This window comes from Brenneria sp. L4-2C, from assembly GCF_040240335.1.
Classification (GTDB): domain Bacteria; phylum Pseudomonadota; class Gammaproteobacteria; order Enterobacterales; family Enterobacteriaceae; genus Brenneria.
The window spans coordinates 1-57,218 of sequence record NZ_JBEIAC010000009.1 but is presented as its reverse complement, the minus strand read 5'-3'; the positions used below and the strand labels follow the sequence as shown (position 1 = coordinate 57,218).

General features: G+C 54.8%; 53 protein-coding genes and 1 pseudogene (1 of these 54 running past the window's edge). 25 read left to right on the top strand and 29 right to left on the bottom strand.

All coding sequences use genetic code 11. The annotated features are described in order from the left end of the window. On the top strand, positions 1–7,136 hold the 3' portion of the coding sequence (locus tag ABRZ26_RS14355) for a glycoside hydrolase family 94 protein (RefSeq protein ID WP_319604825.1). 1,447 nt of this gene lie to the left of the window's left edge; only the last 7,136 of its 8,583 coding nucleotides appear in the window; the start codon falls outside the window, past its left edge; the stop codon is at positions 7,134–7,136. A gap of 221 nt (positions 7,137–7,357) precedes the next feature. On the opposite strand, the gene ABRZ26_RS14350 is transcribed toward ABRZ26_RS14355, so the two are convergent. Both ABRZ26_RS14350 and ABRZ26_RS14345 read right to left on the bottom strand, forming a co-directional pair. Then, positions 7,358–7,750 (bottom strand): hypothetical protein, encoded by a 393-nt coding sequence (locus ABRZ26_RS14350; RefSeq protein ID WP_319604824.1) that lies wholly within the window; start codon positions 7,748–7,750, stop codon positions 7,358–7,360. 183 nt (positions 7,751–7,933) lie between these two features. Beyond that, the gene (locus ABRZ26_RS14345) at positions 7,934–8,896 is read right to left on the bottom strand and encodes a D-2-hydroxyacid dehydrogenase family protein (RefSeq protein ID WP_319604960.1); all 963 of its coding nucleotides are present in this window, start codon (positions 8,894–8,896) and stop codon (positions 7,934–7,936) included. A gap of 253 nt (positions 8,897–9,149) precedes the next feature. Between ABRZ26_RS14345 and ABRZ26_RS14340 the strand changes: the two genes are divergently transcribed. Both ABRZ26_RS14340 and ABRZ26_RS14335 read left to right on the top strand, forming a co-directional pair. Continuing rightward, on the top strand, positions 9,150–9,881 hold the full coding sequence (locus ABRZ26_RS14340; protein ID WP_319604959.1) for a siderophore-interacting protein: 732 nt from the start codon (positions 9,150–9,152) through the stop codon (positions 9,879–9,881). A 99-nt stretch (positions 9,882–9,980) separates the two neighbouring features. Next, positions 9,981–10,523, top strand: coding sequence for a PadR family transcriptional regulator (locus ABRZ26_RS14335; RefSeq protein ID WP_413556257.1), 543 nt, complete (start codon positions 9,981–9,983; stop codon positions 10,521–10,523). Between the two features lie 163 nt (positions 10,524–10,686). Here the strand turns inward: ABRZ26_RS14335 and ABRZ26_RS14330 are convergent, their stop codons facing one another. Further along, on the bottom strand, positions 10,687–12,174 hold the full coding sequence (locus ABRZ26_RS14330) for an aminotransferase-like domain-containing protein (RefSeq protein WP_319604823.1): 1,488 nt from the start codon (positions 12,172–12,174) through the stop codon (positions 10,687–10,689). A 1,410-nt stretch (positions 12,175–13,584) separates the two neighbouring features. Between ABRZ26_RS14330 and ABRZ26_RS14325 the strand changes: the two genes are divergently transcribed. From ABRZ26_RS14325 to ABRZ26_RS14290, 8 genes are read left to right on the top strand one after another with little or no spacing between them, the layout of a single operon-like run. Beyond that, positions 13,585–14,067 (top strand): MSMEG_0572/Sll0783 family nitrogen starvation response protein, encoded by a 483-nt coding sequence (locus tag ABRZ26_RS14325; RefSeq protein WP_048638200.1) that lies wholly within the window; start codon positions 13,585–13,587, stop codon positions 14,065–14,067. A gap of 13 nt (positions 14,068–14,080) precedes the next feature. Continuing rightward, positions 14,081–15,088: a Nit6803 family nitrilase gene (locus ABRZ26_RS14320; RefSeq protein WP_319604822.1), complete on the top strand. Its 1,008-nt coding sequence runs from the start codon at positions 14,081–14,083 to the stop codon at positions 15,086–15,088. Then, entirely contained in the window at positions 15,048–16,157 is a 1,110-nt protein-coding gene (locus tag ABRZ26_RS14315; protein ID WP_413556264.1) for an MSMEG_0568 family radical SAM protein, read from the top strand. Before ABRZ26_RS14320 ends, ABRZ26_RS14315 begins: the two co-directional genes overlap by 41 nt. A 12-nt stretch (positions 16,158–16,169) precedes the next feature. Beyond that, positions 16,170–16,730, top strand: a complete 561-nt coding sequence (locus ABRZ26_RS14310; protein ID WP_319604820.1) for an MSMEG_0567/Sll0786 family nitrogen starvation N-acetyltransferase — start codon at positions 16,170–16,172, stop codon at positions 16,728–16,730. Next, positions 16,730–17,692 carry a sll0787 family AIR synthase-like protein gene (locus tag ABRZ26_RS14305; RefSeq protein WP_319604819.1) on the top strand — a complete coding sequence of 321 codons (963 nt, stop codon included), beginning with the start codon at positions 16,730–16,732 and terminating at the stop codon, positions 17,690–17,692. The genes ABRZ26_RS14310 and ABRZ26_RS14305 overlap by 1 nt, the downstream gene beginning before the upstream one ends. A gap of 16 nt (positions 17,693–17,708) precedes the next feature. Beyond that, the gene (locus tag ABRZ26_RS14300; RefSeq protein WP_319604818.1) at positions 17,709–17,999 is read left to right on the top strand and encodes an MSMEG_0570 family nitrogen starvation response protein; all 291 of its coding nucleotides are present in this window, start codon (positions 17,709–17,711) and stop codon (positions 17,997–17,999) included. Between the two features lie 17 nt (positions 18,000–18,016). Then, entirely contained in the window at positions 18,017–19,306 is a 1,290-nt protein-coding gene (locus ABRZ26_RS14295; protein ID WP_319604817.1) for an MSMEG_0569 family flavin-dependent oxidoreductase, read from the top strand. After that, the gene (locus ABRZ26_RS14290) at positions 19,287–20,999 is read left to right on the top strand and encodes an AMP-binding protein (RefSeq protein ID WP_319604816.1); all 1,713 of its coding nucleotides are present in this window, start codon (positions 19,287–19,289) and stop codon (positions 20,997–20,999) included. Before ABRZ26_RS14295 ends, ABRZ26_RS14290 begins: the two co-directional genes overlap by 20 nt. Before the next feature lie 61 nt (positions 21,000–21,060). Here the strand turns inward: ABRZ26_RS14290 and ABRZ26_RS14285 are convergent, their stop codons facing one another. From ABRZ26_RS14285 to ABRZ26_RS14245, 9 genes are read right to left on the bottom strand one after another with little or no spacing between them, the layout of a single operon-like run. Further along, entirely contained in the window at positions 21,061–21,627 is a 567-nt protein-coding gene (locus tag ABRZ26_RS14285; protein ID WP_319604815.1) for an RBBP9/YdeN family alpha/beta hydrolase, read from the bottom strand. Between the two features lie 7 nt (positions 21,628–21,634). Further along, on the bottom strand, positions 21,635–22,501 hold the full coding sequence (gene citG / locus ABRZ26_RS14280; RefSeq protein ID WP_319604814.1) for a triphosphoribosyl-dephospho-CoA synthase CitG: 867 nt from the start codon (positions 22,499–22,501) through the stop codon (positions 21,635–21,637). After that, complete coding sequence (gene citX, locus ABRZ26_RS14275) at positions 22,479–23,018, bottom strand: citrate lyase holo-[acyl-carrier protein] synthase (RefSeq protein WP_319604813.1); 540 nt, start codon at positions 23,016–23,018, stop codon at positions 22,479–22,481. Before citX ends, citG begins: the two co-directional genes overlap by 23 nt. Next, entirely contained in the window at positions 23,018–24,544 is a 1,527-nt protein-coding gene (citF, locus tag ABRZ26_RS14270) for a citrate lyase subunit alpha (protein WP_319604812.1), read from the bottom strand. Before citF ends, citX begins: the two co-directional genes overlap by 1 nt. Positions 24,545–24,570: 26 nt before the next feature. Further along, entirely contained in the window at positions 24,571–25,452 is an 882-nt protein-coding gene (gene citE / locus ABRZ26_RS14265; RefSeq protein ID WP_319604811.1) for a citrate (pro-3S)-lyase subunit beta, read from the bottom strand. Further along, complete coding sequence (citD, locus tag ABRZ26_RS14260; protein ID WP_319604810.1) at positions 25,449–25,739, bottom strand: citrate lyase acyl carrier protein; 291 nt, start codon at positions 25,737–25,739, stop codon at positions 25,449–25,451. Before citD ends, citE begins: the two co-directional genes overlap by 4 nt. Before the next feature lie 41 nt (positions 25,740–25,780). Beyond that, entirely contained in the window at positions 25,781–26,827 is a 1,047-nt protein-coding gene (gene citC, locus ABRZ26_RS14255; protein ID WP_319604809.1) for a [citrate (pro-3S)-lyase] ligase, read from the bottom strand. Positions 26,828–26,884: 57 nt separating this feature from the next. Continuing rightward, positions 26,885–27,754 (bottom strand): fumarylacetoacetate hydrolase family protein, encoded by an 870-nt coding sequence (locus tag ABRZ26_RS14250; protein WP_319604808.1) that lies wholly within the window; start codon positions 27,752–27,754, stop codon positions 26,885–26,887. 37 nt (positions 27,755–27,791) lie between these two features. Then, positions 27,792–29,177, bottom strand: a complete 1,386-nt coding sequence (locus tag ABRZ26_RS14245) for a 2-hydroxycarboxylate transporter family protein (protein ID WP_319604807.1) — start codon at positions 29,175–29,177, stop codon at positions 27,792–27,794. Between the two features lie 359 nt (positions 29,178–29,536). On the opposite strand from ABRZ26_RS14245, the gene ABRZ26_RS14240 reads away from it, so the two are divergent. The 6 genes from ABRZ26_RS14240 to argC all read left to right on the top strand — a co-directional run bounded on the left by ABRZ26_RS14240 (position 29,537) and on the right by argC (position 35,423). Next, complete coding sequence (locus ABRZ26_RS14240) at positions 29,537–31,171, top strand: ATP-binding protein (RefSeq protein WP_319604806.1); 1,635 nt, start codon at positions 29,537–29,539, stop codon at positions 31,169–31,171. After that, the gene (locus tag ABRZ26_RS14235; protein ID WP_319604957.1) at positions 31,161–31,847 is read left to right on the top strand and encodes a response regulator; all 687 of its coding nucleotides are present in this window, start codon (positions 31,161–31,163) and stop codon (positions 31,845–31,847) included. The genes ABRZ26_RS14240 and ABRZ26_RS14235 overlap by 11 nt, the downstream gene beginning before the upstream one ends. Positions 31,848–31,976: 129 nt before the next feature. Continuing rightward, positions 31,977–32,726: a copper homeostasis protein CutC gene (gene cutC / locus ABRZ26_RS14230; RefSeq protein WP_319604805.1), complete on the top strand. Its 750-nt coding sequence runs from the start codon at positions 31,977–31,979 to the stop codon at positions 32,724–32,726. A gap of 101 nt (positions 32,727–32,827) precedes the next feature. Further along, the gene (locus tag ABRZ26_RS14225) at positions 32,828–33,907 is read left to right on the top strand and encodes a hypothetical protein (RefSeq protein ID WP_319604804.1); all 1,080 of its coding nucleotides are present in this window, start codon (positions 32,828–32,830) and stop codon (positions 33,905–33,907) included. 88 nt (positions 33,908–33,995) lie between these two features. Continuing rightward, the gene (locus ABRZ26_RS14220) at positions 33,996–34,340 is read left to right on the top strand and encodes an ArsR/SmtB family transcription factor (RefSeq protein WP_319604803.1); all 345 of its coding nucleotides are present in this window, start codon (positions 33,996–33,998) and stop codon (positions 34,338–34,340) included. Between the two features lie 144 nt (positions 34,341–34,484). Then, positions 34,485–35,423 carry an N-acetyl-gamma-glutamyl-phosphate reductase gene (argC, locus tag ABRZ26_RS14215; RefSeq protein WP_319604802.1) on the top strand — a complete coding sequence of 313 codons (939 nt, stop codon included), beginning with the start codon at positions 34,485–34,487 and terminating at the stop codon, positions 35,421–35,423. A 158-nt stretch (positions 35,424–35,581) separates the two neighbouring features. On the opposite strand, the gene ABRZ26_RS14210 is transcribed toward argC, so the two are convergent. The 3 genes from ABRZ26_RS14210 to ABRZ26_RS14200 all read right to left on the bottom strand — a co-directional run bounded on the left by ABRZ26_RS14210 (position 35,582) and on the right by ABRZ26_RS14200 (position 38,389). Next, the gene (locus ABRZ26_RS14210) at positions 35,582–36,739 is read right to left on the bottom strand and encodes a M20 aminoacylase family protein (protein WP_319604801.1); all 1,158 of its coding nucleotides are present in this window, start codon (positions 36,737–36,739) and stop codon (positions 35,582–35,584) included. A gap of 4 nt (positions 36,740–36,743) precedes the next feature. After that, the gene (locus ABRZ26_RS14205; RefSeq protein ID WP_319604800.1) at positions 36,744–37,058 is read right to left on the bottom strand and encodes a hypothetical protein; all 315 of its coding nucleotides are present in this window, start codon (positions 37,056–37,058) and stop codon (positions 36,744–36,746) included. 329 nt (positions 37,059–37,387) lie between these two features. Continuing rightward, positions 37,388–38,389 (bottom strand): uroporphyrinogen decarboxylase/cobalamine-independent methonine synthase family protein, encoded by a 1,002-nt coding sequence (locus tag ABRZ26_RS14200; RefSeq protein ID WP_319604799.1) that lies wholly within the window; start codon positions 38,387–38,389, stop codon positions 37,388–37,390. Positions 38,390–38,678: 289 nt separating this feature from the next. On the opposite strand from ABRZ26_RS14200, the gene ABRZ26_RS14195 reads away from it, so the two are divergent. From ABRZ26_RS14195 to ABRZ26_RS14175, 5 genes are all read left to right on the top strand, one after another. Next, positions 38,679–39,419, top strand: coding sequence for an amino acid ABC transporter ATP-binding protein (locus tag ABRZ26_RS14195; RefSeq protein ID WP_319604798.1), 741 nt, complete (start codon positions 38,679–38,681; stop codon positions 39,417–39,419). A gap of 35 nt (positions 39,420–39,454) precedes the next feature. Next, complete coding sequence (locus ABRZ26_RS14190; RefSeq protein ID WP_319604797.1) at positions 39,455–40,150, top strand: ABC transporter permease subunit; 696 nt, start codon at positions 39,455–39,457, stop codon at positions 40,148–40,150. Between the two features lie 12 nt (positions 40,151–40,162). Continuing rightward, complete coding sequence (locus ABRZ26_RS14185) at positions 40,163–40,855, top strand: amino acid ABC transporter permease (protein ID WP_319604796.1); 693 nt, start codon at positions 40,163–40,165, stop codon at positions 40,853–40,855. Between the two features lie 63 nt (positions 40,856–40,918). Continuing rightward, on the top strand, positions 40,919–41,800 hold the full coding sequence (locus ABRZ26_RS14180) for a transporter substrate-binding domain-containing protein (RefSeq protein WP_319604795.1): 882 nt from the start codon (positions 40,919–40,921) through the stop codon (positions 41,798–41,800). A gap of 228 nt (positions 41,801–42,028) precedes the next feature. Next, a complete protein-coding gene (locus ABRZ26_RS14175) occupies positions 42,029–42,556 on the top strand; it encodes an L-2-amino-thiazoline-4-carboxylic acid hydrolase (protein WP_319604794.1) in 528 nt (175 codons plus the stop codon). A gap of 236 nt (positions 42,557–42,792) precedes the next feature. Here the strand turns inward: ABRZ26_RS14175 and ABRZ26_RS14170 are convergent, their stop codons facing one another. Further along, a complete protein-coding gene (locus ABRZ26_RS14170; protein WP_319604793.1) occupies positions 42,793–43,005 on the bottom strand; it encodes a hypothetical protein in 213 nt (70 codons plus the stop codon). A gap of 221 nt (positions 43,006–43,226) precedes the next feature. Here ABRZ26_RS14170 and ABRZ26_RS14165 point away from each other — a divergent pair, with 221 nt between their 5' ends. Continuing rightward, the gene (locus tag ABRZ26_RS14165; RefSeq protein WP_319604792.1) at positions 43,227–43,793 is read left to right on the top strand and encodes an RBBP9/YdeN family alpha/beta hydrolase; all 567 of its coding nucleotides are present in this window, start codon (positions 43,227–43,229) and stop codon (positions 43,791–43,793) included. A gap of 235 nt (positions 43,794–44,028) precedes the next feature. Here ABRZ26_RS14165 and ABRZ26_RS14160 read toward each other — a convergent pair whose 3' ends face one another. The 7 genes from ABRZ26_RS14160 to ABRZ26_RS14130 form a co-directional block, all read right to left on the bottom strand. Then, positions 44,029–45,813: a gamma-glutamyltransferase family protein gene (locus ABRZ26_RS14160; RefSeq protein WP_319604791.1), complete on the bottom strand. Its 1,785-nt coding sequence runs from the start codon at positions 45,811–45,813 to the stop codon at positions 44,029–44,031. 11 nt (positions 45,814–45,824) lie between these two features. Next, positions 45,825–46,058, bottom strand: a complete 234-nt coding sequence (locus ABRZ26_RS14155) for a hypothetical protein (RefSeq protein ID WP_319604790.1) — start codon at positions 46,056–46,058, stop codon at positions 45,825–45,827. A 449-nt stretch (positions 46,059–46,507) separates the two neighbouring features. After that, positions 46,508–47,116: a PqiC family protein gene (locus ABRZ26_RS14150; protein WP_319604789.1), complete on the bottom strand. Its 609-nt coding sequence runs from the start codon at positions 47,114–47,116 to the stop codon at positions 46,508–46,510. Beyond that, entirely contained in the window at positions 47,113–48,780 is a 1,668-nt protein-coding gene (locus ABRZ26_RS14145) for a PqiB family protein (protein ID WP_319604788.1), read from the bottom strand. The genes ABRZ26_RS14150 and ABRZ26_RS14145 overlap by 4 nt, the downstream gene beginning before the upstream one ends. After that, positions 48,777–49,400, bottom strand: a complete 624-nt coding sequence (locus tag ABRZ26_RS14140) for a paraquat-inducible protein A (protein ID WP_319604956.1) — start codon at positions 49,398–49,400, stop codon at positions 48,777–48,779. The genes ABRZ26_RS14145 and ABRZ26_RS14140 overlap by 4 nt, the downstream gene beginning before the upstream one ends. Next, complete coding sequence (locus ABRZ26_RS14135) at positions 49,393–50,025, bottom strand: paraquat-inducible protein A (protein ID WP_319604787.1); 633 nt, start codon at positions 50,023–50,025, stop codon at positions 49,393–49,395. Before ABRZ26_RS14135 ends, ABRZ26_RS14140 begins: the two co-directional genes overlap by 8 nt. A 258-nt stretch (positions 50,026–50,283) precedes the next feature. Then, positions 50,284–50,946, bottom strand: a complete 663-nt coding sequence (locus ABRZ26_RS14130; RefSeq protein WP_319604786.1) for a DUF3313 domain-containing protein — start codon at positions 50,944–50,946, stop codon at positions 50,284–50,286. Positions 50,947–51,423: 477 nt separating this feature from the next. On the opposite strand from ABRZ26_RS14130, the gene ABRZ26_RS14125 reads away from it, so the two are divergent. Then, positions 51,424–51,735 (top strand): hypothetical protein, encoded by a 312-nt coding sequence (locus ABRZ26_RS14125; RefSeq protein WP_319604785.1) that lies wholly within the window; start codon positions 51,424–51,426, stop codon positions 51,733–51,735. A 121-nt stretch (positions 51,736–51,856) separates the two neighbouring features. On the opposite strand, the gene tri1 is transcribed toward ABRZ26_RS14125, so the two are convergent. Both tri1 and ABRZ26_RS14115 read right to left on the bottom strand, forming a co-directional pair. After that, positions 51,857–52,957, bottom strand: a complete 1,101-nt coding sequence (gene tri1 / locus ABRZ26_RS14120; protein ID WP_319604784.1) for an ADP-ribosylarginine hydrolase Tri1 — start codon at positions 52,955–52,957, stop codon at positions 51,857–51,859. 152 nt (positions 52,958–53,109) lie between these two features. Next, the gene (locus ABRZ26_RS14115) at positions 53,110–53,496 is read right to left on the bottom strand and encodes an immunity protein Tsi6 family protein (RefSeq protein WP_319604955.1); all 387 of its coding nucleotides are present in this window, start codon (positions 53,494–53,496) and stop codon (positions 53,110–53,112) included. A gap of 1,337 nt (positions 53,497–54,833) precedes the next feature. Here ABRZ26_RS14115 and ABRZ26_RS14110 point away from each other — a divergent pair. Further along, a pseudogene (locus ABRZ26_RS14110) lies at positions 54,834–54,984 on the top strand (SymE family type I addiction module toxin). 76 nt (positions 54,985–55,060) lie between these two features. Here the strand turns inward: ABRZ26_RS14110 and ABRZ26_RS14105 are convergent. The 4 genes from ABRZ26_RS14105 to ABRZ26_RS14090 all read right to left on the bottom strand — a co-directional run. After that, on the bottom strand, positions 55,061–55,462 hold the full coding sequence (locus tag ABRZ26_RS14105) for a hypothetical protein (protein ID WP_319604783.1): 402 nt from the start codon (positions 55,460–55,462) through the stop codon (positions 55,061–55,063). A gap of 373 nt (positions 55,463–55,835) precedes the next feature. After that, a complete protein-coding gene (locus ABRZ26_RS14100) occupies positions 55,836–56,450 on the bottom strand; it encodes a hypothetical protein (RefSeq protein WP_319604782.1) in 615 nt (204 codons plus the stop codon). Positions 56,451–56,465: 15 nt separating this feature from the next. Next, positions 56,466–56,762 (bottom strand): hypothetical protein, encoded by a 297-nt coding sequence (locus ABRZ26_RS14095; protein WP_319604781.1) that lies wholly within the window; start codon positions 56,760–56,762, stop codon positions 56,466–56,468. 112 nt (positions 56,763–56,874) lie between these two features. Next, the coding region (locus ABRZ26_RS14090) for a transposase (protein ID WP_319604780.1) at positions 56,875–57,218 on the bottom strand (344 nt) is incomplete at its 5' end.

Below are 57,218 nucleotides of genomic sequence, written 5' to 3'. Positions count from 1 at the left end.
AAGGCATCCCGACGCATTGCCGAACGCTGGTGGTGATACCCACGCTGCTTTCCAGCGAGCAGGATATTCTGCAACAGGTCGAACAGTTGGAGGTGCATTACTTATCCAGCGGCCAGGGGGATATCACCTTTGCCTTATTGACCGATGGCGTCGATGCCGACAGCGAACAGCTGGACGGCGACCAACAGATGCTGACGCAGGCGTCCGGCGCGATACAGCGGCTCAATGCCCGCTACGGCGCCGGCGATCGTTTTTTACTGTTGCACCGTAAACGGTTGTTCAATCGCAGTGAAAATCTGTGGATGGGCTGGGAACGCAAACGGGGCAAGCTGCATGAGCTTAACCGTCTGTTGCGCGGCGCCGACGATACCAGTTTTATCCCGGTCGGCGGGCTGGCCGTTCATGTTCCTCCGGATGTCCGCTATGTGATTACGCTGGACGCCGATACCCGTTTACCCAGAGATACGGCCTTAAAATTGATCGGCAAAATGGCGCACCCGCTCAATCGACCGCGCTGGGATGACGACGGCCGACATATCGTCGCCGGTTATGCCATTCTGCAACCGCGCATTACCCCCTCACTGCCCGCCGGGCATGAAGGCTCGCTGTATCAGCGTATCTTCTCCTCGCCGGGCGGCATCAATCCCTATGAGGCATCGGTCTCCGATGTGTATCAGGATCTGTTCGGCGCCGGTTCCTACACCGGTAAAGGGATCTACGATGTCGATGCCTTCGAACGCGCGCTACAGGGCCGCATTCCGGAAAACAGCCTGCTGAGTCACGATCTGTTTGAAGGCACCTATGCCCGTTCGGGGCTGGCGTCGGATGTCGAACTGGTCGAGGCGTTTCCCTCCCGCTATGACGTCATCGTAAAGCGGCAACACCGCTGGACGCGCGGCGACTGGCAGTTGTTGCCGTGGATCCTGGGACTGAAGCGCACGGCGTCAGGCAACGTGGCGCATCTGTCGGCGCTGGGCCGCTGGAAAATGACCGACAATTTACGCCGTTCGCTGTTGGCGCCCAGCCTGCTATTGATGTTGTTTTTCTGCGGCGTATTGCCGCTGACGCTGGCCTGGAAAGGGTTTGCGCTGGTACTGCTGGTGCTGGCGTTCCCCGCCTGTCTGCCTGCGCTATGGGATTTCATTTCTCGCGGCCTGCGCGGCGTAACGCGTCAGCAGCCGTTTAAGCAAAGTCGTCCTCTGCGGCGCCTGTTCAGCGATCTCAAGATGGCGGCAATGCAGATTTTTCTTTCTCTGGCGTTTCTGGCCGATCATAGCTGGCGGGCGCTTGATGCGTTGATTCGCACGTTGGTCCGCTTGACGATTACCCGACGGCATTTGCTGGAGTGGACCACCGCGGCGCAGTCGGGGCGCGATCCGCGGCTGACGCTGACGGGTTTTTACCGGCGAATGGCTGGCGGCTTGTTGCTGAGTCTGGCGGTAGCGGGATGTGCGCTGACGCTGTCGCCGGCGAACTGGCCGCTTTGGCTGCCGTTGGCGTTGTTATGGCTGGCGGCGCCGGCGCTGGCGCTGTGGGTCAGCCGGCAACCATCCATGACGCGTCAGGAAAAAATCGGCGAGGTTGATAAACGCGCCTTGCGATTAACCGCACGGCGAACCTGGCGTTTTTTTGAAACCTTTGTCACCCCCCTCGAACATTACCTGCCGCCGGATAATTTTCAGGAACAGCCGAAACCGGTTATCGCGCATCGCACCTCGCCGACCAATATCGGTCTGTATCTGCTTTCCACCGTGGCGGCGCGCGATTTCGGCTGGATCGCGATGGCGAATGTGGTCGAACGGCTGGAAGCGACGTTAAACACCCTGGATCGCTTGCCGCGTTTCCGCGGCCATTTTTTTAACTGGTATGACACGCGGGATCTTCAGACGCTGTTGCCGGCCTATGTCTCTTCTGTGGATAGCGGCAACCTGGCGGGTAATCTGATTGTTTTGGCGAATAGCTGCGAGCTATGGCAGGAGGAGAGCTGGGTCAGGGATATTCGCACGCCGCTGGCCGATCATCTCCAGTTGATCCGCGAGTCTATGGCACTGCATCGTGAAACGCAGGGCGATCTTTCGCTACGCCAGCGGTTAGGCAAAATAGACGCCTTGCTGGGAAGTAAACTGCCGCCGGAACGCCTGTTATCGGAATCGGTGCTGCAACTTGACCACCTGTTGCGACAGACGCAGGCGCTGTTGCCGCCTGCGGACGATCAGGCCGCAGTCGAACCGCTTTTCTGGCTGAACGCCGCCCGCGATATGCTGACGGCGCATCAGCGCGAGCACGACGATTCCGCCGCCGCGCGCTATGCGCTGGTGGTGCGTTTGCAGGATCTGGCGTTTCGTTCGCGCGCGCTGGCGATGGAAATGGACTTCGCGTTTCTGATCGATCCTGAGCGCAAGCTGTTGTCGATCGGTTATTTAACCCTGGAAAATCAACTGGATGCCAGTTGTTATGATTTGCTGGCCTCTGAAGCGCGCTTAGCCAGCCTGTTCGCCATCGCCAAAGGCGATGCCGGCACGCGTCACTGGTTCCGGCTGGGGCGTGCGTCGGTGATGACCGGGCGCGGTTCGGTGTTGATGTCCTGGTCGGGTTCGATGTTCGAATACCTGATGCCGTCATTGGTGATGCACGCGCCGGTGGGTAGTCTGCTGGAACAGACGACGCGTCTGATTGTCGCTCAGCAGCAGGCATATGGTCGCTCGTTATCGGTTCCCTGGGGCATTTCCGAGTCGGCGTATAACGCCCGTGATATAGACTTTACCTATCAGTATTCCAATTTTGGCGTACCCGGTCTTGGGCTAAAGCGCGGTCTTGCCGATAATCTGGTGATCGCGCCCTATGCCACCGGTCTGGCGGCGATGGTGGATCCGCTGGCCGCCTGTCGAAACTATGAGCGTCTGGCGGCGATGGGCGCTTGCGGCCGCTATGGTTTTTATGAAGCGCTGGATTTCACCCCTTCGCGTCTGCCGGAGAATCAAAAGCAGGTCATTGTTTATAGCTTTATGGCGCACCATCAGGGAATGACGCTGGTCGCCCTGGCCAACACCCTGCACGACGGCAAGATGCGCAGCCGTTTTCACCGCGAGCCGGTGATTCAATCTTGCGAGTTGTTGTTGCAGGAAAATCTGCCCGCGCATGTCGCCATTGCCGAACCGCAGCCTGAGGATGTGAAAGTCGGCGCAGGAGAAAACCGCAATGAGGCCGCCACTCTGCGCTGCTTTTCCGCCACGCCGTCCGGCGCGCCCATCACTCATTTACTTTCCAACGGCCGTTACGCCGTGATGCTGACCACCACCGGTTCCGGCTATAGCCGCTGGCGCGAGCTGGCGATTACCCGCTGGCAGGAAGATGCGACGCGCGACAACTGGGGGAGCTTCGTGCTGTTGCGGGACGTTCGCAGCGGCAGGATCTGGTCTGCCGGCGAGCAGCGTCAGTTAAGCGAATCGCCGGGAAATTTACCGGTGCCGTCCGGTATCATCGGCAGCAAAATCGGCGTGCCGATGCACCGCTATGATGTGGTGTTCGGCGAAGACCGCGCTTCCTTTATCCGCCATGAAAAATCACTGACCACCAAGATGGATGTGCTGGTCTCCGGCGAAAGCGACGGCGAGGTTCGACGGGTAACCCTGACCAACAGCGGACGGCGACAGCGCGATATCGAGCTGACCTCCTATGCGGAAATCGTGCTGGCGACGCCCGCCGCCGATAGCGCCCACACCGCGTTCTCCCGGCTGTTTGTGCAAACGGAATATCTGGATGAATTCTCCGCGCTGATCGCCACCCGGCGCCCCAGAACGCCGGGCGAGCAGCCGGTGTGGGCCGCGCATTTCGTGGTGCTGGAAGGCACTGTCGGCGGAAAAATGCAGTATGAGTCGGACCGGGCGCGCTTTATCGGTCGCGGCAAGTCGGTGATGAACGCGGATGCGATTTCAGGCCGTCAGCCGTTGTCCGGCACCACCGGAACCGTGCTTGATCCGATTTTCTCGCTGCGTCAGCAGGTGCGCGTTCCTGCCGGCAAGACCCTTCGTCTGGCTTTTTGGACCGTGGTGGCGGCGTCGCGTGACGAGCTGATCGACGTGATAGATAAACACTACGATCGCAGCGCCTATGAACGTGATAAAACCTTTGCCTGGACGCAGGCGCAGGTGCAGTTGCGCCATCTGGGCGTGAAGGCGGAAGAAGCCGCCGACTTTCAGCGTCTGGCGGCGGCGGTGATCTATGCCGATCCGCGTTTCCGCGCTTTGCCGGAACTGATCGTAGAAGGGGCGGGCGTGCAATCCGGCCTGTGGCCGATGTCCATCTCGGGCGATCTGCCCATTGTGCTGCTGCGCATCGATGATATCGGCGATATGGCGCAGGTTCATCAGCTACTGAGGGCGCATGAATACTGGCGTATGAAGCTGCTGAATGTGGATCTGGTGATCGTTAACGAACGCGCATCTTCCTATATTCAGGATTTACAGATCGCCATTGAAACGGCGATCCGCAGCAGTCAGTCAAGGCCGCGTCTGGGCGGCGTCTCAACGCGCGGCGAAGTCTATGCGTTGCGCGCCGATCTCATGTCGGCGCCAGCGCGGGCGCTGCTGTTATCGGTCGCCCGGGTTTCGCTCACCGCCCGGCGCGGACTGCTGGCGCGTCAGTTGGAATTAATCCCTTATTCGCCGCCGCTATCGCGTCCGTCTCGCGCGTTGCAAGCGGGCGCTCCCGCCCGGACGCCGTTGCCCGAGGGACTGGAGTTTTTTAACGGTATCGGCGGATTCGCCCGTCAGGGGCGCGAATATGTCACGGTGCTTGATGCCGAACGCGCCACGCCCGCGCCGTGGATCAATGTTATCGCCAATCCGACGTTCGGGTTTCAGGTATCGGCGCAGGGCAGCGGCTATACCTGGGCGGAAAACAGTCGTGAAAATCAGCTCACGCCCTGGGGAAACGACGCGGTGATCGATCCCGGCGGCGAGGCGCTGTACGTGCATGACGACGCCAGCGGCATGCTGTGGACGCCGACCGCATGGCCGATCAACGACGGCGGGCGCTACATAGCCCGCCACGGCTTCGGCTATAGCCGCTTTAGCCATCACGCCAACGGCATTGAACTGGATTTATTGCAGTTCGTCCCGCTGACGGACGCAATCAAGATATCGCGTCTGCGTCTGCATAATAGGTCGACGCAGGCGCGCCAATTGACCATTACCGCTTATGCCGAATGGGTGCTGGGCGCGTCGCGCAGCGCCAATGCGCCTTATCTGCTGAGCAGCGTGGAGCCGCAAACCGGGGCGATGCTGGTCCATAATCCCTGGTCGGGCGGTTTCCCCGGTCGGGTCGGTTTCGCCGATTTATCCGGCTGGCAGTCGTCGTTTACCACCGATCGAACCGAGTTTCTGGGACGAAACGGCGATATGCAGGCGCCGGCCGCGCTGGTGGAGAACACCCGGCTGTCCGGCGAGACGGCGGCCGGACGCGATCCCTGTAGCGCATTGCAAACGCACATCAGCATCGCGCCCGGAGAACAGGCGGAGATCGTCTGGTTTATCGGTCAGGAAGCCTCTACGGCGCTGGCCGTCAATCTGATTGAAAAATACCGGGAAATCGATCTTGACCAGGTGCTGAGCGGCGTTGAAGCGCATTGGGCGGCGGTGACGGGCGCGGTACAGGTCACCACGCCGGACAGGTCGATGGACATCATGCTCAATGGCTGGTTGCTTTATCAGACATTGTCATGCCGTATTCAGGCTCGCTGCGGGTTTTATCAGGCCAGCGGCGCCTACGGTTTCCGCGACCAGCTCCAGGACGGCATGGCGTTAACCTTTTCCCGTCCGCAGGAGACGCGCCGTCATCTGCTGCGCGCCGCCGGACGACAGTTTGCCGAGGGCGACGTGCAGCACTGGTGGCTGCCCCATACCGGCGCCGGGGTCAGAACGCATATCTCCGACGACCGCGTCTGGCTGGCATTCGCCGCCGCAACCTATGTGCAGACCAGTCAGGATCGCGCGGTGCTTGATGAACCCATTGCTTTTCTTGAGGGGCCGCCCGTCGCGCCGGGTGAACATGACGCGTTCTTCCAACCGATGCCGTCAGAGGAATCGGCTTCGTTGTTCGAACACTGCGCGCGCGGCCTGGATCAGTGTCTGTCGCTGACCGGCGCCAACGGTTTACCGCTTATCGGCGGGGGCGACTGGAACGATGGCATGAACCGCGTCGGCGAAGGCGGCAAAGGGGAGAGCGTCTGGCTTGGCTGGCTGCTGATTCGCACCATCGCTATCTTCGCGCCGCTGGCGGATGAGCGCGACCCCGCGCGCGCCGCGCGCTGGCGCCGTCACGCCGAGTCGGTGCGCCAGGCCATTGAACGGTCGGCCTGGGACGGCGCCTGGTATCGGCGCGCGACCTTCGACGACGGCAGTTGGCTTGGCAGCCATCTCAATGACGAGTGCGCCATTGATGCGATTGCGCAATCCTGGGCGGTGCTTTCCGGCGCCGGCGATCCCGCGCGCGCGGCGACGGCGATGGCCTCTCTGGAAGAACATTTGATTCGCCCGCATGATGGTCTGGCGCTGCTGTTCACGCCGCCGTTCGATCGCACCGCGCAGGATCCCGGTTACATCAAAGGTTATCCGCCCGGTCTGCGGGAAAACGGCGGACAGTACACCCACGGCGCGATTTGGTCGGTGCTGGCGTTTGCCCAATTGGGCCAGGGCAACAAGGCCGGCGCGCTGTTTTCCCTGCTTAACCCGATCAATCACGGCGCGACGCCGGAGCAGATTGCCCGCTACCGCGTCGAGCCTTACGTCATCGCCGCCGATGTCTATTCCGTCGCGCCCCATAGCGGCCGGGGCGGCTGGACCTGGTACACCGGCTCGGCCGGCTGGCTGTACCGCTCGGGCATTGAGGGCATTCTGGGGATAAGGCGCGAAGGTCAGCTATTGCTGCTTTCTCCCTGTATTCCGGACTATTGGCCGGGTTTCGAGGCCAGTATTGTTCTGGGGGAATGCCGCTATCTGGTCAGCGTGGTGAATGAAAATCACCGCTGCCGGGGAATATCGCAGGCAACGCTGGATGATAAAGTCGTCTTGATTAACGACGAAAAAGTACAAATTGAATTAGCAGAGGGCGATCACCATATCAGGCTGACGTTATAAATATGGGGGCTATCTCTGAAGCGCGACACAGGGTCTTGATCGTTCAGCCAGGAACCAGACAAGGACTCTGTTTTCTGGCTGACTGGCGAGACGAGTCGTTAAAAGTGCTGAACGTCTATTTTAGCGCAATCGTGCAGAAGAGATGCCGATTGCGCTTGAACGGCTAAGCACCGGAAATAATCCTGTCGTCTTGAGGAACCGGCGTCGGCCAGCATGAAAAATCAGCCGAGCAGATGATTGCGATACAGCAGATAACCAATGAATATCAGCGCCGGGAGCAGAAACAGACGCAGAAATCTGACCAGGTTTTTCCCCAAGCCGTCCTGCGGATGGCGTTCCATATGCTGATTAAAACTGCGGATGGTCACCGGGTAAGACGTTATTAAAAGCAGTGCGGAAAATAGGGTGGCTTCATACATTTGCACTTCAACCGGGCCAAAATACAATGCGGCGTAGGGTCTGGTGAAGGCATTAAATAACGTGACGATAATACCGCATAGACCAAAAATCGTCGGCCAGATAAATTTCGACTTATAAAACACCCGTTTTATCGGCTTTAACTCAATTTGGTTATTGGCGAGCAGAGCGAAAATGGAAAAGGTTTTATTTTTCATTTTCGCATATTCGTCAGCGATTAACTTTCTTTGTGTAACAATCTCTTCGTGAGAATATTTTAATTCGCGGCATTTTTCGGTAAATAAATCTTCACAATTCATGATGTTGTCCATCCCTGGTAAAAAACAGTTTGCCTATGGTCTTTCAATGGTAGGGCGGTTTACGTTGCCGATCAACCCTAATCACGCCCCCAACACACGCAGCGGCGTTCCCGCCAGAAACGCCTGAATATCTTCCACCGCCTGCGTGAAATAGATGCGGTAATTATCGTCGGCGACATAGCCGAGGTGCGGCGTCGCCAGCACATTGGGCAGCGTGCGCAACGGGTGATCGGCGGGCAACGGCTCGCTGTCGAAAACGTCCAGCCCGGCGCCGGCAATGTTTCCCGCGCGCAGCGCGTGCAGCAGGGCGGATTGATCGACAATCGCCGCCCGCGAGGTGTTAATCAGCAGCGCCGAGGGTTTCATCCGCGCCAGCTCCGCCGCGCCGAGCAGGCCGCGCGTGCGTTCGCTAAGCACCAGATGAATCGACACGATGTCGCTGTCGCTCAGCAGCGCTTCCTTCGAGGCGGCAAGCGTAACCCCAACACTTGCGGCGTCCTCTGCGGTCAGATTCCGGCTCCAGGCGCTGACCTCCATGCCAAAGGCCAGCGCAATGCGCGCCATGCGCCGGCCGGTTTTGCCTAATCCCAGCAATCCCAGTCGCTTGCCGCTCAGACCGATGCCGACGGTGCTTTGCCAGGGGCCGTTCCGGCGTAGCGCCAGATTTTCGCTTATCAGATGCCGGGCCAGCCCGAGGATCAGCGCCCAGGCGAGTTCCACCGGCGCCGCCGATCCGCTGTCCGTACCGCACACGGTCACGCCGTGGGCCTTGGCCGCCGCCAGATCGACGGCGGCGTTACGCATGCCGGAGGTGACCAGCAGTTTTAATCGCGGCAGGCGGGCGAATAGCGCGGCGGTAAACGGCGTACGTTCGCGCATAATCACGATAATGTCCGCCTCGGCCAGTTCGGCGGCCAGTTGATCTTCATCGTCAATGCGGCGCGTCAGCGCGCGGCATTCCACCTGGGGCGCCAGCGCCGACCAATCGGCGAACGACAATGCGACGTTCTGGTAATCATCAATAATGCGGCATTGCAAGGGTATCGGGGCGGACATGGAATACCTTATCGACAACAGAGGAAACCTGAACAAGGGTTATAGCATCAATGTCGGCAATCCAACAGTGCGGGAAAACGCCGGGATCGCTTTTTTATTGCTTGCACTTAAGATATATCATGAATATATTTTATAGGACAAACCAGCATGGCGCCTGCAAGCCGAACCAAGGAGAACGATTTTGCGTAACAGCAATGACAAAAACAGCCGTATTCCACAACGCGTGCATAACGGACTCAGCATGCGATCCATTGAAGTGGTCAGCAAGCAAAAGGTCGCGGACAGCTTTTACCGCATTGAATTTGGCGGGGAAGCGCTGGCGGACTTTATCTCGCTGGGTTTCGACGACCATATCAAAGTCTTTTTCCCCGATCCGGATACCGGGGTGCTGCATCTGCCCGAGGTGAGCGAGCAGGGCGTGACCTGGAAAGCGGGCGCGCGGCCAGCCGCGCGTGATTACACGCCGCTCTATTTCGACCCGCGGCAAAAGAGCCTGACGATTGATTTTTTCATCCATCAGGGCGGCGTCGCCAGCAACTGGGCCGCGCAGGCTCAGCCGGGCGATAATCTGGTGGCGGGCGGGCCGCGCGGTTCGCTGGTTGTGCCGACGGATTATGCTTTTCAGCTCTATGTCTGCGATGAAAGCGGTCTGCCGGCGTTTAAGCGTCGTTTGCCGGATATTCAGGCTGACGCTATTCAGTTGTTTGCCTTTACCGATGAAGCCATCGGGCGCGATTATCTCGGCGATCTCAGCGGCGTGACGGTCAACTGGCTGGGCAGCGGCAATATGCAGCCGCAAAACCTGACGAACCTGATCGCGGCGCTGGATGATATTTCGCTGCCCGATGAGGACTATTTCATCTGGCTGACCGGCGAAGGCGAATCGGTAAAAGCGTTGAGCGACTATTTCATCGGGCAGCGCAAACGCGACGCCGACTTCGTTCGGGCGGTCGCCTACTGGCACCAGAAATAAGGCTATCATCCTGATTTATCGGGACGTCGTCCGCCGTGTTGCGCTTCGCCGAACGGCGGACGACGGTCAACCCCTTCTAACTTTTGGCTCAGACTGGCAATGAAACATCCGCAATCTTCCCCTGCACGGCAATCCGATGAGCAACGGCGTTCGGCGCACGGCGGCATGCGCAGAAAACGTCGCGATAAAATGCTGGACGCCCATGATATCCGATTACTGATCCTGCACTTTTTGTCGCAAAACGCGGCGCATGGCTATGAATTGATCAAATCCGTTGAGGAACTCTCCAAAGGAGAATATGCGCCGAGTCCGGGGATTATTTATCCCAGCCTCACCCTGCTGGAAGAGGCGGGATATATTCATGCGCTGGACGAGCGGGCCACGCGTAAAGCCTATACGCTGGCGGAGCCGGGCCGGACGTTGCTGCAACAGCAGCAGGCTGATTTGACCGCGATTATTGAACGGTTAACGTCGCTGACGATTCTGGTGAACAACCGCAGCATTCCTGAGGTGGAGCGCGCGATTAATAATATGAAAACCGCGCTGAACGCCCGTCTCGCCCAAAAGGATCTTTCCCGGCAAACGCTGCATGCGATTATCGATGCGATGGACGAAGCGGCTAAAAAAATAGAGCGTAGCTGATTCGTTCTTTGTATGGCATGGTGCAGCCGGATCGCTTTTTCGCCGCGACGTATTAATTTCTCTTGCGCTCAGCGCTGGTCGATCGCGGCTTGATGCGTGACGATACGCTGCCTGCAATGGTACCCGCCAGAAGAGAACGGACATCGGCGTACGGCAACGATTCTCACAACGCGCCGCTGGTAAAGTGCTCCGGGTATTCCATCAAATCGGCCACGGTCGCCAGATTTTCCTCGCACAGTTGGCGGCTGTATGCGCCGCCAAGACACAGCCTCAGCGCGGCGGGCGGATTATTATCGGTGCTGAACGCCGCGCTGGATACCGCGCTGACCCCTTGCTCGCGCAGTCTGATCGCCACATCGGAAGGGTTCCAGTGTCCGTGTTTGGGCAAGTGGAGCCACAGGTGAAAGCCGTCTTTATCGGCCTGATAGTGGAACTTGTGCAAATATCTGGCCGCTAACTGCTGGCGCAGACGCGCCTCGTGACGGATCGCCGCCAGCACGCTATCGGCGGTGCCGTCGCCTATCCACTGGGTCGCCAGCGCATTGGTGATCGGACTGGACATCACGGTTAACGCCCTGAGCGCGCCGGCCAGCAGCTGGGTGGCGCGTTTTCCCGGCCCTTTGACATAGGCGATGCGCAGGCCGGCGCCAAAACATTTTGATAATCCGGTGACATGCCAGGTTAGTTCCGGCACCAGCTCCGCGAAAGAAGCGATGCTGTGTTCAGGCAGGGCCGAGTAGGCATCGTCTTCAATAATCGGCACGCTGTAGCGCAGCGCGATATCGGCCAGCGATTCGCGACGTCGCAGCGGCACCGTAATGGTGGTGGGGTTGTTGATCGTCGGGTTGAGGTACAGCGCGCCGACGTTATTGGTCTGGCATTGATTTTCGAAGGCGCGGGGCAGCGGGCCGTCGCCATCGCACTCCAGCGCCTGTAGCGGGATAGCCAATTGGCTGGCGATAGCTTTCAGGCCGGGATAAACCAGGTTGCCGACGCAAATCACGCCGCCTTTGCGCCCCAGCAGCGTGGAGAGTCCGACCAGTACGCTGTGGATCCCCGGACAGACCAGCACCTCATCCATCGCCGCTTGCGGCAGACGTTTACCCAGCCAGATCAGCGCCGCTTCCTTATCGCCGATCGTCCCGCCGAAGTCCTGATAGCGCAGCAGGCTGTATATATCCTTATGCGCGAAAAGATTGAGGGCGCCCTGACGAATGGCCTCCGCGATGCCGGGCGCTTCCGGTTCGATCGGCGAATTCATGGTCATGTCGTAACTGCTGCCGCTGCTCAGCGGGATGGCGGGTACTTTGCCCCGGATAAAACTGCCCATCCCCGGTCGGGAGTCGATCAAACCGCGTTTTTTGGCCTCCGCATAGCCTCGCGTCACCGTGGTGTAGTTCAGCGATAAGGTCACCGCCAAATCGCGCAGGGGAGGAAGGCGGTCGCGCGCCTGCAATTCGCCGCTGTTGACGCCATCGGCAATCAGATCGGCGATCAGCAGATAGGCGGGCCGTTGCGTTTGCTGACGCAGACAAGCGGCCCAACGTTGGTAAATACCGTCAATCATCGTGTTATTCGCCTCCTGATTATGTTTCGACGTATGCGCCATGACGCGCTTTTGTCGCGTCCACGCTTTCGTCATCCCCGCCATTACCTGGTCATCCTCGCTATTACCACGTCATCCCCGCCACTACTTGGTCATCCTCGCTATTACCTCGTTATCTCCGCCATTACCACGTCATCCCCGCGGCAGTAGGCGGGGATCGCCCACTGAAACCATAAACCGCCATCGGCAGATTCCCGCCTACGCGAGAATGACGGCGGAGAAAATTGCGGGAATGTCGGCGGGGAGCAGGCGATGATCTGTACTCTCGGCATCTGCTCTACGCTCTCATTATCTCCGCCATTATCTCGTCATCCCCGCCATTACCTCGTTATCTCCGCCATTACCACGTCATCCCCGCGGCAGTAGGCGGGGATCGCCCACTGAAACCGTAAACCGCCATCGGCAGATTCCCGCTTACGCGAGAATGACGGCGGGGAAAACTGCGGGAATGTCGGCGGGGAGCAGGCGATGATCTGTACTCTCGGCATCTGCTCTACGCTCTCATTATCTCCGCCATTACCTCGTCATCCCCGCGGCAGTAGGCGGGGATCGCCCACTGAAACCATAAACCGCCATCGGCAGATTCCCGCCTACGCGAGAATGACGGCGGAGAAAATTGCGGGAATGTCGGCGGGGAGCAGGCGATGATCTGTACTCTCGCCATCGGTATCTACGCTCTCGTTATCTCCGGCACTACCTCGTTATCCTCGCCATTACCTCGTCATCCCCGCGGCAGTAGGCGGGGATCGCCCGCTGAAACCGCAAACCGCCATCGGCAGATTCCCGCCTACGCGAGAATGACGGCGGGGAAAATACCTCGTTATCTCCGCCATTACCTCGTCATCCCCGCGGCAGTAGGCGGGGATCGCCCGCTGAAACCATAAATCGCCATCGGCAGATTCCCGCCTACGCGAGAATGACGGCGGAGAAAACTGCGAGAATGACGGCGGGGAGCAGGCGATGATCTGTACTCTCGCCATCGGTATCTACGCTCTCGTTATCTCCGGCACTACCTCGTTATCCTCGCTATTACCACGTCATCCCCGCGGCAGTAGGCGGGGATCGCCCGCTGAAACCGTAAACCGCCATCGGCAGACAAACCGACTGACGCCACTTTAGGCTGAAAAACCAGCGGCGATCAATCATTGAATTAATGATTGCATCATTGATTGCATATTGATTTTTTATGTGTGCATTTATAGTGCATTAAAGCATCAGAATGGTGCGTGTATCGGGTTATTTGTTCGCGTTTTGTATCTGTTTTGTGAATTGTAATGGTTGAAAGTAAATTTTTTTGCCGAGATTTTGAGCGAATGATTTAGCAATGATTGCATCGCCGATTTTTGTGCTGGCACAGGCTTTGCTCTGGTTATGGCGTCGCGCTATCTGCGGGATACATCGCAACGGGAAGCCGCCGGTTTCCCCACCCATAACAGAGACAATGCGGAGCACACCATGCCAACAGTGACTTTACCTGCCCATAAAACCGGTGATTTTCTGGTCGACTACGAAGAGAAGGTGTTTGAAGACGTGAAGGCTGAGCCGGGACAGAAAGCCCTGGTGACATTTCACACCGTCGCGTTTGAAGGCTCGATCGGCTTCGTCAATATGTTGCAGGCCACGCGTTTACAACGCAAAGGCTTTGAAACCTCGATATTGCTCTATGGCCCGGGCGTGACGCTTGGCGTGCAGCGCGGTTTTCCGACGCTGGGCGCGGAAGCGTTTCCCGGTCACCAGAATTACAACAATCAGCTGACCAAGTTTATGGCGGAAGGCGGCAAGGTGTACGCCTGCCGCTTCGCGCTACAGGCGCTATACGGTCACGGCGAACCCTCGCTGATAGAAGGGATACGGCCGATCAATCCGCTGGACGTGCTGGATCTTAAACTGCTGCATACGCGCGACAACGCGCTGATTATCGATACCTGGACGATGTAAGCGGAGGCGCGAGATGACTCAGTCACGTACGGTACGTGCGGCTGCGGTTCAGATCGCGCCAGATCTCCACGAGGCCGGCAAAACGCTGGCCCGGGTTCTGGACGCCATCGATCAGGCAGCGGCCAAAGGGGCGGAGATTGTGGTTTTTCCGGAAACCTTCGTACCCTATTATCCCTATTTCTCTTTCATCACCCCGGCGATGAAAGCGGGCGCCGCCCACCTGCGGCTGTATTACGAGTCGGTGCAGGTACCCGGCCCGATCACGCAGGCCGTGGCGGAGCGCGCCCGGCAGCGCGAGATAGTGGTGGTGCTGGGCGTCAACGAGCGGGACGGCGGCACGCTGTACAACACGCAGCTGATTTTCGACGCCAGCGGCAAGCTGGCGCTGAAGCGGCGCAAAATCACCCCGACTTACCATGAACGCATGATCTGGGGGCAGGGCGACGGTTCCGGGCTGAAAGTGGTCGACACCGTCGTCGGGCGCGTCGGAGCGCTGGCCTGCTGGGAGCACTACAACCCGCTGGCGCGTTACAGCCTGATGACGCAGCACGAAGCAATTCACTGTAGCCAGTTTCCCGGTTCGCTGGTCGGGCCGATTTTCGCCGAGCAGATGGACGTCACCATTCGCCATCATGCGCTGGAAGCCGGCTGCTTCGTGATTAACGCCACCGGCTGGCTCAGCGATGCGCAGATTGAGGAACTCACGCCCGACCCCGACTTGCAGCAAGGCCTGCGCGGCGGTTGCAACACCGCCATCATCTCCCCCGAAGGGCGGCATCTGGTTGCGCCGCTGACCGAAGGCGAGGGCATATTGATCGCCGATCTGGATATGCATCTCATCGCCAAGCGCAAACGCATGATGGATTCGGTAGGGCATTACGCCCGGCCGGAACTGCTGAGTCTGCGTTTCGACGATCGCCCGGCGCGTTACGCGACGCCCGGCTACCTCGATTCCGCTCGTGAACATGAAGGAGATAATGATGACGACCTCCAGCCTGTCCAGACAACAACTGATCACTGAACTGTTGACGCAGGGCGTCAACGTGGTGAACCCGTCGACGCAGCATGTCAACCGTCACGGCGGGGCCGGCCCGTCCGATCATCAGGCGGTGACCATCGACGGGGTCACGGTTATGGTGCCGATCTACACCCGTTCGGCGCGGGATTCGGCGTGGCAGGTTAAGCATGCCGGCCAGGGGAAAACCACGTTACTGAAAAACAGCATTCCGGTGCGGGATATTACCTTTGCCCGCAAGCCGAAATTTTACGATTTGCAGACGCAGGACGGCGTGCCCTATTCCCATATCGCCACCCTGCACGGCACCGACGTGCTGGCGACCACGGTGCTGCAAACCTGCATCCGTTATGAAAACCGGCGTAAAGCCTGCCAGTTCTGCGCTATCGGCCAGTCGCTGGCGGCCGGGCGCACCATCGCCCGCAAGACGCCGCAGCAACTGGCCGAAGTGGCGAAAGCCGCGGTGGAGCTGGATGGCGTAAAACATATGGTGATGACCACCGGCACGCCGTCCGGCAGCGATCGCGGGGCGCGCATTCTGGTGGAAAGCGCGCGGGCGATCAAGGCCGCCGTCGATCTGCCGCTGCAAGGGCAGTGCGAACCGCCGGGCGATCCGCGCTGGTTTACCCGTATGAAAGAGGCGGGCATCGATGCGCTCGGCATGCATCTGGAGGCGGTAACGCCCGAAGTGCGCGCCCGAATCATGCCCGGTAAAGCGCAGGTCACGATCGAACAGTATCTGGTTGCCTTCGAACAGGCGGTGGCGGTGTTCGGACGCGGTCAGGTCAGCACCTATATTCTGGCGGGCATGGGGGATACGCCCGCTGCGATTCTGGCGATCGCTGAAAAGCTGATTGCGCTGGGCGTCTATCCGTTCGTGGTGCCGTTCGTGCCGATCGGCGGCACCCCGCTGGAACATCACCCGGCGCCCGACAGCGCGTTTATGGCATCGATTCTGGAGCCGCTCGGCCGCATGTTGCGCGCCGGGCAACTGCGTTCGGCGGATATCAAGGCCGGTTGCGGCCGCTGCGGCGCGTGTTCGTCGTTGTCCAGTTATGAACAGGCCAGCGCCTGAAGGAGGTACAGGATGTCCGGTTACCCCGAATATACCATCAAATGGGTCACCCTGCCCTGGGAGCGCCGTCAGGCTTACGCGCTGCGCCAGCGCGTGTTCTGTCAGGAGCAGGGATTGTTCGAACGGCACGATCTCGACGAGATCGACGCGCAGGCCAAATTGCTGGTGGCGCTGGGTACGCTGGCGGGTTGGCATGAAGAGGTGGTGGGAACGGTGCGTATTCATCAACCGAGGCCCGGCATCTGGTTCGGTTCCCGGCTGGCGGTAGACGACCGCTTTCGCCGTCAGGGGCAGCTCGGCCCGATGTTGATCCGGCTGGCGGTCAGCAGCGCGCATGCGCTGGGCTGTCAGGCGTTTTACGCCCATGTGCAGCAGCAGAACGAACCCTTATTCAGACGAATGCGCTGGCGAACGCTGGAGACGGTGATGCTGCGCGGTATTCCGCATGCCTTTATGCAGGCGGATCTGGCTTATTACCCGCCGTGTCACGATCCGTTCAGCGGCATGGTGCTCGGCGGCCGCTTGCCGCGCGTACCGGCGGAGCTGGCGCCGTTGATGATGAGGGTGGCCTGATGAACCTTGCGTTGCATGAACTGCTTGAGGCGGTGCGGCAGTCCGGCGGGATCGCCCATAAACGCGATATTCAGCGGGTCGCCGACGCGCTGCGCGAGTCCTGGCCGCGGCACGATCGCCCGAACGGCGATGACTGCGCGGTGATCGACGCCGACGGGCGCTTTAGCCTGCTGGCGATGGAAGGGTTTATCAATGAATTTGTCGAACAGGCGCCGTGGTTTGCCGGCTGGTGCGGCGTGATGGTCAATCTCAGCGATATCGCCGCGATGGGCGGACGCCCGCAGGCTATCGTCAATGCGCTGTGGAGCGCGCAGGACGAGCAGGCGGAATTGATCTTACAAGGGATGGCGGCGGCGTCCAGGGCGTATCAGGTGCCGATTGTCGGCGGACACAGCAATCTGCGCAGCAATCAATCGCAGTTGGCGGTGGCGGTGCTCGGTCAGGCCCGACGGGTGCTGAGCAGTTTCGCGGTAAAAAGCGGATTAACGCTGGTGGTCGCCATCAATTTGCAGGGGCGCTGGCATCCCCCCGGTTTAAATTGGGATGCGGCGACCGGCGCCGACCCCGCGGCGTTGCGTCAGGCGCTGGCCATCCTGCCGGAACTGGCGGAAACGCAGCAGGTGACGGCGGCAAAAGATATCAGCCAGGCCGGTCTGCTGGGGACGCTGGTGATGATGATGGAAAGCGCGCGCTTGGGCGCCAGTCTCGATCTCGATGCGATCCCCAAACCCGATGAGTGCGACTGGCGATCCTGGTTGTGCGCCTTCCCCAGCTTCGGTTTTCTGCTGGCCGTTGAGTCGCGGCAAGTTGACGCTGTCATAGCCCGCTTCGGCGCCGCAGGGATTGATGCGGCGGCGGCGGGCCGGTTTGATGATTCGCAACGCCTCACCGTGTTCCGCGGCGGCGAGTCCGAATGTTTCTGGGATTTAAACGCCACGTTATTAACCGGCATGGGCCGGTAACGTTCTGGAGGTAAACATGCCTGCAATGAATTTTGTCGTGCGCTGGCCGGACGGCAGCAAAGAGAAGTGCTATTCCCCTTCCACGGCGATCGAAAAGCACCTCATCGTCAATTATCCCTATACGATCGAGACGTTTGTACGCACCGCGCAGACCGCCCTGTCCGAGGCCAGCGACCGGGTGGCGGCCAGATACGGCTACGCCTGTTCCAGCGCGCTGGATCAGTCTCACGCCATTGAACAAAAAGCCCGGCAGTTTGCCGCCGCCGATCCGGTGGTGGTGGAAGAAATTACCGTTATCGGCCAATAAATCAGGTGGAGCGCAGCATGCAACGTAACGAATTTCCGGTGGTGATTATCGGCGGCGGTCAGGCGGGCCTGGCCATCAGCTATTATCTGACGCAGCGCCGCATCGAGCACGTCATTCTTGAGCGGCACCGGCTGGCCTGGGCGTGGCGCGAGCAGCGCTGGGATAACTTTTGTCTGGTGACGCCCAACTGGCAGTGCAGGCTGCCCGGCTTTCCGTATGACGGCGACGACCCCGACGGTTTTATGCTGAAAGATCAGATTATTGACTATATCCAGCGCTATGCGGACAGTTTCCATGCGCCGCTGCGCGAGGGGGTCAATGTCAGCCGCGTCAGTCAGCGCGGGGAAGGGTATTTGCTTGCCACCAGCGACGGCGATTACCACGCCGGACAGGTGGTGGTGGCGGTCGGCAACTATCATCGCCCGCGTTTTCCGGCGATTTCGGCGCGCTTGCCGCGGCATATCGTCCAGGTGCATTCGGCGGATTACAAGTCTGCGCGGCAGTTGCCGCCAGGCGAGGTGCTGGTGATTGGTTCCGGACAGTCCGGCGCGCAAATTGCCGAGGATTTACACCTCGACGAACGCAAGGTGCATCTCTGCGTCGGCAGCGCGCCGCGCGTGGCGCGTTTTTATCGCGGACGCGATGTGGTCGCCTGGCTGGAGGAGATGGGACACTACAAACTGACGGTTGACGATCATCCGCTGGGGGAGGAAGCCCGGCGTAAGACCAACCATTATGTCACCGGGCGCGACGGCGGGCGGGATATCGATCTGCGCGCCTTTGCGCTACAGGGGATGCAACTTTACGGCCGGCTGGTGGATTACCGTGACGGCAGGCTGATCACCGCCGACGATCTGGCCCGCAATCTTGATGGCGCCGACGCCGCATCGCAGAAAATCAAAGACAGTATTGATGAGTGGATCGCGCAGCAGGACATCGTCGCGCCTGTCGAGCCGCGCTACCAACCGCTGTGGCGGCCGGAGAATCCACCGACGGCAATCGATCTGAACAGATCGAAGATCGCCGCCATCATCTGGGCGGTCGGGTTCGAGACCGATTTCAGTTGGATCGCGGCGCCCGCCTTTGATGCCCGCGGTTATCCGCTTCATCAGCGCGGTTGTTCAATCGTGCCGGGGCTTTACTTCCTCGGACTGCCGTGGCTGCGAACCTGGGGATCGGGGCGTTTCGAAGGCGTGGGCGAGGATGCGGCCTATATTGCCGCGGCTCTGGCCGAGCGTATCGCCGGGCGTGGCGACGGCGCAACGCCGCAGGCAAAGGCGGTGAACCATGACTATGTCTTACGATAAAAATCACGAGCTGGCGTCGGATCGGTTAGGCGAAGCCTTCTGGCGCGCTCAGGCCGAGCTGCTTGACTGGCATACGCCGTTTCAACGGGTGGTTGAGCGCGTGGACAACGGCCCGCGCAGCCGCTGGTTTATCGGCGGAAAAACTAATCTGTGCCATAACGCGCTGGATCGTCACCTGGCGGAAAAGGCGGACAAAACGGCGCTTATCCATTGTGATTATGCCGGCAAGGTCGCGAAATATACCTATCGGCAGTTGCATCAGGAGGTGCTGGCGATGGCGTGGATCCTGCATCGACAAGGCATCGGCGTCGGCGATCGGGTATTCATCTGTCTGCCGATGATCCCGCTGGCGGCGATTGCGATGCTGGCCTGTTGTCGTCTTGGCGCGCTGCATGTGGTGGTTTATTCCGGTCTGACCAGCGAACCCCTGGCCCAGCGCATTCAGGCCAGCCGGCCTAAGGCAATCGTCAAATACGGCGCGCCGCGCGATCGGCATACCGATGAGCAACTGATGCAAGCGCTGCGCCGCAGCGGTCATCACTGTTCAGTGATTGACGTCAGTTCGGCCGGTTTTCAGCAGGATTATGCGCGCCGGCGGGGAAAACCGCTGCCTTGCTGCTGGCTGCCGTCGGAAACGCCGTCTCATCTGCTTTATACGTCGGGTACCACCGGTTTGCCCAAGGGCATTGTGCGCGACACCGGCGGTTATGCCGTGGCGCTGCTGGCGTCATTGCAACATATCTTTCATCTGGACGATGACGAGATATTTTTCACCAGCGCCGACGTGGGCTGGGTGACCGGCCACAGCTACGGGATTTATGCGCCGTTGCTGGCGGGCATTACGACGGTACTGGTTGAGGCCAGCCGGTTGAACAAGCCCGGCGCGCGCTGGTGGCGCCTGGTCGAACAACTGGGAATTACCCGGATGCTGACCATTCCCGGCGCGATGCGCCTTGCCCGCCGGCAGCGGAAAACGGCTGCCGATATTCGCAGTTTGCGCGCCATCTATCTGGCCGGCGAACCGCTGGATGCGCCGACGCGCCAGTGGGTCAGCGATTTCACCGGTATTCAGGCGGAAGATCACTACTGGCAGACGGAGTCCGGCTGGCCGATCCTCGCCGGCGCCGCGGGCGAACTCCGCCCGGTCTTGCCGCGCGATGTGACGGTGCTTGACGATATCAGCGGCGCGCCCTGCGCCGATAATGTTCCCGGCATGCTGGTCATTCGCGACACCCTCGGGCCGGGCGGCATGCAAACGGTGTGGCGGGATGACGTTGAACACGACCAGCGCTACTGGCGGCAAGAGGGCGATCGCTGGCTCTATTTCACGCACGATCGCGCGGTTCGCAATCCCCAGGGGGCGATTTGCGTGTTGGGAAGAATGGACGATGTGATCAATGTGGGCGGCAAACGCCTGTCAACCGTCGAGATTGAACGGACGATAATGGTCATTGACGGCGTATCGGAAGCGGCGGCGGTAGGGATGGCTCACAGTCTGCTGGGCCAAATGGTCGGTTTGTATGTCGTCACGCCGTACAGGACGCGCGCCCAACGGCGAGCATTGCAGCAGGAAATTCGACGGCGGGTGATTAACGATTGCGGTCGGCATGCCTTACCCCGGCATATTTATTTTGTCGTCGAGTTGCCGCGCACCTTTTCCGGTAAGGTGATAAGAAAACAATTGGCGGTTTAAGCGGGTACGCCATTTCACGACGTCGGCGCCCTCGGCAATCAACGCCGAGGTTTTTTAGCCGTCAAGGCGCTTCATCGACCAGCGTTTGCGCAAACTCGGTTAATCGCTCCAGCCCCCACGGCCATTCGCCGAACCCCGATTCCACATTGATATGTCCGGCTTCGCCGATATCGACCAGCTCGCACGCCCAGTTCCGCGCCCAATATTGCGCGCGATCGAACGTCAATAAAGGGTCGGTATGGCTGGCGACCAGCAGGCCCGGTACGGCTAACGGCTGCGGCAGCACGATGTCGTCTAGTTCGAAGCGCAGCGGCTCGGCGGGGGCGACCAGGATCACGCCCGCGACGCGTTGCGGGTGACGATTGGCCCAGACCAGACTGGCCAGCGCGCCGAAACTGTGGCCGACCAGCAGCAGCGGCAGCTGCGCGTTTTGCTGTTCCCGCTGGATGGCCGCGATCCAGCCTTCAAGGTCAGGCTGCGCCCAGTCGCGCTGTTTGATGCGCAGCCAGTGAGGGAGTCGTCGGTGCCAGTGGCTTTGCCAGTGGTCTTCTTCGCTGTCGCGCAGCCCCGGCACCAGCACAACGTCGAGCTGGTTTGCAAGGTCGGCCCAGCATTGCTCGATATTCATATCTCCGTCATCTTTCAGGTTGCGGGCGCATCGGGCTGAGCGGGAATGCGGTCAGTACCGTGGCGACGGCCAGCAAATCCGCGCTGCCGCCGGGGCTGAGATGACGGGAAGTCAGTGCCTGATCCATTTCCTGTAAATCCTCTTTTCGCCAATCTTTTTCCAGCAGTCGGCGGGCGTAGCGCTGAACATAATGCAGGCCGCCGAGTCCGCCGCGAGACACCAGGTTAGTATCGGGATTATAAGCCATTAAACGCAACAGGGCTTCCAGTTTGCGGCGTTCCGGGTCGGCCTGTTTAAACCAGTGGGGCAAGACATGGCGGCGCAGCGTCAGAAAACCGCTTTGGGCTTCGCCGCGCGCGCCGGTCAGTCCGTGCGCCTGAAACAGCCGTTCGCCCGCGGTGGAAGCGCGTCGGCAGCGCTGTAATTCCCGTTCCACCAGTCCGTGGCACATCGCCGCGACTTCGGCGCACAGCGCGCCGGCGGTTAATGGCCGTTGCCGTCCGGCGAGACGACCGGCGGCGACGCACAATAAGCCGAAGGAAAAAATGCCGCCTTTATGGGTGTTCACCCCGGCGGTGGCGGTGAACATGGCCTGTTCGCAGGCCAGACCGGCGGGGCGAATGCGCATCAGCATGGCGCTGGCGGGGTAAGCGGCGTCACGCCGGCCAAGCTGCACGAACTGGCGCAGCCACGGCGTTATCGCCTCGATGCTGCGTAAAAACAGCGGCAGATCCATATCGTCGTGCGCGCCGTTGTTGACGCTATCGACCAGACCCGGTTTCGGCGTCAACCAGACTTCTTCCCGTAAGGCGGCTTCCGCCAGCGCGGCGAAGTCGGTCTGCGCCAGCGCGTCAGTGAGTGCCAGTCCAGCCATCGATCAGCGCCTCCACATTGGCGATAACGTCGGGCAGCGGGTGCCGACGCGAACGGGCGCAGGCATGCGCGGGGCCATCGCAAATCAGACAGCGGCGCCGGCCATGGTCCAGAGAATGGCGGCCAATCACGCCGGCCTGCGGGCAAATGACATCGACGTCCCACAGACGCCCCAGCGGATGGGACTGTTCCAGCTCGATGGCCGCCGCTTTGATTTCCGGCGCCGAATGCTGAACGCACCAGAACGCTTCAGCGCCGGTAGGCAGCCAGAACGTTTGCCGCCGCAATACCGGCCAGTCATGCCGTCGCAGCATCGCTTCGGCGCATCGCAGGGCTTCATCCATCACCAGATGATAGCGCGGACTGTCCTTTATCGGCCCCGGCGTGACCAGCGTGAGCGAGATCAGCGGTTGCGAAAATTGTGTCAGCCAGGCGGATTGCCGCTGCGCGCGCCGTTCCTTCGCCGCCAGCAATGCCTCCAGACTGACGCCTGCTCCGGCAGGCGTCATCATGGTCATTATGCGTCCTCTTTTACCTGATGAACCACATCGATCACGCTGCCGTCGCGATAGCGGATCACGCCGACGATGCGCGAGGTAAACTCGATAGGTTTCGGTTCGCCGGTCAGGGAGATCGCGCGCTGGTAGAGGTCTTCAATGTCCATGACTTTCAGACCGGCCTCCAGCAGGCGCTGACGAATTTCCGGACGGGCCGGGTTGACCGCAATGCCGTGGTCGGTGACCAGTACGTCGATGCTTTCGCCCGGCGTGACGCGGGTGGTGACCCGGCGCACGACCGTCGGAATGCGGCTGCGCAGCAGCGGCGCCACCACGATGGTCAGATTGGCGGCGCTGGCGACGTCGCAGTGGCCGCCGGACGCGCCGCGCATGACGCCGTCTGAACCGGTTATCACGTTGACGTTGAAATCGGTGTCGATTTCCAGCGCGCTGAGAATAACGATATCCAGCCGGTCGCAGCAGGCGGCTTTCGCGCCGGGATTGGCGTAGACGTTGGTGGAGATCTCCACGTGATTAGGATTGCGGCCGAGCGAGGCGGCGGCCTGACCGTCGAAGCACTGGGTATCCAGCAGCTTTTCGATCAACCCTTTCTCATGTAAATCAACCAGACTGCCGGTGATGCCGCCCAGCGCGAAGCTGGCGGTGATCTGATTGCGCTCCATCTTTTCTTCCATAAAACGGGTGCAGGCGGTCGCCGCCGCGCCGGAACCGGTTTGCATGGAAAAACCGTTGCGGAAGTAGCCGGAATGTTCGATCACTTCCGCGGCGGTGCGGGCGATCATCAGTTCGCGCGGATTACTGGTGACGCGCGCCGCGCCGACGCTGATTTTGGCCGGGTTGCCGACCTGATCGACCTTCACGACGTAATCCACCTGATCCTGAATCAGGCTGGCGGGCATATTCGGGAAGGGCGCCAGCTCTTCGGTCAGCACGATCACGGTACGGGCATAGTGGGCATCGACCATCGCATAGCCGAGCGAGCCGCAGCAGGATTTGCCGTGGGTGCCGTTGGCGTTGCCGTATTCGTCGCTGCTCGGCACGCCCAGGAAAGCGACGTCGATAGACAACTCGCCATCCTGCAAGAGTTTGACGCGTCCGCCGTGCGAGTGGATCTGTACCGGTTCTTCCATCAGGCCGTGAGAGATTTCGTCGGCCAGCTTGCCGCGCATCCCGGAGGTATAGATGCGGCTGATGACGCCGTCGCGGATCGGGCCGATCAGCGCGTCGTTGCAAGACATCAGGGAACTGGAGGCCAGCGTCAGGTTTTTGAATCCCAGACGCGCCAGCGTATCGACCACCCGATTGATCACCTGGTCGCCTTCGCGAAACGCATGGTGGAACGAAATGGTCATGCCGTCTTTCAGGCCGCTGCGTTCGATGGCGTGCTCCAGGGAGTCGCACAGTTTGCGGTGCAGCTTGGCTTGCGGATCGGACAGGTAAGGCGTAGCGCTGTGAGCATGGTCGAACGGCGTCAGATGTTGCAAATGGCGGTATTGCTTATGCAATGTTTCAGTTAAATGACTCATTGAAATAATCCTGTTTAGTCAGCATGTTACTTGCGAACGCCGGAAGCGCTGGCGCGCTCCAGTACCACTTGCGCATGGTTGATGATCGGGCCGTCGATCATCTTGCCGTTAAGGGAAATGACGCCCAGACCATTGCGCTCGCCTTCTTCGGCGGCGGCGATCACCCGGTGGGCGTAGTCGACTTCTTCCTGCGTCGGCGCGTAGGCGTTATGCAGCAGTTCTATCTGACGAGGGTTAATCAATGATTTGCCGTTGAACCCCATTTTGCGGATCAGCTCGACTTCCCGCAGGAAACCGGCCTCATCATTAATGTCGGAATAGACCACGTCGAAGGCATCGATACCGGCGGCGCGCGCGGCGTGCAGCACCGCGCAGCGGGCGTAAAACAGCTCGGTGCCGTCTCCGCGTTCGGTCTGCATATCCATCACGTAGTCGAAGGCCGCCAGCGCAATACCGATCAATCGCGGCGAACAGCGGGCGATGGCGACGGCGTTAATCACCCCAATCGCCGATTCAATCGCCGCCATCACCTTAGTGGAGCCGACTTCGCGGCCGCACGCCTTTTCGATGCGCTCGATGTGGGCTTCCAGCTCGAAGATATCTTCCGGGGTATCGGTTTTCGGCAGGCGAACCACGTCCACCCCGGCGCGAACCACCGCTTCCAGATCTTTCAGGCCGAACGGCGTACTTAACTGATTGATGCGAACCACGGTTTCGATACCGCTATTGCGGTACATCGGATGTTGCAAGGCATGGAAGACCAGAATGCGCGCCGTGTCTTTTTCACGCAGGGAGACCGCGTCTTCCAGATCGAACATGATCGAGTCCGGCCGGTAAATGAAGGCGGTGGACAGCATGGCTGCGCTGGAGCCGGGGAGAAACAGCATACTGCGGCGAAGTTTTTTCATCGTAATTTCTCCCACTCAATCTCTTCTGCCTGCGCGGCGCGCAATACCGCGCTTTGCACGCGGGCGCGGATCACGCAATCCAGCGCGCCTTTGTCGTCGATGATCAACAGCCCTTCGGTCACGCCGAGCGCTTCCAGCGTTTCGTTTACCACCCGACGGATTTGGTCGCCGAACTGTTTAATGACTTCACTGTTGATCTCCACGCTCAGCTCGCTGGCCGGGGCGATTTTCACCAGCAAATCGCTGGACTCAACCGTGCCTGCCAGCGCCTCCTTCACAATTTTCATTGGGTTGTTTCCTGATTTTAAAAAGTTTAATCAATAATGCGTTAGGCCACATCCACATGATAGTGCCGTTGCAGATGGGCGAATGTGCTGGCCGGTACGATGTCGCGAATGGGCGCCAACTGTTGCGCCTTCAGCAGCGCGCGCACTTCCGATGCGGAAATCGCCTTACCGCCGGCATGACGTTTTCTCGGGATCTCGATGACGCTCAGCGGCGGCGCCGGCGAGCGCGCCGGGTTTTCCAGCCAGTCGTGCATATCGCAGTTATATTGATGGGTGACCGGACAGAACGGTTCGCTGCCGACAAAGCGGTGGGTGATGCCCAGCGCCGGCGCGATGTACTGGCGGAAAATCAGCAGATCCATCACGCTCCAGGCCTGATTCACCTGACCGGCGTCTTTGAGAAAGTAACCGGGGAAGGTGGCGCGGGAGATCATATACTCCGAACCGGCATGGACGGTCACATTCGGCAGGTCGGCGACGCCCTGCCGCACCATCTCCAGACGTTCCTGAAACGGAAAATAGGAGACGTCCTCGCTGACCACAAACAGGTGCAGCCAGTCGCAGGTGGCGGCGGCCTGCTCGGCCAGATAACGATGGCCGAGGGTAAACGGATTGGCGTTCATGACCACGGCGCCGATACGCTGGCCGCTATGATAATGGCTATGCAGGGAACGGCAGTAGTTGCGGATGCCGACCGGGGTGTTTTCCATCAGCACCGCGACGTTATCCCACTGCGCCAGCGGATAGAACCCGCAGCCGAGGAAACGCTCGCGGTTGGCGGGGCGGGTATACAGAAACAGATGAAAATGCCCGCGGCTCACCGCCAGATTCTCCACTTCGCTCAGCAGACGGGCGCTCAGGTTGGCGCCGCGCCAGTTTTCCGCCACCGCCACGCATTTGATGGTATTGCTCACCAGTCCGGCGCATCCCGCCAGCCGGTTGCCGGCGCAGGCCGCCACGAACAGCTCGATATCGTCGTCCATGCCCAATTGGTTTTGCTGCAACAGCTCGCGGATCTTCTCCAGCATGCCGTTGGGCGGCTGACTGACCGAGATGACGCGAAAGTCGAGAGAGTCATGGTTGAACATATACCGTTCCTGATGTCCTGATGGTGAATAACCGGGCGGCGAACCGCCCTGCGATATTTAATGTACGGCAGCGGCATGGCCGACCTGACTGCCCGCCGCGACAATCACATTGCTGAGATGGCCGATTTTTTCGATTTCCACTTCAATGCGATCGCCCGGCTGCATAAATAGCGGCGGCACTCGCTTTTTGCCGACGCCGCCCGGCGAGCCGGTGATGATCACATCGCCGGCGCCGAGGGCGGTAAACGTACTGATATATTCGATGAGCTCCGCGACGTTGTGGATCATGCTGCGGGTATTATCATCCTGCACCTTGCGCCCGTTGAGCCAGGTGCGGATCGCCAGCGTATTGGGATCGGGAATTTCGTCGGAGGTGGTCATCCAGGGGCCGAAGGCGCCGGTCTGCCGCCAGTTTTTACCGGCGGTGAACCAGGTGTGCTGCCAGTCACGGGCGGAGCCGTCCATATAGCAGCTATATCCGGCGACATGGGACAGGGCCTGGTCGCGGGCAATATTTTCGCCCGCCCGGCCGATGATCACGGCCAGTTCGCCTTCATAGTCAAACTCGACGGAATGGCTGGGTTTGATGATGGGCGAGGCGTGACCGGTTTGCGAATCGGCAAAGCGGACAAATAGCGTAGGCGCCGGGTTGTGTTGGTCGAACTCTTTGCGTTTCTCGGCGTAGTTCATTCCCACGCAGAGAATTTTCTCCGGATGTTCGATCACCGGCAGGAAGGTCAGCGTATTGAAGGCCAAATCCGCTGGCAGATGCGACAATTCTTGCGCCTGGGCGAGAGCGTTTCCCGCCAGCAAGGCTTTCAGGTCCGGGAACGAGTCCCCGAGGTGGCGTCCCAAATCGATCATGCCGTCCTCTGCTGCAATCCCGTAGGATTTGCGTCCTTGGTGAAGATAACTTGCCAATTTCATAAAAAAGTCCTGAGCTAGAATAGCATTAATAACGACATCAAACGAGGAAGTTGCCAAGTATCAGCAAGGAAACCGACACGTTAATCGCGCCGCCGATACGCGTGGCGATCTGGGCGAAAGGCATCAGCATCATGCGGTTGCCGGCCGTCAGGATAGCGACGTCGCCGGTGCCGCCCTGGCCGCTCTGGCAGCAGGAGACGATGGCGACGTCAATCGGATGCATGCCGATCTTTTTGCCGACGAAGAAGCCGGTCGCCACCAGCGCGCACACGGTGCTGACGATCACCAGCAGGTTCGACAGGGTAAAGGCGTTCACCAGTTCCTGCCACGGGGTAATCGCCACGCCGACGGCGAACAGAATCGGGTAGGTCACGGAAGTCTGGAAGAATTTGTACACCACCTGCGAACCTTCGAGGATGCGCGGGGACACGCCGTGCGCCAGCTTCAACAGGACGGCGGCGAACAGCATACCGACCGGGGCAGGCAGACCGATGAGTTTGTGCAGCAGCATGCCGACCATATACAGCAGTACCGCCAGCAGCGCGCCGGAAGCCATGGTGGTGACATCGGTCTTGCCGCTGAACGCGTTACTCTGCGCATGGGGTTTTTGCTCCTCCGCGTGGTCGGCCGGCATCAGTCGGCCTTCGCCGGTCAGATGCGGATAACGTTTGCCGAGCTGGTTCAGCGTGCCGGAGATAACGATCGCGGTCAGGCTGCCCAGCATCACGATCGGCAGAATGCGGCCCAGCGCCACGCCCTGATCCATATGCAGCAGGGCGGCGTAACCGATAGACAGCGGGATGGCGCCTTCGCCCACGCCGCCGGCCATAATCGGCAGGATCAGAAAGAAGAAGATCTGGAAGGGGTCCATGCCCAGAGCCAGGCCGACGCCCATGCCCACCACCATGCCGACCAGTTCGCCGCACAGCATCGGGAAGAAAATGCGCATAAAGCCCTGGATCAGCGTTTTACGATCCATGCTCATGATGCTGCCGACGATGATGCAGCAGATATAAAGGTAAAGGATATTGGTGTTTTTATAGAATTTGGTGGTTGATTCAACCACGGCGTCGGGCAGCAGGCCGTAATACACCAGCGCGGAAGGAATAAAGGTCGCGCAGATGGCGGCGGCGCCCATTTTGCCGACAAACGGCAGGCGCTTGCCGAATTCGCCGCAGGCGAAGCCGAAAAACGCCAGCGTCGCCACCATCACCACGATATCGCTTGGCAGTTTACCGCCCAGACAGTCGATGGCAATCAACACGCCGGCCAATACAAATAACGGCAGCGGAATAATGCCGATTTTCCAGGTGTCGAGAATGTGCCACCATTTTTCTTTCGCAGAGCTTGTTTTCTTTTGCAGAGGTTGTTTCGCAGGTATGGCATCTGCGGAAACGGAATAAGCGTCGTCAGTTAAACTCATGATGTTTCCCCCTTGTCAATTTGTGCTGGGAGTGTATGGGAGTCAACAACCGGTATTGTGTGAAGTGACGCAAATTAAAAATGGTATTTTAAAGGAGTAAATGGTTTTTATGGTTTTATTTAATTAATTTAACTTTCGATAAATATATCATCCGTGGTTTTTATGGTGTTATTTGCAGATATATAATTACTGTTAATTCGCGGTGATTTTTTTGTTGCCCGAAATGAGCGGCCTGATATGACGGCGGCTGTGGCCGTTGTTATGCTGCGGAGACGATCACAAGTTTCATCACAACCGCTTACGGTAAAAAAAAGAAATGTTAAAGTGGATATATTGTGCTTGGATAAATGAATACGTTGATGCCTTTCCGACCGTCCTTCCAGATAAAATTGTTTGTTTATCTTATGGCTTTATTTTTATTGCTGTTCTCAATTCTGGGCGTTTACTATTATTATGATATTGAACGCCAGTTATATGATGACATCGGCATGCGGGCGAGGGTTCAGGCTGAAGAAGTCGCGCTTATTCCTTCACTGGTTACGGCAGTGGAATATAATGATATTCCGGCAATTAAGAAATTAATGAATAATATCGCCGCACGCAGCGACGCCAGTTATATCGTCATTGGCGATAACCGCGCTATTCATCTTTTCCATTCGATTGATCCTGACCGGATAGGCGAAAAGCTGGTCGGCGGCGACAACGAGGCCGTGCTGGCCGGCGAAAGCGCCACCACCATTCGGCTGGGCGGGATTGGGTTGTCGCTGCGCAGCAAAGCGCCGATCCGTAATTCCGCCGGCCAGGTGATCGGCATTGTTTCCGTGGGCTATCTCATCAGCCATATCAATAATCTGACCGCCGATAAAGTCATCCGTATCCTGCTGATGGCGGTTGTGCTGCTGGCGGCGCTCTTTATCTTTTCCTGGTTTTTTTCCCGTTCGATTAAAAAACAGATGTTTTCTCTCGAACCCCGGCAAATCGGTCTGTTGGTGCGTCAGCAAAAGGCGCTGATGGAGTCCATTTATGAAGGGGTGATCGCCATTGACGATCGCTACCGCATCGCGGTGATTAATCAGGCGGCGAAAACGCTGCTGGCGTTGGATACCCCTTCGCGTGAGTTACGCGGCAAGCCGCTGACGCAGGTGATTGCGCCGGTCAGTTTTTTCACGCCGCAGGTGATGCTGGAAAGCGATATTCACGACGAAATCTGCCTGTTTAACCACCTGACGGTGATTGCCAGTCGGGTGAGGATTATGCTGGAAGATCAGCTTCAGGGCTGGGTGATCACCTTTCGCGATTGCGGCGATATCGATCGACTGAGCATCCGGCTCAGTCAGGTGCAACGCTATGCCGACAACCTGCGGATCATGCGTCATGAGCAGCTTAACTGGACCGCCACGCTGGCGGGCTTGCTGCATATGGGCCGCTACGACGAGGCGATTCATTATATCGAGGCGCAATCGGAACACGCGCAGGAACTGCTCGATTTCGTCTCCGCGCGCTTCTGTTCGCCGAGGATATGCGGCCTGTTGCTGGGAAAATACGCCAGGGCGCGGGAGAAGGGCGTCGAGCTGGCGTTCGACCCGGCCTGTCGGCTCACGCATGTGCCTGCGACGTTGTCGGAAACGGAACTGATGTCGATAATCGGCAATCTGCTGGATAACGCGATAGAGGCTACGCTGCTGCGGGGCGGCGAACTTGCGCCGGTGGAGGTGTATCTGGTTTCCAGCGTGGGAGAACTGGTGATTGAAGTCGCCGATCACGGCGTCGGCATTGCGCCGGAACAGCGGGAACGTATTTTCGCGCTGGGTATGACGTCAAAAACGCAAGGCGATCATGGGCTGGGTTTGCATCTGGTCGCCAGCTACGTCAGCCATGCCGGCGGAATGATCGAAGTGTCCGACAACCCGCCTTCGGGCGCGGTGTTTTCTGTCTTTATCCCGGACAACGCCGCGCTGTCCGATAACCCGGAAGAACGTGATGATGCAAGCTGAACTCATTGACGTAATGATAGTGGAAGATGAAAGCCAACTGTCTCAGTTATATGCGGAATTGATCGACAATCATCCCTGGCTGCGGCTGGTGGGCGGCGCCTCGACCCTGCGTGAAGCCCGTGAACTGATTCAGGCGAAGCGCCCGCAGTTGCTGCTGCTGGACAATTACCTGCCGGACGGACAGGGGATTTCGCTGATGGAGAGCGATTTGATTAAAAAAATAAATTGCTCGGTGATTTTTATCACCGCCGCCAGCGATATGGATACCTGTAGTCAGGCCATTCGCTGCGGCGCTTTTGACTATATTCTCAAACCGATATCCTGGACGCGCCTGAAACATTCGCTGGAGCGTTTTATTCAGTTCAACCAGACGCAACGTTCCTGGAAGGTGGTGGATCAGCAAAACGTCGACAGTCTTTACCAGCTACAGTCGAAAGACTTTATGCCGAAGGCCGGGAATAAAGGCATTGAGGAAAACACGCTGCTGCTGATAGAAGAGATTTTCGCGCAGGATGCCGCGCGCTGCTATTCGGTGGATGAGATCGCCGATAAAACCGGCCTCAGTAAAACCACGGTGCGACGCTATCTGGAACATGGCGTGCAAAGCGGAAGATTGCGGGTTGAAATGCTGTACGGCAAAATCGGCCATCCGCGCCGGATGTACCGGCGGGTATAATGCCGCCGCGAATCCCCCCCGTCGCGTGGGAACGACGTTAAATGCTATGGTTATCTGGATGCCGGCAGGCGTAAAACGCTAGAATTTGGCGATACAGTCCGGCTGATGGAAAATCGAGACCCTATGAACATGCCTAAGATATTGGAAGTCTGCTGTTATGGCCTGGAGAGCGCCCTCAAGGCGGAACGCGCCGGCGCCGACAGAATTGAACTGTGCAGCGCCCCCAGGGAAGGGGGGCTGACGCCGTCCTACGCCGCGCTTTGTCTGGCGCGCGAGCGCCTTTCCATTCCCGTGTTTCCGATTGTCCGTCCGCGAGGCGGCGATTTTTGCTATCGCGATGCCGATATGGATGTCATGGAGCGCGATCTGACGTTTATTCGTCAGGCCGGCTTTAAAGGCGCGGTGTTCGGCGTGCTCGACGAACGCGGCGCGGTGGATGTTCCCCGTATGGAACGGCTGCTGAAACAGTGCGACGGCATGGAGGTGACGTTTCATCGCGCTTTCGATATGTGCCGTTCTCCTTTTGACGCGCTGAAGGCGCTGGAGGATCTGGGTATAAAACGAATCCTTACTTCCGGTCAGCAGTCCACGGCGCAACGCGGACTCGAACTGCTGGAAAAACTTCATCACGCCAGCCGCGGCCCGGTCATTATGGCGGGTTGCGGCGTCAGAACCGCCAATCTCGCCGCTTTTCTGGCTATCGGTCTGAATGAGCTGCACTCTTCCGCCGGCATGCGGATAGCTTCGGCAATGCAATATCGCAATCCCGACGTGTGCATGAGTCATGCAAGCAACGATGAATATCTTATCGACACGGTAAGCGAAGCGGCGGTGAGAGAAATGAAGGCGATCATGCGGAATTTCATTCAGGCCGGTTAGACTGCCGGTGGCATAAGGATTATCGCCCTTTTTGCGCAACCCGCTTGATGGCGCTTGGCGATGAGGTTTGACCGATAGGATTTCGGAAGGAGATAGCCGGTATGGTCATCATTTTGTACGAATGGGTCCAGTTACTGTTGCTGCCGGTTACGGTATTTTTTGTACCGCAACCGCTGGCGTGGGCCATGGTTTTTTGGTGTTTACTGTCAGCATTTCGAGCGGTGATGTGGCGTATGTTCAGCTCGCACCCGTTGAATGATCTGATTCTCCCTTGGATACACAGTGCTGTTCTGGCGGTGAGTTGCGCCATGTTCCTGACGCTGTCCGGCTGGATTTTACCTCTGCTGGCCAGCGTAGCGGCCCTTATCCTACATTGTTTTTGTATCGCATTTTTGGACATTAAGCTCGGTATGCTTGTTGACGAATCTCCATCGCCATATCCATCGCCATATCCATGCACTTTCAACCCCTTATCCCGTTCGATATTGCGCAGGACGCATGCAACCTTGACCAGTCCCACTATGCGAGATATGTCGCTATCGGAAACGGAGGTGCGCATGCTGGTCGAGCAGGAGCGGATTACCGGACAAGGCTATGACTATGAATGCCTGCTGCCGGAAAAACAGGTGATTAGCTGGTCCGGTTCGCCTATCCGCTTTTCTGCGGATGGACGCTATGGTATCGCCGAGCTTGCGCAGGGTGGTTTATACCTCTGTGACCGAAAGCATTATCTGCAATTTGAGTTGTACGGCGCGTCCTTGCCGGCAGCGCAGGATATCGCCTTGTATCCAGGCGAGGCCGGGCGACTGACCTTACAACAATTCTTTGACGAACTGATGTCTATCCGGCCTCGTCCTCAGGCAGGAGTACGTAAGTTTGTTCCCTACCATCGTTGTGATTACATTGCCGCCGAGGATGAAGATTTGATCGCGGTTTCCGCGCAGGTCGACACTTTTATCGGAAAACCGGTTGATGCGCTGTTTGACCGGCTAGGACGGCGCGACAGCAATGATATCGCCAGCGATAAAGGTTACGGTACGTATGAGTGGTATACCGCCACCAAGATGCTGCGAGCCAGATCGTCGTCGAATAGAATCACCAGTATCGAGCTTGCAGATCGTCCGCCGACGGTGGCGGCGGACGAGCCTCCAACTCGCCCCGTCGAATGGTTCATCCTATAACACATGACCAGCCTACGTCGTCAGCGCGCGGATGATGCCGAAATTTAAATAGTTTGACTGTCCGCGTACTAGTGGATACATTGCGACGATGATAAATCATCCCGATCGCGATCAGATTCGACTGGAAAATGTGCTTACCGCGCTGGGCAATCCTGTGCGGCTGACGGTGGTGCGCGTGCTAGCCAACGGCGGCGAGTTCGCCTGTAGCGCGGTGTTGCAGGGGATCCCGAAATCGACGCTGACGCACCACTGGCGCGTGTTGCGCGATAGCGGCGTGATTTGGCAGCGTCCTTACGGACGGGAAAATTTGTTATCGCTGCGTCGCGACGATCTGGACGCGCGCTTTCCGGGATTGCTCGACTCGCTGCTGAACGCGCTTTATCAGGATCCGGTCACCGCCGAATCGACGTCCAAAAATCTGCCCTCAGCCTGATTATCGGCGTCACCAATGCGAATAATCGCATTTCTATCCCTCGCTCATGCGCAAATAGTATATTATTTGCCAAATCCGTTTATATCCCACGGGCTGACAGGCTAGGGGGTATATAGCTTTTTATCTACTCGGAAAGACAGGTCTATGAGCAACAAATATCGTGTATTTATTGACGGTCAGGCGGGCACCACCGGGTTGCAGATACAGCAACGTCTGGTCAACCACCCTCATATCGAACTCCTCAACATTGAAGAGGAGAGACGTAAAGAGGCGGAAGCTCGTCAGGAGATGATGTCCGCCGCCGATATCACTATTTTGTGTTTGCCGGATGCCGCCGCGCGTGAAGCGGTGACGCTTGCCGATGCCGTCGGCGCGCGCGTACTGGATGCCAGCTCGGCGCATCGCACCGAAGCGGGCTGGGTTTACGGGATGCCGGAACTGGCTGACGATCAGCGCGAAAAAATCCGTCAGGCCAGCCATGTTTCCAACCCCGGCTGTTATGCGACGGGCGCCATCACGCTGCTGGCGCCGCTGGTGCGCAAAGGTGTCATCAATGCGCAAACGCCGCTGTCGATTAATGCGATTTCCGGCTATAGCGGCGGCGGCAAGGCGATGATTGAACGTTACCAGCATGATGCGGCCGGTTACGCCGCCTACGGTCTGGGATTCGATCACAAACACCTGAAAGAGATCCAGAAGTGGGGCGGTCTCTCTGTTCGGCCGATATTTCAGCCGGCGGTAGGCGATTACGCTCAGGGCATGCTGGTGTTTATCCCGCTGAATATGGATGTGGACGGCGAGCGCGTCTACCAGGTGTTGAATGCGTTTTATGACGGCGAACAGTTTATCAAGGTGAAACGCTTTAACACCGTGCCGGAAGAGAGCGCGCCTTATCTGATGCCGGAAGCGTTGAACAACAGCAATATGCTGGAACTGTTCGTTTTTTCTCATCCTGAATACAAGCAAACCATGCTGGTATCGCGGCTGGATAATTTAGGTAAGGGGGCGTCGGGCGCGGCGGTTCAGAACCTGAACGTCATGCTGGGATTGCCGGAACAAACCTGCGTTAATCTGCCTTCATGATAATTCCCGCTGCAACATCGCGTTGGGGAGTGGTTTTCCCTTCCCGACGTTAGCCGAGAAGCCGCCAGCCGACGGTATGCGAATCGTAGAGGCCGATGTTGCGCCGAGCCGACCGCTGGAAGATCCCGGTCATGGGCGTATTTGCTGAGGAATGACCGTCAGGATTTCGGCAACAGCGTCTCGACCAGCGATGTCCATGATTCGACGCCAGGCTTAATTAATGCGTCATTAAAATCGTAATAAGCATTATGCAGCGGTTTTGATGGCGTAGCCCCATCGGAGCCGAGCCAGAAGTAGGCACCGGGGCAGGCTTCCAGCATGCAGGCAAAATCTTCGGACGCCATCGAGGGGCTGATCTGCCAATGCACTTTGGCTGCGCCCAATACGGCGCCGATGGCTTCGCGCACGTTCAATGCTTCCTGCTCGTGATTCACGGTTACCGGATAGCCCGGATAGTAGAGGATTTCGCCGGTGACGCCGAAAACGCGGGGGAGCTCGTTGACAAATTCGTTAATCAATTCTTTAACCTTAATACGCACATCGTTCTGCAAACATCGCATGGTGCCGCGCAGCGTGACTTTCTCCGGGATAACGTTAATCGCTTCGCCGCCGGAAATCTGCGTGATGCTGATAACGGCTGAGGACTGAGGGGAGAGGCGGCGGGCGGGAATGGTTTGCAGGGACAGTATCAATTCTGAGGCGGCGACGATGGGGTCGGCGCCGTTTTCCGGCATTGCGGCATGACAGCTTTTCCCGGTAAGGACAATTTCGAATGAGTCCAGCGACGCCATCATGACGCCGCTGCTTAAACCGATATGGCCGACCGGTAATCCGGGCCAGTTATGCAGCGCGTAAATACCGTCCATGGGAAACTGTTCGAATAATCCGTCGGCGACCATTTTGTATGCGCCGCCGAGGTTCTCTTCGGCAGGCTGAAAGACGAAATGTACCGTTCCGCTGAAGTCGCGCGTTTCACTCAGGTGTTTGGCGGCGGCAAGCAAAATCGCGGTATGCCCGTCATGCCCGCAGGCGTGCATCACGCCGTTATTATGCGACTTATAGCTGACATCGCTCAGCTCGGTAATGGGCAGCGCATCCATATCCGCACGCAGCCCAATCGTTGGTCCCTGACCATTTTCCAGCGTCGCCACGATGCCGGTGCCGCCCAGACCGGTATGCACCTGAAGACCGAATGACGTGAGCAATTCCGCCACGCGCCTGGAGGTGGCATGCTCCTGGTATCCTAATTCGGGATGGGAATGAAGCTCATGGCGCCATGCGGTGGCTTCAGCGATTAAATGTTGTGCAATAGGCATCAGGTTATTCCTCTCCAGCGCCACAATTAAAGCCAGACTGCGGTTTCTCTGCGGTTTTGACCCAGAGGGGCGTTATTTCGCCGTCGGCACGTAAAACTTCAATACCCGCTGAACGTTCATTTCCGCGGCCGTAGGCGATGCGAACAGTCTCATCGCTGAGCGGCATGGCTACGATGACTGCGGCGGTAATTTCTTCATGGGCATCGTGTATGCTGCGACTCCCTGCGAGCAGGGGGGAGAAGATGTCATTACCGGGGACATCGGGTACAAAAACGGTATCGTCACTCGCTACTTCATCCGCTTGCGCGGTTTCCAGCATGGGGCGGATGAACGGATAGTATTTGGATGTGTTGATTGGCCTGACCTCGGTTGCTTTATCTTCCGGATTGGCAACATGATTTTGGCCGAAGCCGTGGCTAAATCGGAAATGAAATTTTCGTATATCGTATTCCTAACCGGCAGGTGCGAACGAGACTCATCACATTGACTTTCCCCGGAGAAGTCACATAACGCCCTCTCCGGCAGGCTCCCGCCGCCAACGCGGACGGGATGCTTTGGTGGTGGTCGACCTGAGGATCGCGGTTCTTAAGCGAACGACGTTCATCGCCGATGCTTCCCTTTAATTAACATGCCGTTGGCGGCGACAGGTTAAATATCGTTTGCTATGCGGGCGGCGAACTGAATATTTTTGAAATCAATATCTTTCGGCACGCTGCAATCGGCGCCTAAGAGCAATCCCGCTTTGCCGTTTTGGGCAATAATATCTCGCGTTTGTTTTTCAATTTCACTGGGATTGCCTTTATATAAAGCGCCTTGCGGCGTGTTATCAAAACCACCCAGAATGGCTTTGTCGACAAATAGCTTTCTCCCTTCTTCCAGAGAAATTTTTTCTACGCAGGTTGCCCAATTGACTGCTTTAAAAGGGTAGTGGGCAAAATGGCGTAAATCATTGACCCGCCCTTCGAAGCCGCAAATATGCAGTACATTATAACGACTTGACTGATTAGCTGCGTTTAACACTCGCAACTGGCTGGGTTCAATATATTTACGGTAGCTTTCCTCGCTAAATGTCGGGCTTTGCACGCTCTGCACGCACAGGTAGATGCCATCAATGCGCGCCTCATTGATTAGTTTTTCTACTAGAAGCGTAATATCATCGGCTATTTTCTCTAAAGCCAGTGAGAATAAGTAGGGATCTTCTTCAACCAGACGTGGGAATTTATTTTTGTCATTATCGATCATGTCAAATTTTAATCGAAAATAATATGCCGGGGCGAAAATATTGTATATCGCTGCGATTTCGCCATGGTAGGAAGAAATAATTTGTTTCACCGCATCGACCTGTTTGGCGATCCATTCATGCTCTCCGCCTAGCGATGTGATTTTTTTAAAATCCTGAACGCTATTTATCTCCGTATTGAGGACGGAAGGATGAAGAAGAAAGGCATCGCTCATTATTTTAGTGAAGTCGGGTTGATTTTTTTGATAAAATTGTTGCTGTGCAAGGATGCTTTTTTTGATGATTGCATCATTTTGAAAGCCATAAACTTGTTCATCATTATCCAAAAAATGATGCCAAACGCTGGCCAGAACCGTTTCGTTTTTGCTATCCAATGAATCAAAAAAGATCTGCCGTTTGCTTTTCGCCATCGTGAGCCGCCTTTTGATTGAAGTATCTGTTAAATATTATTTATAGGATATTCGCTATTCTGGTTTTATATCAACAGGTTAATATATGTTCTTATATTATTTTGTTGGATATATATATTCGGTAATATTATATGATAATGATTTTTGCCATGATAGTATCGAAATCAAGATTCCAATTATATCATTATGAATCATTAGGGTAGAACATCGAAGAAACGTTTTGTTCACAACATAATAAAGACATCGTTACCTATCAGTGCAAATTTGATAAGTAACATAGGAAATATTAATGATCAGGCTAGAAAATATTCATAAGCGTTTTGACGATGAAGAGGTTTTGAAAGGCGCATCAATCGAGATAAAAAAAGGTCAGGTGGTCTGCCTTATCGGGCCGAGCGGTTCAGGTAAAACAACCTTGTTAAGGTGTATTAATTTTTTGGAAAAGGCGGATAAAGGCCGCATCACCATCGATTCAGTTTCAGTGGATTGTGAAAAAGCGAGTAAAAAAGACATTCAAAATATTCGTGCGAAAACCGCGATGGTGTTCCAGTCATACAACCTGTTTAATAACAAAACCGCACTGGAAAATGTGATGGAAGGGTTGGTTTACGCAAAAGGCATGGCGAAAAAAGAAGCGAAAGACATTGCTGAAAACCTGCTGCGCAAAGTGGGATTGGCGCATAAGCAAGATACTTACCCCAGTAAACTTTCCGGCGGACAAAAGCAGCGCGTAGGGATAGCCAGGGCGTTGGCGATGAATCCTGAAGTTTTATTGCTGGATGAACCGACATCGGCTCTGGATCCAGAGATTGTGGGCGAAATATTAAAGCTGATTAAGGAAATTGCTCAGGAAGGGCAGACGATGATTATCGTTACCCATGAAATGAGCTTTGCCAACGAAGTGGCTTCCAATGTCATCTTTATGGAAAAAGGCCTTATCGTTGAAGAGAACGTTCCGCGTGAAATATTCAGTAATCCTAAAGAAGCGCGTACGAAAGAGTTTTTGGAACGTATCAACTTTACGATATAAATCGGCTCTGAACAGGTCAAAATGAGATAGTCATAATGGAAAGCAGATTTATTGATATATCTGAAATTATTGAAATATTCCCTAAGCTGTTGGAGAACTTATCCGTCACCTTGTATATCTCGATAACGTCGCTGGTATTCGGCTTATTGCTCGGTCTGTTGTTGACCGTGATGCAGGGAAGTCAGCGGATTGTTATCAAATCAGCGGCGCTGATTTACATTGACGTGATGCGCAGCACGCCGCTTTTGTTGTTGATCTTTTTGGTTTTTTTTGGCTCAAAAGTTTTTCTGTCGCAACTCGGCGTCAGCCAGCGATTATTCAGCGACAGCTTTTTGGCCATCCTGGCGATTACGCTGGGCATGAGCGCTTATTTCTCGGAAATGATGCGTTCGGCCTATAACGCCGTAGATAAAGGGCAACTTGAAGCGATAAACAGTTTGGCAATTCCCGTTTTCGGCGGATTTTTTCGTATTATTCTGCCTCAGGCCACCATTATTGCTATCCCCAACTTGGGTAACTTAATGATTAACATTGTTAAACTTACCTCGTTAGTCAGTTTGATCGGTATTGTCGATGTGTTTGGACGCGCCAAAAAAATCTCGAACAGCAATTATGGCGTAAACCAGCTCGAGGCCTTTATATCAGTAATTATTATTTATTGGATAATTAACGTATTAATTGATGTCGCGATGAAATTTATAGAAAAGAAATATCGCTATCTATTAGATTAGAAGGTATATATTGTGTTCAGCTTAGATTTTTTTATTGTTAACTTTCCAGTCGTTTTGCAAGCTGTTCCGTTAACATTAGGTATTGCTTTCGCATCAGTTATCTTATCGACGCTGCTGGGGTTCGCTTTTGCCATTATAAAAATAAAACGCATACCGGTTCTTTATCCCATCGCGGCTGTATTTATGTCGTTCAGTCGTTCTGTTCCCAATTTGGCCGTTCTTTACTTCTTATATTTTGCGTTTCCGTATTTCGTGGGGGCGCTAAAAGGAGATTATTCCCTGGCGTTGGGGGCGAATAAACTCAATCCTAACCTGGTGGCGATAATCACATTTACCATTACATTCAGCGTTTATTTTGCTGAAGTGTTTCGTTCGGCATACCATTCTGTCGACAAGGGGCAGTTTGAGGCGGCATGGTCGATGGGCTTGCCGGCCCATAGTTATTTACGCCGGATTATTTTTCCCCAGGCCACTACCCAGGCTTTGCCCAACTATACCAGCGTGGTGATTGATTTAATCAAGGATACCTCTCTGGTTTATACCATCTCTGTAATGGATATCATGGGGAAAGCGACGTTCGTTGCGGCCAAAGGATTTCACTATATTGATGCTTATCTGATTGCATTTGTTATCTATTTGATTATCTGTTTCGCTATTTCAAAATCATTACGTTGTTTAGAAGTCAAACTGAGTTGTTATAAATAAAATAATATACCTATAGGTTTTAAGATGACGGTATATAATTTATCACAGGAGTTAATTAATAATATGAGTAAAAAATATTTATATGCAGTCGTCGCAGCGCTGGCCCTGGGTATCGCGGGATGTGATAATGCGTCAGATTCCGGTAATAGCGCGGCGAGCGACGGCAATACGACGGCAAACGGCCAGGTGAAAGAAGTTGAAGTCGTCATTAATGAAAACTCTTTTCCGTTTTCTTTTGTTGATGATGCCGGTAAGTTTTCGGGTTACGATGGCGAACTACTGGGCATTATTGATGAAAAATTACCGCAATATTCATTTCACTTTAATGCGGTATCCCGCGATGCAATGTTGGTCGGGTTATCCACAGGGACTTATAATTTAGCGGCGAACCACTTCTATATTAATAAGGAACGCGCTGAAAAATACGATTACTCAAAAGAGCCGACAGGCTTAAGTGATTTGAGACTGATCGTAAGGAAAGATGATAACGAAATAAACTCTCTGGCGGATTTCGCCAAGTCGGGCAAACGGCTTGTGCCTATCCATGTCAGCGATGCGCGTTATGAGGTTATTGCCGACTACAATGCGGCGAATCCCGATAATCAGATTGTATTAAAGGCCACAGGGGAACAAACCGCAGCCGATATATTCAAGTCTGTGGCTTCCGGTGAGTATGATGCCGCGATTTATCCCATCGGCGCATTCCTGGCCGTGACTAAAAAAATCGATTTGAATCTGAAAGTATCCAATTCCGTAGGCATTTTCCCGAATGTGTTTTTGTATAGCAAAACGCCGGAATCGGCTGAATTATTAAAAGAAATTGATAAAGTATTAATCGACCTTAAAAATGACGGAACGTTGGCCAAGCTGTCCGTGAAGTGGCTTGGTGGAGATGTTTATGCGTTGGACGGCGCAAAAGATATAACGGTGCCAACCAAGTTTTAAGGCATGCCTGAATAAGGATGGACAATTTAGTCCATCCTTAACCCGGACATGGCGATTGGTTTGAAATATATCCGTCATACTTCAAGCTGCAGATGCGTTGGCTGCGCTCATTCACCCGAATCACTTACCTGAGTAAGCTCATCGGGATTCCTTCCCTTGCCGCCTTCCTGCAACTCGAATTATTTAGGATGTAGATGGTAAAGCGAAAATAATAAATAGGTTACAGTGATGAGTAATAAACTACGGGAAAAAATCAGAAAAAATAACACGCCATCAATAAATGATGAGGTGACGCTTGCCCTAAGAGGCGTGACGGAAAAAAGGGCGTCCACCATTGCCAATATGATTGACGAAGCGAGAAATCAAGGTCTGGACGACGGTTTCGCCCGCGCCGCTATTTATGATTATGGTGCGGCCAATGGACGCGATATGGCGCAATCGATGCAAGATCCCAATGATATTATTGAGTTTGCAAAAAAATTCACCTCTGGATTAGAACCCAACGTTTATGAGATGGAGTTGATCAAGGCGACGGAGGAGGAGTTTCAGGTTCATTTTCATTACTGTCCGTATGTTAACAAGTGGTTGCAGCAAAATAGAACCACGGCCGAGCTGGCGAACTTATGCGATATTTGTATGGAAGGCGATAGCGCGCTGGCGACGGCATTTTCTAATCTGGAGTTTGCATTGGGCAGTACGATCGCTAAAGGCGGTCAAGTTTGTGAGATCCGTTATAGAAGATCGCACGCTTCTTGATATTGACGAACGGACGACGATGGCTGCGTGAGGGATTTTCGCTGAAGGATTATCGCCGGCATTTCCCCGCGGGTAATACGCCGTCTGCGGCAATGGGGCAGAGGGAGTGCCGGCGATAAGGTAAAAATGGTTTTCCGCTGTTATTTTAAAGCGTGTAGCATCCGTGATAGCCAATGTCATGGCTATCGGGATAATCCAATTTGATTAATTTTTTTTGGCCCGATTTTTTTATTATTTTAACAAACGTTTGCAGGGATGATTGTTTTTTTCATTGAAATAATAAAGTAGTCATCTTTTTTAAATATCTTTCCGCCTCTGTCCGTACAAAGCATGGCTAATTTGAAAAAATCATCGCTTCCGATATCAAAAGCCAATTTTATCTTTCTGACAATGCCGGCTTTTATAAGTTCTTCAGCCTCGTAGTAGGTGAATGCCTGCACTAACGACATAATGACTCCTTCAATGACGTATGGGGATAATCCTTGTGTTTCAACTATGCGCCATTTTTATTTCATTCAAATGAAAGATTGTTTACATTTCAATGAATCAACGGTATCACTCTATGAGTCGGTTGTCTTTTCTGACACAAGTCTGACATAGAAACGCGTTATGGTTGATGCTGTTTGCTTGTCATCATCGACGCGTTGTTTCTTGGGCGGCAGGAGGATATATGAGCTATGTCAATAATATCATCATAGTACATGGATTCTTATCGACGCCGCGGCATCATTGGTTTCAATGGCTACGGCAGCAGTGTGAAGACGCCGATATCCGCGTGTTAATCCCCCAAATGCCGAAGCCGCGAGCGCCCAGACCGGAAAAATGGCTGGCGAAATTGCGTAATACGATTGATATGCCCAATGAAAAAACCTGGTTTATTGGACACAGTTTAGGCTGTATCACCGTTTTGCGTTATTTGTCTTCTTTACATGAGCGGTTGAAGGTCGGGGGCGTGATTCTGGTCTCCGGCTTTGCGGAACAGATTGAAACGCATCCCGAGCTTAGCGATTTTACCGCAACGCCGATCGATTTCGATTTATTGCGCAAAGCAATAAAACATCGAATCACCATCCTGTCATCAAACGATACCATCGTCGCGCCGCGTTATACGGTAAAGCTGCGCGAGCAACTGGATGCCGAACTCTACAGCTTTAACGGCTGCGGCCATTTTCTGGACTGTGACGGTTTTCACCAGTTTCCGGCGTTGCGCAATATACTGCGCGATCATTTAAAATGATGACGCCGCGATGATGCGATTGCCCGTCGCTTAAAACATGCCGTTTGGGTTGACGCTTTCTTGCCGTATCGGTTGCACGACGTCCCCGTGTTCTACACTCTTTTCGTTGTTCACGCATAGGCGATTGACCAGGGTACGTTCGATATCTTGCTGAATGTTTTTAGTGCAAACGTGCGGCGTATCGAACCAGCGGAAAACCCGCCGGTTCGATACGCGGCCGGTGTCGGCTAATCCATCAGCGGCCAATCGCGTATGCCTGCATCAGGCGCGGCGTGGCGGCTGCGCGCAGCAAGCCGTCGGCATCGCGGCGCGCGGCGGTCAAACGTCCGATGGTCCAGGGGGCGGCGGTGGAAATGTCATGGCCGCGCGCCTTCAGCGCCGCCAGCGTGGCTTCGCCGATACTGCTTTCGATCATCACATTGCCCGGCTGGCGGGTACGCGGATAGAACGAACCGGGAAAATGCGCGGTATGGAACAGCGGCAGGTCGATGGCCTGTTGCAGGTTGATGCCGAAATGCGCGTAGCGCAGAAAGAACGCCAGCTGCCACTGGTCCTGCTGATCGCCGCCGGGCGTGCCGAATGACAGCGTCGGCCTGCCCTGATACAGCGCCAGCGACGGCGTCAGCGTGGTGCGCGGACGTTTGCCGGGCGCCAGCGAGGTCGGCAGGCCGGGTTTCAGCCAGAACATCTGGGCGCGGGAGTTGAGGCAGAAGCCAAGCCCCGGAATGGTCGGGGATGATTGCAGCCAGCCGCCGGACGGCGTGACCGAAACCATATTGCCCTCGCGGTCGATGACGTCAATATGAACCGTGTCGCCGCGTTTTTCGCTGAGGTGCGACATGGTCGGTTCGTAGACCGCGCCGCTGCCGCTCATGGCGTCCAGCATCGTCATGGTGAGATCGTGCTGCGCTTCAAAACCGGGTAAGCGGCCGGGGCGCAATTCCAGCGACGCTTGCGCGCCAATCAGCCGGCGGCGTTCCCGGTTATAATCCTCCGAAAGCAATGTGGCGAGCGGCACCGGCGAAAAGGCGGGATCGCCGTAATAGACTTCGCGATCGGCGTAGGCCAGTTTCATGGCTTCCACCACGGTGTGAACGAAATCCGCCCCGCTCGGATCCATCGCGCCGATATCGACCCCCTTGAGCAGCGCCAGCGCTTGCAGCAGCACCGGCCCTTGCCCCCATGGCCCGGTCTTGGCGATAGTCCAGCCGTGATAGTCATAGGTGACCGGCTCTTCGACGGTGGCGCGCCAGTTCGCCAGATCTTCGGCGGTCAGCACGGCCTTGTGGCGCGTGCCGCTGGCGTCCATGACCTCCGCCGTTTTCAGGTACTCGCCGATCGCGTCGGCGACAAAGCCGCGGTAAAAGGCATCCCGCGCGGCGTCAATGCCCGCCTCGCGGCCGGGTCTGGCTTCGGCTTCGCCGATAATCCGTTTCCAGGTCGCGGCCAGCGCCGGGTTTTTGAAGTTCGACAGCGCCTTGGGCGCGACGCTGCCCGGCAGCCAGGTTTCATAGGAGGTCGGCCACTCCCGACGGAAAAATTCGCCCAGGTCGTTGATGGTCGCGGCGACGCGCGGCAGCAGCGGATGGCCGTTCTCCAGATAGTGGATCGCCGGCTCCAGGACTTCGCGCACGCTCAGGGTGCCGTAATCGCGCAGCATCAGCATCCAGCCGTCGAACGCGCCGGGGATCACGGTGGCGAGCAGGCCGTCGCCGGGGATCAAATCCAGCCCTTCGGCGCGATAGTGTTCGATGGTCGCGCCGGCCGGCGCGGCGCCCTGCGCGCAGATCACTTCCACCTTATCTTTCTTGCGCGAATAGATAACGGCGGGCATATCGCCGCCGGGGCCGTTCAGGTGGGGTTCGAACACCTGCAAGGCAAAACCGGTCGCCACCGCGGCGTCAAACGCGTTGCCGCCTTTTTCCAGTATGCTCATGCCGACGGCCGAGGCCATCCAGTGAGTCGAGGCGACGACGCCGAAGGTGCCGAGGATCTCGGGACGTGTGGTGAATGCAGGCATAACCATATCCTTCATATGTTAAACGGCTCGATGCGCAGCCGGACCTCTATGATTTCCATAAAATTGGTGCCTGCTAACGCGGTTGGCGGCATGGCTGCCACCTTTGTCGGGCTTGCGGCCGAGAGCGCCCGTTCCGTAGGTAGTTTTCCGTTTGGTTCAATGACGCCTTCGTTTAACAGTTCCCGCAGCCGTTCCAGTGCGTAATTGGCGTTCTCTACCGTTATTTTCTCTGAGTTCTTATTCATTGGTTCATTCCAATTCTTAATTGATTCAATAAAAACCATGATGCGAATACGATGTCAACATGGCGAACCAAGCAGGGAAAACGCGGCCAACTCAGCGAAATTACTGGCATATTGATGCTTTTAACATCAATGAATTGTTAATTTTGCCAAAAATGGTGCAAAGGCAGTCGCCGGTGCGTTTTTTACAGCGATTTATGTCGTGATACCTTAGTCATACTTTTATTTTATGTGTGTACGAGCCGTTATGGCCGTCTACATGAAGGCGTGAATGGCCGTCTTGATAAGAGGGGAATATGCCGAGCGGGGGAGATATGTCGAAAAACGCATGCGTTGGTCAGTGCGGCGGGCAGGGCGCTTGCGGTTTAGCTAACGCAGCGTCGCCCGCCGCGACCTAACCACCAGAGCGCGCTGTTATCCGTTAATTGAATGCTTCCTGGGGCAACGCCGCGCTACAAAATACAACTGCCTTGTCCGTTAGCCGCCCAGCGATGAAGCGTGCCGGCAATCTGGTCGGTCAGCCGGGCAACCGCCTGCTGCTGTGCCGCGAACATTGCCGTATCTCCCTGTTCGGCCCGTTCCGTTAACCGGCTGTGACAGACCAGTTGTGTGCGGTTTTCGCCATTTCGGGCGCTCAGACTCCAGTCCGACTCCAGTCTGACGAACCGACCGGGCCAAATATCGAACCGCCGTACCTGGAGCCGTATTCTGACCACCGGTTTTTCGTCGGTTCGGTTCAGACCGGCGACATCCTGCGTACCCAGACGCTCCGCCAGGCCGGCGGACAGCGCTGAACGGAACTCATCGCCCAGCGGACTCAGCCAGCGTTCGTTATCCAGAATCAGCGCGTCGCTTTCTCCCTGACGCACCACCAACTGGGGCAGATCGATTTGCGCCGGCACGCCGACGGGTAAAACCTCAATCACAAAAGAAGCCGGCGGCGCGGCGTTTTGCGCCGCTGTCGGCGGCGCGACCAGCGTGTGGTAACGCACCGTCGGCGAGGAACAGCCCGCCAGCGCGGCCAGCAGGGTAAATAAGCACAGTCGCGATATTAAGATCATTTTTCCGCGCCTTTAAAGGATGAATTAATCTGCTCCGCCTTGCGCAGGGAGGGATCCGTCGGGCGGCCCCGCAGCAGCGATTCAGGATGACGGTCAAGTTGGTCGGCCAGATTACGCAGGGCGCGCAGCGTGCGTGAGGCGTCCTGCAAGGTCTGGGAAAAACCGATTGCCAGCGGTGAATCCTCGGCCAGCAGATCCTGCGCGCTGCGGGTCGTCAGCCGCATTTGCCGGATTAACTGGTTTGTTTCGGGCAAGGTTTTCCCATTGAATTGGGTCAGGGTTTTATCCAGCCCGGCCAGCGTAGCGTCAAGATTTTGTCCGATAGACTCCAGCGGCATTTTATCGACCTTGCTGATGATGCTCGCCATCTGTTCCTGTAAGCGGTCAAACCCGCCGTTGACCGTCGGCAGAACCAGCGGCTGGGCGTGAATATCAAACGGGACTTTAGCGGCATTGGGTACAAAATCGAGTGAAATATAGAGCTGTCCGGTCAGGAAGTTACTGGGCGACACCTGCGCTCTTAGACCATGCGCCACCAGATCGCGGAGAAATACGGCGGTTTCCCGCTCAAGTTCCCCTTTGGGCTTGGGCAGTTTATTCAGTACGTTGCCGAGCCGGCTGGGGTAGACTTCGATACCGACGACCGACGGGAAACGATAGCCTGTCGCGCTGTAATCGAGATCGACCGCGGTCACCCGACCGATTTTTATACTGGAGAACTCCACCGGCGCGCCGACCGACAAACCATGCAGCGAGCGTTCAAAGCGTAAAGTAAAGCTAATGGCCGGGCCGTCCGACGGCGCCATGGCGGACTCCTGATCTTTCGCCAATACATACGCTTTGGCGGGCGGCGTCGGGGTTGCAACGACCTGTTTATCCGCTTTATCCGCTTCCGGCGTAGCGAAGGCGATGCCGCCGGCCATGATGGCCGCCACCGTCTGCGTGCGCAGGCGGAATCCGTTGGCGCCCACGGAAAGGTCCAGCCCGCTTACGTTCCAGAAACGCGAATCCGCCGTAACGAAACGATCGTAAGGCGCTTCAACAAAAACCTGTAGATTGACGTGCTCTCCCTCGTCGTCCAACTGATACGACGCAATGCGGCCGACCTGCACGCGGCGGTAATAAACCGGCGAACCGATATCCAGCGATCCTAAATCGTCGGTCTGTACGATGAAACGGGAGCCCGCCGCGCCGTTGATAATGGCCGGCGGCGATTCAAGGCCGACGAAATCCCGGCTTGATTGCGGCGAGTTTCCTTTGTCGGCGCCAATATAGGCGCCTGACAGCAGGGTATCGATCCCCGTTACGCCCCCAATGCCGACGCGCGGCCGCACCACCCAGAAACGGGTATCCGCACGGGCCAGATCCGCGGCGTTTTTGTCGAGCTGTACGCGCGCCATGACCCGTGAGCTGTCGGCGTTCAGCGTGATATCTTTCACTATTCCCACCGTCACATCCTTATATTTGACGGCGGTTTTTCCCGCCTCCAGACCGGCGGCCGTCTGGAAGGAAAGGGTGAGCTCCGGTCCGGCTGAGAGCCAGCTATTGATCAGCATGGCGACGCCGATCAGCAAGGCAATGCCCGGAACCAGCCAGATGGGAGATAACCGCCAGCGCCGGCGGGCGACGGCGGGTTCGCTGTATTGTTGGTGTTCGTGGGTCATTTATCGTCACCTTGCCAGATAAGTCGCGGGTCATAGCTCATGGCGGACAGCATGGTTAATACCACCACCAGACCGAAAAACAAGATGCCGCTGCGCGGTTCCGCTTCACTGAGCGCCTGAAACCGCACCAGCGCCGAAACGGCGGCCACCACCACCACATCGAGCATGGACCAGTAGCCGATAAATTCAGTCAATCGGTAGAGCGACGTTCGTTCGGCCATGGCCCAGGCGCTTCGTCGCTGCGCGGTAATCAGCAGCAACCCCAGCGCGAGGAACTTTATACAGGGGATCAGCACGCTGGCGGTAAAAATAAGCAGCGCGATACCGTATGAGCCGCTGCGCCAGAAGTCGATTACGCCGGACATAATGGTGCTGTCGCTGCCCTGGCCGAAAAAGCGGGTATACATCACCGGCAGCACATTCGCAGGAATATAAAAAATCATGGCGGCAATCAGCAACGCCCAGGCGCGCTGGACTCCGCCGGGGCGTCGGTAATACAGCCGCGTGTGACAGCGCGGGCAGCGGAGCGTCATATTATTCTCATGCGCTGTTTCGCAGACCAATCCGCATAGCGGGCATGCGCGCAGCTTGATCCGGCGGGCATAACGCGGCCTATTCATGGCTAGCGGTCTCATCATCGGTGGTCCAGGGGATTAGCGTCCACAGGGCGCGGATATCCTGGTGGTTCAGCAGGGTAATAAGCAGCATGAGCACCGCCATCGCCCAGCATCCTGCGCCGGGGATAATCTGCACAAAGCTGGAAAGCTTGATCGCTGAAACCAGAAAGCCCAGCATGCCGACTTCAATCATATTCCAGGGACGCAGCCATAAAAGCCACTTCATGGCGCCGGTGAAGCCGGGCGCCCGCAGACCCAGACGCGCATAGATGAGCAGCCAGCCAAAGAGCGTAATTTGCAGGAATGGAATAATAATCAGCAGGAAAAGCATGCCGATCGCCATCGGCAGCGTACTCCCCTGGGCAAGCGCCCAGGAGGCCTGCCAGAGCGTGGCGCTATTTTGTACCGCATGAAAGCTGGCCGTCATGACCGGACAAAGATTAGCGATGAAAAAGGCGATCAGGGCGGTCAGCGTCATCGCCAGCATGCGTTCGATGTTGAGCCGCCCGGCGCGATACAACACCGCATGGCAACGTTCGCAGCTCGCGCTTTCTCCGGCGCCGAGCGTCCGGTATCGGTACAGGCTGTCGCAGTACGGACAGATCACCAGATGAGGATATACTTTCATAATGCCGCCGTGACAGGCTCTTAATAAGCGGCGGGAAACAGCATTGGCATCTATCTGTTTCCCGCCGCGCTGGTTATCCAGGGTCATTGCCCCTCAGACTAATGACAAAGCCTATAATACGCCATAGTCATCCTCCGCTACGCCCAGTCATTCCCGCGGTCGTAGGCGGGAATCACGGGGTAGGGAAGGTTGTCATCAACCCAGGGGACATAGCCCCTTAACGTTCTCTGGTGTGGTTTCGCATCCTTCGGACGTCTTTTATTTCAATTGTTCGGCCAACTCTTCCGCCGCCTTCTCAATGCCGACTTTCGCCGCGCTCAGCGCGCCGATGCTTGCCGAAACGTTCATGGCGTTTGGATACTGTTTAGCGACATAGGCGTTAAGCAAACGGTTGGTCGGAGCGTCATAAATTTCGACCGCGTAGTTCACCGAACCGCTCAGCATGCCTTCCTTTCCGCGGATGGATTGCACAATGTTGTAAGGACCGCCGGCCAAATCGAATTTAGTCACCGTACCGGCGACGGGCGTGGTGGTGTCAGCGCCGGTCAGAGTCAGCTTAAGTCTAAGCGTAGCGGGCGCTGGGGCGGAAACCACGTTAAAACGGTTACGCAGCACGTCGTTGAACGTGGTTTGCATATAGCTTGCCAGAGCCTGCCGATCCTCTTGCGGGAGGTCGCCAAACTGATTATCCGCGCCCTGATAAATAGTCACGGGGTCAATGATAATGCCGGTGTATTTTTTCCAGTCAACCTGCGTGGCATAACGGTAAGGGATCCGATCGGACGTCTCGCCGGTATTCGGCTGCAACTGTGACGCAGAATCTATCGCGGCATAACGCACGGGAGGGTTTCCGGCACAACCGGCTAGCAGGAAAGCAAAGGTTAGCACGGCTGGGCGAGATAACGCAGATAATGTGAACATATGAAATATCCTGTAAAAGAAAATATCGCAAATATGGAATCACCGCCTGCTTCGGCAGTCATGCCAGCCTCACTCCGAATATGAATTCATCTATCGCGCTTTCCTGTGAACTCATCGACTATCCCCATTCGGCAGCGTGCATAACATCGATAACAAAACAGTACGGTTCAGTTTTGCATTGAGGGTGTTTTAGTGTCAAGAAAATGTTTATTTATGTTTTCATATGTAGGTTCGCCGGCCGTGGAACGGGGCATAACCCGGCCTGTTGCAGATAATGCGCGCAGGTATCGGGAATAGAAAAGGATGCTTGACGGCGAAATACAAATGAAATAAAACTAAACCGTACGGTTTTTTTGTGAGTTTTTTTAATGCAGTGGAGGTTATATGAAAGGCATGATTTTACTGGGTGGTTTAGTCTCCGTCCTGTTGCTGACCGGATGTGTTTCCCTGTTCTGATAAACGCGAGGGGCGCGCCCTTTGTCTGCGGCGCGGTTCCCGGAGGATTTTTATGAAAAAGTTATTTTGGTTGTCCAGCAGCATAAGTCTGATGTTTTTGCTGACCGGTTGTCTATCTATCGGCAGTCATATCTAGTTATCGCTAGGGTTCTGGCGACGCAGCGTAACGCCAGTGCGCCGGTGAAGCGCGATAAACCGCTGGTGGCGACCAAGGCCATCAGTGGACTAACTTCTTTTCTGACGGTCCCCGTCTTCTTTTTGAGTTGCAGCGGCTATTCCCATCAGGAAGGGCCGCTGCGGCCGCTTTCTCGTAACGCGGAATTTCCTGGTTAAGCAGGAATGGGTTATTTGCTTTAAAAAGGGGGGAAGATTGTCGGTTTGATAGCTGGCTTATGTCGCACCACAAATCATTTTCCATAGAGAAAAGTCCAATATTTCCTTTTTTTCTAGAAAATTAGTCATCTACAGGCGCTCGCTTAAACAGATTTTCCGCTATTGACGCTATACGCTCTTGCTGTACTAATTTTGCGAGCCATTCCGAAGGGATACCTGAATAACCATACAATGCACCTGCGATTTGTCCTGTCGTTGCAGCCACGCTGTCCGCATCATCCCCCAAATTTGCAGCCAAAAGAATAGCATCACGGAAATTATCGGTGTTCCAAACTGACCACATAGCGGCTTCTAGGGTATCGATCACGTATCCACTAGAGCGGATCTGATCACGATTTTTTTCTTTGTATTCGCCAGCGTTAATAAGAAGCACGCGCAATGTGCTAGAAAAAACATGAGGAGAAAAGGTAACTTCTTTACTATGCCCATTAAGGAGAAAATGTAGAATGAGTCCTAAGAACTGACAGCTATTAATAGATTCAGCAGAACCATGTGTAGCGATACTTTGACTTTTAGACTCAGTCCATATCCGAAGAAATGATTTTCTTCTAAATATAGCAACAGGTGCGTGTCGAATTATAGCAGCACCGCCAGCGGTTTCACCTCCTGTATTTCCAAACCACTGACTACCATTTTTCAGGTATGCATCCAAAGCGTAACGCGTGGTATTACCTATGCCAAAGCAACGACCGTTAGAGCTATTTTCACCATAATGGTACCAGCGAACTAGTTTTTTCCTGAAAAGATCAAGATCCAGCCATCCTGCATCAAGATAGGTTTCAGCTAGGCAGAGTGCCATTGATGTATCATCAGTCCATTCTCCGGCTTTTAATTGGAATGGACCACCACCCACCATATCGTTAATATAAACATGATCGCGTGAAGAAAATTCCAATGTTGTGCCTACTGCATCACCAATAGCCAAACCAACTAATGCACCCTTAGCCTTATCGAGAGCTATCGAGTCTGGTACTACTTGGGGTTGGTTTCTCAGCCAGTCAGGTTTCCCTACGTCGATTTTTGTATCTTCCTGCACCCATTCTGGGTGGGTTGTATTATACTCCTTTCGACACTGTAATTGACGTGATGGCTTTGGAGCAAGTTGGGCATAACGCTTTGCATACAAAGACAATTTGAATTCATCTTCTCTTAGGTCAATCATGGTCTTTCCTCGTAATGAAGATCAATCTTTCCATTTTATTCTACTTATTCATTCTCCTGAAATATACGTCATTTTTTTGAAACTATTTTTATCACAATACTTTCCTCCTAGGAAATATCACTCGCCTATAATTTACACGATGATCTTACCTATCAAACATTGTAATCATCAGGATATAACATAGCCAAACGTCGCTCAGTTTTTTCGTAGTTATTATTGACTTCATGAGGCAGTTTAACTTTCAAGCCGTTACGAATTTGGTCTGCTATGAAATAAGCATTTGCGAGCCTTTCAAAAAATATTTCATCAGAGTTTTCAAACTCTTTTGCAGCATAAGCCCCAAATGTTAATTCCCACAGTTTTGCTTTATTTTTTTCATGCCCAAGAATGATTTTTCTCAAAAAAATAAGTTGTTGCACTATTGAATTATACATAGGCTCTAGCGCTACTGCTGTAGTATTACTTTTTATCTCATTATGTCGTTTCTTTGCCAAAGATAATGCTTTATCAATATAGTCAAGTTTAGTTGGTTCATTCATCCAATGGTCTCCATATATCTCTTTGTGTTGTAAGCCATTATATCCCGTCATCTTCTGTCTGGAATAATCTATTTGGCACAAACCATGTTCCAATGCTGGCATGGCTTCACTTCTTTATATACAGATTTTGCACGGCGAACCGATCTTTTGGCATCGATACTGTGGAGCGCGAACTCCGCTATGCATCAAACTTCATCCCTCCTTTCCCATCAGCAGTACCGCCGATAAGACCACCCAGCTGCATGGAGCATTTTTGCCCGTCGCTCCCTTCGCCAAATAGTGCGCAGTCGATGAAAACACTCGACGAATCGGAGTGAGTTGATGATTATTTTAACTTATATAACAAATCACTTATTTATACGTATATATTTTCTTCAGGTTTATGGTAGAGAGGGTTTGTGTTTTTAGTCGCAATTAGAGCACTTATGTTTTTAGGAACAATTCGATTCTTGTAAATATCATGATTGTTTCTTATTTTTTCTGCTAACAAACTCAAACTGCCACATGTAGGGTAATTTTTCATATCCTCATCAAGTAACCAGAATTCTTCAGAAGTATCAATGTATGAATTAAAAAAACTACCGAGATGGCAAAATTTATTTCAACTAGATAGAGACTGTAGTAAAAATTGCTAATTTATAATAATTTTAAATTATTCATAGAGTTACCCTAAAATGATATCGAATGATTATGGTCTGACTTTTTTATAAAAAACAACAGCGATTAACATACTCATTTCCTTTTAAATAAATATGAAAAATCCAGATAAAAATAAATATTTACTTACTCACAAGTCTTCATGTTTTTAAAATATATGTTCCATAATTAATAAGTTATTAATAGGAGCTAAAATGAACTTACCTTCACTTGTTTTATAAAGTGTGAAATCCTAAGGGATCGTTAAGATTTTGTTTACACTATTCATAGTCTCATAGCCTTTCTCCAGTAAAGATGTCAGTAATTATATAGTCTCTTCCGCTAACCATACCATCAGTGTAAAGAGTGTTTTAATCCTGTTTGCCGCAGAATTTTCGGTTTGTTTAACAAAGCTCAACTATGCTGACAGAGAAAGAAACTATCTGAATATGCTTAATAGGTTTCTGGAAGTGGTCTTTCGCATTTAGATATTGCAAGTATTTCATCGTATTTACTCTTACTAATCGGAACCCCATTGGTTTCCTTAAAGCGCGCCGTTCTGCATGTATCATATCTGGCCCCCCCTTTCTCACCAGCGGCACTGCCGACAAGACCGCTCAGCAGCATGGACCATTTTTGTCCGTCGCTCCCTTCACCGAACAGTGCGCTGCCGATGAAGTTACCGGCGGTTCCTCCGCCTAATCCGCCCGCAAAACGGCAGGCCCAACCCGCCGTCAGCCATTAACCTCAAGGGCCGCTGGCTGGAAGCGTCGGGCTTTATGACTGGTATGCCAATAACGGTTGACGGTTGAGCGGGGAAGGATAGTGATTGAGACCGAGATTAATCTCTGATCGTTGTAATAAACAACAGGTAAAAAATAGCCGGAAGGATCACGAAGATCGCTTCCGCGATTTGTCATAAAGAGCGTTATAAAAAAGTGAATCCGAAAAAATTATGTGAATCTAAACATAAGTGTCTGTCAATAAGTCCTTCTCGATAGTTCAATGTTAGAATTCCGAACGGTTCAGATTGATTATTCACTGACGTAACCGTTATTTCCTGCTCGGTTTTAAATAATTGAGAATAAATAGACATCAAAGAAAATTTATCATCTTCATCGAGTTCAAACCATATTTCTATTTCTGTTACACTATTAGCATTAATAAATCCCAAATTATCAATGCATACCTCGAACTTCATGTTATTGAAAATAAAATACACGCGATCATACATGGGATGAAACACTGAAGGGCTTTCAGAGTCAACATAACCAGAGACGATAACGTCAATAATTTGCTCATTAGTAAGAGCATTAATAAAATTTTCCATGTAATGTCCTCTATGGAGAGAATATTATTCCGAGATCCATACCTTTTCATGACTCAATGACTGTTACAAACTCTTCGGCCCCAGCAGATAATTTTTTGGATATATATGTCATCCCTTCACCTCTATATATTTCCATAAGAGGTTATCCCTTTTTAATAGTACCTTGGCCGACATGAATTAACCTGCCGCTGTCACGTAGTGCCTCTATATAAGCATGAGACCTTGCGTCGGCAACAGCGGGGGATTAAACAAACTAACCGTGATATGAAGAATGCTACCAAAGTGGCGCTCCAGGGGAATCAAGGTTTAGAACCAGCCAATTGATAAATATTAAAAAAGCCGGAAAGATTAGAAGACCTTTCCGGCTTTTTCTTTACAAAGATGTATCTAATAAATTTTTATCAAAGGATTTATTACCAACGATTTTTTTGCTAAGAATAGACTCCATATTCAAATTATTCAGAGGGTGGTTATTCTTTTTGATAATGTATAAAATAGTTAAAAATGGATACGCATAGTAATCTGGATGCACAATTACATCATCAATAACTTCAGGTTTGAGTTCAATTAAGTTCATAACTCTTGGCAGATAAATATCTTTTACTTTAGTATAAATCCATTCACAAGCCTTTCTTCTTTCTTCTTCATTTTTTGGTAAATCAATTGTCCCTCCCATATTAGGAGAAAAGGATTTAAAACCATGCTCCATTGAAGTGTTCATTACAAGTTCAAAATTCGTTGTAAACTTTGGCTTGTATGGTGGAGATATTTCATTGTAAAAGCCTCGCAACTCCGGCAGTGATACACTTTCAGACAAAACATATCCTTGCGCATTAATTAAAAACCTGAACCCAATTCTACCTACAGCACCCGCCACATTTATTTTTATTTCATTTCTAACAACTTTTATAAACTTAGATAATGAGAAACACTCTCTCAAGTAGCTTTGCAGTTCAGATTCAAATGATTTTCGCAATTCGGTTGTCATTTCATCACCATATCACTATTTTAACACATGGAATAGCGCATCAAACGTACTACCCTTTTCGCCTATTCTTTCAGCTATTTCTCTATTACCTGTAGCAATAGAAAACTTCCCTCCAGGTCCTGAAGATGAGGTAATAGTTCCACCTCCGATACCTCCGACAGTATTTGAAGGGCTATTCATATTAAATACACCTGACGCTTTTTGATTTCTCGTTAAACCACTTGCTCCATGTTTAGCTTCAAAGACGTGATAATTACCATGCCCATCAACAACCACAAAATCAGCCCTTATCCTACGGCCATTAACTCTCATGGTTACTTCTTCAGCTACGATTGAATATCCGTTTTGTTCAATATCATGAACTGCTTTATTTCTACCTCTATTACCACTGAAATGGCATTTCGCAAGACCTAGGCTGTGTCCCTTAATTGCATAACTTCTTGTAAAAGAGTCGGATGCAGCCCAGTTTCACCATCGACAGATAATTTCTCGCCGTTTTGTCGTAGCGTGTAGCAATACGCCGGTACTCTTTTAACCGGCCAAAACATCTCTCCACTACGTTGCGGCGACGGTAAACGTCACTGGCGAACCGTGAGCGTCCGTCAGAAGCCATTTTTTCATTAGATTTTCGAGGGATAACTGCTTTTATCCCTTTTCGTTTCAGTTCGTTACGAAGCGCATGCCCTGAGTAAGCTTTGTCAGCCAAAACCGCATAACCACGGCGCTTCATACTGCCGTTCTGACGCTGAACACCAATACCATCCAGCA

Excerpts from the sequence above, each read along its gene's own strand:
- ABRZ26_RS14350 (WP_319604824.1), bottom strand. The coding sequence starts at position 7,750 with ATGAAAAATAAAACCTTTTCCATTTTCGCTCTGCTCGCCAATAACCAA.
- ABRZ26_RS14340 (WP_319604959.1), top strand. The coding sequence starts at position 9,150 with ATGCGATCCATTGAAGTGGTCAGCAAGCAAAAGGTCGCGGACAGCTTT.
- ABRZ26_RS14335 (WP_413556257.1), top strand. The coding sequence starts at position 9,981 with ATGAAACATCCGCAATCTTCCCCTGCACGGCAATCCGATGAGCAACGG.
- ABRZ26_RS14330 (WP_319604823.1), bottom strand. The coding sequence starts at position 12,174 with ATGGCGGGGATGACGAAAGCGTGGACGCGACAAAAGCGCGTCATGGCG.
- ABRZ26_RS14325 (WP_048638200.1), top strand. The coding sequence starts at position 13,585 with ATGCCAACAGTGACTTTACCTGCCCATAAAACCGGTGATTTTCTGGTC.
- ABRZ26_RS14320 (WP_319604822.1), top strand. The coding sequence starts at position 14,081 with ATGACTCAGTCACGTACGGTACGTGCGGCTGCGGTTCAGATCGCGCCA.
- ABRZ26_RS14315 (WP_413556264.1), top strand. The coding sequence starts at position 15,048 with ATGACGACCTCCAGCCTGTCCAGACAACAACTGATCACTGAACTGTTG.
- ABRZ26_RS14310 (WP_319604820.1), top strand. The coding sequence starts at position 16,170 with ATGTCCGGTTACCCCGAATATACCATCAAATGGGTCACCCTGCCCTGG.
- ABRZ26_RS14305 (WP_319604819.1), top strand. The coding sequence starts at position 16,730 with ATGAACCTTGCGTTGCATGAACTGCTTGAGGCGGTGCGGCAGTCCGGC.
- ABRZ26_RS14300 (WP_319604818.1), top strand. The coding sequence starts at position 17,709 with ATGCCTGCAATGAATTTTGTCGTGCGCTGGCCGGACGGCAGCAAAGAG.
- ABRZ26_RS14295 (WP_319604817.1), top strand. The coding sequence starts at position 18,017 with ATGCAACGTAACGAATTTCCGGTGGTGATTATCGGCGGCGGTCAGGCG.
- ABRZ26_RS14290 (WP_319604816.1), top strand. The coding sequence starts at position 19,287 with ATGACTATGTCTTACGATAAAAATCACGAGCTGGCGTCGGATCGGTTA.
- ABRZ26_RS14285 (WP_319604815.1), bottom strand. The coding sequence starts at position 21,627 with ATGAATATCGAGCAATGCTGGGCCGACCTTGCAAACCAGCTCGACGTT.
- citG (WP_319604814.1), bottom strand. The coding sequence starts at position 22,501 with ATGGCTGGACTGGCACTCACTGACGCGCTGGCGCAGACCGACTTCGCC.
- citX (WP_319604813.1), bottom strand. The coding sequence starts at position 23,018 with ATGACCATGATGACGCCTGCCGGAGCAGGCGTCAGTCTGGAGGCATTG.
- citF (WP_319604812.1), bottom strand. The coding sequence starts at position 24,544 with ATGAGTCATTTAACTGAAACATTGCATAAGCAATACCGCCATTTGCAA.
- citE (WP_319604811.1), bottom strand. The coding sequence starts at position 25,452 with ATGAAAAAACTTCGCCGCAGTATGCTGTTTCTCCCCGGCTCCAGCGCA.
- citD (WP_319604810.1), bottom strand. The coding sequence starts at position 25,739 with ATGAAAATTGTGAAGGAGGCGCTGGCAGGCACGGTTGAGTCCAGCGAT.
- citC (WP_319604809.1), bottom strand. The coding sequence starts at position 26,827 with ATGTTCAACCATGACTCTCTCGACTTTCGCGTCATCTCGGTCAGTCAG.
- ABRZ26_RS14250 (WP_319604808.1), bottom strand. The coding sequence starts at position 27,754 with ATGAAATTGGCAAGTTATCTTCACCAAGGACGCAAATCCTACGGGATT.
- ABRZ26_RS14245 (WP_319604807.1), bottom strand. The coding sequence starts at position 29,177 with ATGAGTTTAACTGACGACGCTTATTCCGTTTCCGCAGATGCCATACCT.
- ABRZ26_RS14240 (WP_319604806.1), top strand. The coding sequence starts at position 29,537 with ATGCCTTTCCGACCGTCCTTCCAGATAAAATTGTTTGTTTATCTTATG.
- ABRZ26_RS14235 (WP_319604957.1), top strand. The coding sequence starts at position 31,161 with ATGCAAGCTGAACTCATTGACGTAATGATAGTGGAAGATGAAAGCCAA.
- cutC (WP_319604805.1), top strand. The coding sequence starts at position 31,977 with ATGCCTAAGATATTGGAAGTCTGCTGTTATGGCCTGGAGAGCGCCCTC.
- ABRZ26_RS14225 (WP_319604804.1), top strand. The coding sequence starts at position 32,828 with ATGGTCATCATTTTGTACGAATGGGTCCAGTTACTGTTGCTGCCGGTT.
- ABRZ26_RS14220 (WP_319604803.1), top strand. The coding sequence starts at position 33,996 with ATGATAAATCATCCCGATCGCGATCAGATTCGACTGGAAAATGTGCTT.
- argC (WP_319604802.1), top strand. The coding sequence starts at position 34,485 with ATGAGCAACAAATATCGTGTATTTATTGACGGTCAGGCGGGCACCACC.
- ABRZ26_RS14210 (WP_319604801.1), bottom strand. The coding sequence starts at position 36,739 with ATGCCTATTGCACAACATTTAATCGCTGAAGCCACCGCATGGCGCCAT.
- ABRZ26_RS14205 (WP_319604800.1), bottom strand. The coding sequence starts at position 37,058 with ATGCTGGAAACCGCGCAAGCGGATGAAGTAGCGAGTGACGATACCGTT.
- ABRZ26_RS14200 (WP_319604799.1), bottom strand. The coding sequence starts at position 38,389 with ATGGCGAAAAGCAAACGGCAGATCTTTTTTGATTCATTGGATAGCAAA.
- ABRZ26_RS14195 (WP_319604798.1), top strand. The coding sequence starts at position 38,679 with ATGATCAGGCTAGAAAATATTCATAAGCGTTTTGACGATGAAGAGGTT.
- ABRZ26_RS14190 (WP_319604797.1), top strand. The coding sequence starts at position 39,455 with ATGGAAAGCAGATTTATTGATATATCTGAAATTATTGAAATATTCCCT.
- ABRZ26_RS14180 (WP_319604795.1), top strand. The coding sequence starts at position 40,919 with ATGAGTAAAAAATATTTATATGCAGTCGTCGCAGCGCTGGCCCTGGGT.
- ABRZ26_RS14175 (WP_319604794.1), top strand. The coding sequence starts at position 42,029 with ATGAGTAATAAACTACGGGAAAAAATCAGAAAAAATAACACGCCATCA.
- ABRZ26_RS14170 (WP_319604793.1), bottom strand. The coding sequence starts at position 43,005 with ATGTCGTTAGTGCAGGCATTCACCTACTACGAGGCTGAAGAACTTATA.
- ABRZ26_RS14165 (WP_319604792.1), top strand. The coding sequence starts at position 43,227 with ATGAGCTATGTCAATAATATCATCATAGTACATGGATTCTTATCGACG.
- ABRZ26_RS14160 (WP_319604791.1), bottom strand. The coding sequence starts at position 45,813 with ATGCCTGCATTCACCACACGTCCCGAGATCCTCGGCACCTTCGGCGTC.
- ABRZ26_RS14155 (WP_319604790.1), bottom strand. The coding sequence starts at position 46,058 with ATGAATAAGAACTCAGAGAAAATAACGGTAGAGAACGCCAATTACGCA.
- ABRZ26_RS14150 (WP_319604789.1), bottom strand. The coding sequence starts at position 47,116 with ATGATCTTAATATCGCGACTGTGCTTATTTACCCTGCTGGCCGCGCTG.
- ABRZ26_RS14145 (WP_319604788.1), bottom strand. The coding sequence starts at position 48,780 with ATGACCCACGAACACCAACAATACAGCGAACCCGCCGTCGCCCGCCGG.
- ABRZ26_RS14140 (WP_319604956.1), bottom strand. The coding sequence starts at position 49,400 with ATGAATAGGCCGCGTTATGCCCGCCGGATCAAGCTGCGCGCATGCCCG.
- ABRZ26_RS14135 (WP_319604787.1), bottom strand. The coding sequence starts at position 50,025 with ATGAAAGTATATCCTCATCTGGTGATCTGTCCGTACTGCGACAGCCTG.
- ABRZ26_RS14130 (WP_319604786.1), bottom strand. The coding sequence starts at position 50,946 with ATGTTCACATTATCTGCGTTATCTCGCCCAGCCGTGCTAACCTTTGCT.
- tri1 (WP_319604784.1), bottom strand. The coding sequence starts at position 52,957 with ATGATTGACCTAAGAGAAGATGAATTCAAATTGTCTTTGTATGCAAAG.
- ABRZ26_RS14115 (WP_319604955.1), bottom strand. The coding sequence starts at position 53,496 with ATGAATGAACCAACTAAACTTGACTATATTGATAAAGCATTATCTTTG.
- ABRZ26_RS14105 (WP_319604783.1), bottom strand. The coding sequence starts at position 55,462 with ATGGAAAATTTTATTAATGCTCTTACTAATGAGCAAATTATTGACGTT.
- ABRZ26_RS14100 (WP_319604782.1), bottom strand. The coding sequence starts at position 56,450 with ATGACAACCGAATTGCGAAAATCATTTGAATCTGAACTGCAAAGCTAC.
- ABRZ26_RS14095 (WP_319604781.1), bottom strand. The coding sequence starts at position 56,762 with ATGAGAGTTAATGGCCGTAGGATAAGGGCTGATTTTGTGGTTGTTGAT.